The organism is Streptomyces sp. WAC05374, assembly GCF_004353505.1.
Classification (GTDB): domain Bacteria; phylum Actinomycetota; class Actinomycetes; order Streptomycetales; family Streptomycetaceae; genus Streptomyces.
In genome coordinates, this window is the sequence record NZ_SMNQ01000026.1 from 1 (window position 1) to 56026 (window position 56026).

The window sequence follows — 56026 nt, forward strand, 5'->3', positions numbered from 1 at the left end:
TCCCGGACCGCGTTCGGATCGGAACTCGCCAGCGCCGCCCTGGCGGCCTCGCGGACCTCTTCCTCCTCGTCGAACTCCGCGAAGTCCTCCACCAACTGCCGGTCACGCTCATCACTGATCCGGTCCAGTTCGGACGTGGCGGCGGGCGCCGGGGCGGCGCCGTTCCTCGCCTCCGCCGCGGCCGCGAGCCTGTCCAGCGACTGGAGCGTCCGCGCCAGCGACGACGCCTGCTCGGCGCGTACGGAGGTCGCGGCGGCGGCCTCACTGGTGACGGTGCCCAGCACCGCCACGGCGACCGCCGCGGACACGGCCTTCCGTACATGTACGGCCACGCCGACGCGCAGCCCTCCGGCCCTGGGCCGGAACCTTCCCCACACGGGAAAACCCCCTAGACGAATGATCGAAAAACCCCGCCCCGGTCACGGGCGGGTGGTCGGTGCGCCGACCGGCGGGCACTCACAGCACCCGAACCGGCCGGCTCCCGCCCGACCCCGGTCAGGGGCCGGCGGGCACGCCCGGCCGACGCCGTTACCGGGCCGGCCGGGCGGGTTGCCGGGGTGACCCCCGGGCGGTTGCCGGGGTGACCCCCGGGCGGTTGGCGGGGCTGACCCGGGGCGTTCCCGGGGGCTGCCCCCAGGCAGGTGCCGGGGCCGACCCCCGGGGCGCTCCCTCCGGCTCAGCCCCGGTGACAGTCCGAACGGGCGCTCCCGGCCGAGCCGTTACCAGCCTGGCCGGCCTCACCCCCGGGTGCGGTTCTCGCCTTCCTGGGCGCGGTCGAACATGGCCTTCCAGAACGCGGCCGCCTCGTCCGCCGCCTGGCGTTCACCGGACCAGGCGGCCTCGTGGTCGTCGGCGGTGCCGGAGATCGCCTGCCAGAGACGCTCGGCGGACTCGCGGGACAGCCGGGCGACGGTCCGCCAGTTGTCCGCCTGCGCGGTCGCGGCGGCCTGTTCCGCCTGCCAGGCGCGCTGCGCCGCACCGGCGTGCTCGGAGACCGCCTGCCAGGCGCGTTCGGCCTCGGCACGGGCGCGTGCGGCGTCCGCCGCGCCCGCCACGGCCGCCTCGGCCGCCGTGGCCTGGGCGATCAGCCGGGTCAGCGTGTGATGGCGTACGGCCTCCGCGTCGGCGATCCGGCTGCGGTACGCCGTCAGGTCCAGCGCCGCACCCGTCGCCCAGCCGTAGCCGAAGAACTCCGCGACGTCCGCGTCCGTGGCACCGGCCCGCAGCGCCCACTGCGCCGCCACCCGCACGTGCTCGCCCGGGTCCTGCGCGCCGAGACCGCGTACGAACTCGCGGTCGGCGGCGGCGACGTCCAGCCGTTGCAGCTCGCCCGCCTCGCGCGCGGCGCGGTCGCGGCGCTGTGCCTCGGCGTACCCGGTCGCGACGAACGCGGCCTGCTCGGCGACGCTCCCCTTGAGGGCCCGCGTCGCGGCAGCCCGTACCTGCGGGGAGAACTCCGCCGTGTGCGTGGCGATCACCCGCTCGCAGAACGCCTTGTTCCGGGCGCGGGTGTCCCGGGCGCGCTGCTTGGCGGCGTCGAAGCCGCCTCCGGGGGCGAGCCACTCCAGGAGCGCCTGGTCCCCGCGGGAACTGCGCAGCGCGTTCCACGCCGAGGTGCGCACCTCGGCGGCCGGGTGCGTTTTGGCCATCGACGTGACCCTCTTGCGGGCCTCCTCCACGGCGGCGGCCAACTCCGGCGACGGCGACGGCGACTGACCCTGTGCCTGTGACGGCGAAGGCGAAGGCAACGGCGACGTCGCCTGCTGCGGCGCGTCAGCGGGTACGGCGGTGACGACGGCCGCCACCTGCCGCTGTGCGGCGGCCGGGGCGGCGGCCCATGCCGGTACCCCGCCGGCGAGGGCGATCGCGCCGGCCAGCGTGCCGACGGTCACCGCCCGCGCGCATCTGAACTGACGACTCAACTCGAGACCCCCTCGGGAATGACATACGGTTCACGACCGCCGGGGCGGGACCGTGCGTACGGTCCCGCCCCGGCGTGACATGCGACGGCGCGTCGGTACACGCCGTCCGGCCGGTTCACGCGACCGGCCGGACCTGCCACAACTGGGCTTCGGAGCGGTTGCACGTGTAGAGCTGCGCGTCGATGCCGTTGTCCTGCTTGGCGCTGGGCACGTCGACGCACATTCCCTCGGCGTGCGCGGGCTGGAGCTCGTACAGCTTGCGCACGGGGTCGACCAGCATCATGCGCCAGCGCTGGTGGTCGCCCTGGCCGCAGGCGAACTGCTGGACGGCCGCGCCGTTCTTCTCGCCCTTGGCCTGGATCTCGAGGCACTTGCCGCTCTTGACGTTGCGCAGCTCGAAGGTTCCGCCGCGTCCGGCGACGGCGTTCCACTTCTGGGAGTCGGTGCCGTTGCAGTCGTACTGCTGGGCGTTGATGCCGTCCGTGGTCTTGCCGCCCTCGATCTCGAGGCACTTGCTGCTGTGGGCGGCGGTCAGGGTGATGGCCTGCTGGGCCATCTTCGCGCGGGCGACGATCTCCGCCCGCGTGGCGGCCGCGACGGCCGCGGCCTCGCGGGCCGCGTCGGCGGCGGCGGTGGGGGAGGTGATCGAGCCGGGTTCACCGTCGGCCTGGACGGCGGTGGCCGTACCGGCGAGGACGGCGACGGCCGCGCCCGCGGTCAGGGCGGCCCTGATGATCCGAGACATGTGGGGATCCGTTTCTCTCGCGTGTACGGGGCTCAGGCGGCCGTGACCGGGTGGATGCGCCACTGCTGGGCGAGGCTGCCGTTGCAGGCCCACAGGCGGGCCGCCGCGCCGTCGGTCTTGCTCGCGGACTCGATGTCGAGGCAGCGGCTCGTACCGGCGGGGGTGTGGGCGGGCCTCAGCTCGTACAGCTCCTTGGCGATGTCGACCATGACCAGGCGCCAGCGCTGGTTGTCGGCCCCCACGCACCACCACTGCTGGACGGCGGTGCCGGTCTTGGTGCCGGCGGCCTCCACGTCGAGGCACTTGCCGCTGTGCCCGAAGCGCAGCTCGAAGGTGCCGGCACCGGTGGGCACCAGGTCGACGCGCTGGTTGACGGCGTCGTCGGCGCAGGTGGACTGGACCGTGTTGACGCCGTTGCGGAGGCTGGCGCCGGGGATGGTGAGGCACTGGTCGCTGTGGGCGGCCCTGAGCTGGACGCCCGGGGCCGACGCCACCGCGGCGGCCGCGGCCTTCGCGTCGGCGGCTGCGGCCACCGCGGCGGCGGCCGCGGCCTTCGCGTCGGCGGCCGCGGCCCTGGCGTCGGCGGGGGCCACGGTGGCCGTGGACACCGTGGTGGCCGTGGGGGTCGACGGGGTGCGCGCCTCGTCGGCGACGGCGACGGTCACGCCGCCGGCGAGCGCGGCGACACCGGCCGCCACGGCCAGAGCGGATCGGACGATCCGGGACATGGGGTGCTTCCGTTCTTCTCAGGTCTGAAGGGAGAGAGCTCGGCGGGAGGGGGCCGGCGCGCGCGTGTGGGGCCGGCCGCCTCCCGCGCGGTCAGCGCGCGAGGGGGGTGACGATCTTCCAGGACGCGTCCTGGGCGAAGTCCTTCTCGACGTCGAAGCGGTTCTTGGCGCTCTTGTTGGCCACGTACAGATCGCCGTAGTACTCGCGCAGGAAGCGGCCCGGCTGGCCGGCCGACTCGAAGGAGGTGCCGGAGCCGCTCAGTCCCTTCTTGGCGCACCAGGTGGCGTCCTTGCGGAACTGCGTGCTGTTGTCGCTCGCGGCCATCCGCACCCGCAGGTCCTTGTGGGTGAGGTAGTGGCCGAGCTTGCGGGTGGACTCGAAGGACCAGCAACCGGGCTGGCCGTTGAGCGCGGGGACGACGATCCAGGTGCCGTCCTCCCGGTCGGCCTGCTTGGACGCGGCGGACAGGGGGGCGATGAACGCCTCCCCGGCGTCGGGCGAGGACTGGCGGACGTAGAAGCCCGCCGGCTTGCCGCTCGCCGGCTGGAAGGACTGGCGCTTGGCCCGGTGCTGCCCCTCCAGCAGGAACCGCGCGACGTCCTCGTCGGTGCCGGCCAGCGCCTTCTTGGCGGCGGCGACCAGGTTGGGCTGGACGCCGGTCTTCTCGGCGGCGGCCTGGATCTGGATCGCGAGGCGGCGGTTGGCCTCGGCGATCTGCTTGCGGCGCGCCTCGTCGTCCTTCTTGTACGCCTCTTCGGCGCCGGTGTGGATGAACTGCTTCCACACGGCCGGGTCGGGGCTCAGCACCGCGCGCTGCGCCGCCGCGAAGAGCTCGCTGCCCTTGGCGTCGGCCGGGGCGACGCGCAGCAGCTCGCGGATGAAGTTGTCGTCGCTGAGGGCGAGCATCGCCTCGGTGGGCGTGATGCGGAAGAGCGCGGCCGTGTTGGTGCGGGCGGCGATCTCCTTGCGGCGCTCGGCCTCCGCGCGGTCCTTCTCCTCCAGTTCCTTCAGCTCGTTGGCGACGTCGCGCTGGTGCGCCTCGCGGGCGCCGTTGGCGATGAACTCCTGCCAGGCGGTCGGCTCCCCGGCCAGGGCCGTCGCGGCGGCGGCGCGGACCTCGGGTCCGGCGGCCTCGTGGCGCATGACGGCGCGGATGAAGTTGTCGTCGCTCAGGTCGAGCAGGTCGGGGCTGCTGGGGATGCCGATGGCGATCAGCGCCTGGGACTTGGCGAGCCGGGCGGCACGCGCGGCGTCGGCCTTGTCCTTCTCGCGCTGCTTGTCGACGGCGTACGCCTCGTGGATGCCGGTGACGATGAACCGCACGTGGTCGTCGGGCGATTCGCTGCTCATGGCGGCCTCGGCGGCCTGCCGCACCGCGTCGAAGGTCTCCCCGCCGTCACGGGCCTTCTGCCAGAGGGCGTGGATGAAGTCGTGGTCGCTGAGCAGCAGGACGTCCGGGCTCGGGTCCAGGCGGACGACGGCCGCGGCGTCCACCCGCTGCGTGTCGGTGGTGCCGATCCCGGCCGCCGCGGCCGGAGCGGCCGGCGGGGCGGCGATGGCGGCCTGCGGCGACGCGGCCACGGCGGTGACGGAGGCGACCGCGGTGACGGTCACGAGTCCGCGCGTGACGGCTCTCCGCACGCGGGCGGAGTTCGGGTTGCTGTTCTTCATTCGGGTTTCGGTCCCCCTGCTAGGTCCCGCACGCGGTTCCCGACGCGTGCCAGGTGGTCGGGGCGCAGTCTTGAAGATCACTCAAGGGGAGTCAAAGTGGAATTGACAGCTCCTGTCCGATCACCCGCCGGTATAGACGCTTAACACGTCACTTGAGGCCAATCTTTGACTGAAAGACGACTTGCCTACGCTGGGGCGGAACTCACGAGTAACACGGAACCGGACACTCCATATGTGACGCCAGCTGCGCGTACGCCGGCGCACCACGCCGGTGGCACGCCTCTGCCCCAGGCGGCACGCGGCAGGCCCGGCCCCGGCGCCCGGCCCGAACTCGCCGGTCCGCACCCGTGTGGATCATGTGAGGAAAAAATGTGGTCCGGTACACATCAATAAAGCCCACCTGTCCGATGCCTTACCATGCGCCGCCGAAACACCCTCCCGGCCGCACGCCGGCCCGCCGTACGCCGCCCCGGTGGGCGGGGGAGCCGAGGAGGATGAGGCGCGTGCCTGGCACGGGCGCGGCCGTGCGGAGCGCGGGCCTCTCAACCCACCGGCACATCCCGTACGGACTTTTCGAGGAGCGTGAACGCCTTGGGCGTACCGCCCGGCTGCGGCTTGCCCTCCTTGCACCCCGCGACCCGATAACCGGCGTCGAGGTAGTACGACCTCAGGCGTGCGTTGGCAGCCAGGCAGTCCAGACGGACCAACGGCCGGCCCGCCTCGGCCACACGGCGCTCCGCGACGCGCAGAAGCTGCCGCCCGGTCCCGGACGGAACCCTTGTGCGGTCCACCATCAGCCGGTGCACATAGCCGGCCGTCGGCGGCTGCGGCCCCCAGGCATCCTCGTCCTGCCACCAGAGCTCCCAGGCTCCGACCACACGATCGGCGGCCTCCGCGAGCCACACCTCCCCGCTCGTCATGATCCGGCGGAAGTGGTCCCCGCCCAGCTCACCGGGCCGCCACTGGCCAGTGACGCCCTGGGCGAGCATCCAGCGGGCCGCGTCGTCACGCAGACGCACGACGGCGGCGAGATCGGCGTCGTCGGCGAGACGGAAGCGCAGGTCGGTCACGCCGCGATCTTCGCACGGGCTTCCCGCCCGCCCCCCTCTCGCGGTGACGGCCTCTCAGTTATACGGCCCCCACCGGCGTGCCAGGGTGTCGTACGTGTACCGGGGCAGGCCCTCGATGGCGCTGGTGCGGAACGGGCGGCCGTCGTCGTCGATGCGGACGGTGCCCCTGCGGCCCTGGGAGGACCAGTCCAGCTCCAGGTACCAGCGGCAGTCGCACGCACTGGTGCCGGCCGTGACCAGCAGCACCTCGGGGTCCTTCGCCGAGACGCGGTAGGGCATGCGTACCGCCGGGATCGGCGTACCGGAGTCGTTCCCGGCGACCGCGCGGGCGATGGGGCGGTCCTTGTCCAGGTCCACGGCGAAGTACCGGGGAGTCACTGCGCCGCCGCAGCCCTGGTCCATGGCGTACGCGTTGCCCTCGGCCGGTGCCGTACGGCCGACCACGCGCACGCGCAGCGCCTCCAGCACGACGGCCGTGTCGCTGCGCCCCTGCACCGACAGCCGTACGAGTGTCTCGCCGCCGTGCACCGCTCCCTGCGTCGCCGCCCAGGGCGCCGCGTCCTGCGGGGCCGGGGGAGGGGGGACCTGGCTCGGCGGCTTGGAGACGACGTAGTCGTGACCGCAACCCAGCTTCCAGGCCTGGGAGTCGACGGACCAGGCGAGCGGAAGACCGGCGGGCTGTTCGCCGCCGGGCGGGGCGGACGTCGCGCCGGGCGGGCGGGAGGCGCCGGGCTTCTCCTCAGGGGTGGCCGAGCCCGAAGGCCGCTCGGAGGTGGGGGTGCCGCTCGGGCTGGGCGAGGCGCCCCGTCGCTCGGGCGCCCCGGCCCCGGCCGTACCGGACGCCGTCGTACCGGACGCCGTCGTACCGGACGCCGTCGTACCGGACGCCGTCGTACCGGACGCCGTCGGACCGGCGACCCGGGCAGGCCCGCCGGCGGACGCCCGCCGCCCGTCCGGCAGCGCGGACAGGGCCCCGAGCGTCGCGAGCACGGCACAGACGGAGGCCAGCCCGACCACGAGACGCCTGCGGCGGTACCAGGGGCGGCGCGGGAGCGCGGGCACGGACGCGCCGGGCGGCAAGGGCGCGGGGCCCGTCTCGACGACGGGGCCGGCCTCGGCTTGCGGCGCCGTGTCCGGTTCGGTGCTGCCCTCCAGCGCTGTGCCCGGTGTGACGGCTTCCGCCGCCCCGGCGCCGGGCGAGCTCTCCGCAGCCCCCGCAGCCCCCACCGTCCCCGCCGTACGAGGTCGGCGGCGGGCCGCCACGGCCAGGAGCCAACGGCGGTGGAGTTCCAGGCGTTGCTCCGAGGTCGCCCCGCACAGGGCCGCGAAGCGTTCCACGGGGGCGAAGTCGAGCGGCACCGCGTCACCCGCGCAGTAGCGGTGCAGCGTCGAGGTGTTCATGCCCAGACGGCGGGCCAGCGAGCCGTAGCTCCGGTCCGTGCGCTCCTTCAGCGCCCGCAGCAGCGCCGCGAACTCCGCCACCGCGTCGACGCCGTCGCCGCCGCCGTCATCCTGTGCCGACAAAGGTCCCCCGTCCCCTTACCACCCCACCCGGCCCGGGACGGTATCCCAGGCACCCCATATACCTGCACGTCAAAGAGGCTGGGATGGTTCCACCGTGGCTGATCGGCCGTCGGCTGTTGCGCCCGGCAGCGGTGACCGCTGATGCTGTTGGTGCCGCACCGACCGGGCCCGGGCCGACCAGCCGGCCTCGCCGCGGCATTCACGTTCACGTACTCATTTCACGGGGGACACCCATGTCCATGCGCATCCGAACGAGCGCTCTCACCGCACTCACCGTCGCCGCCCTCGCGGCGGGCACGGCCCTCACGGCACCGTCCGCCGGCGCCGCCCCGCAGGCCGCCGGGTCGAAGACCGCCGGGTCGAAGACCGCCGCACCCGCGTTCCTGTCGGCGTCCCAGCTTCCGCCGCACCCGACGTCGTCCTGGACCGCCGGGCCCGTCACCGACGGGTTCCCGGAGCAGCTCGGCTTCTGCGTGAGCACCGAGGGCGTGCCCGCCTACACCTACCGGCACCGCGAGTTCCGTACCGACCTGGACACCAGCGCCGTGCAGTTGACCGTCGTGGCGGACACCGCCGCCCACGCCGAGGCCCTGGCGAAGCACTACGACGATCTGATCCGCACCTGCGCCGACCGCATCGAGAAGTCCTCGCCCGACGTCGAGGCCGAGGGCCGGGACTACGGCAAGCTGCCCGTCGAGGAGGGCGCCCGCGTCCGCGGCCTGCACACCGAGACGTCCTGGGGCGCCAACGACATCGCTCTGCTGTCGGTCGGGCGGGACGGCAGGACCGTCACCGTCGTGCAGTGGGGTCAGATGGGCGACTTCGACGACGCGCCCGTGGCCGCCTTCAAGAAGACCACGACCACGGCCGTCAACAAGCTGTACTGACCGGGCGGCCACCGGAAAAGGGCCGGGGCCGTCCTGCCCTGCCTGACCGACCACCGCCCACCGTGACGCCGGACGCCGTCCGCGACCGCTCCGGCACGCGAGTCGGCGCGGTGACCGCCTAGGTCCTGTACGCCCCGCCCACCGTGCCCCCGTTTCCGCGTTCTGGAGCGGGGGCACAAGCACGCGATGCCGGTGCTTGCGCCGCCGTTCCCGCTCGCCTCCGGTGCCCGCGACGTGTCAGTGCGGCGGGAAGGCTCAGCAGGAAATCGGGCACGTACGCGGACCGGATGCCCAGCTTCCGTCCGTCTGCGAAGGCCGAGCGCGGCCACCGCGGCTGTCCCGATGGGCTGCTCAGCAGCGTGAGCCCACGTCCGGGTGCCGGGCTCGGGCGGCGGGGTGGGCCCGGGCAGGACGCTGGTACAGGGCCCTGCGATGGTCAGGTACGTGCGCAACGCGTCCGTCTGCACCGAGTTCGGACCGGTGCGGATACCGACTCCCGCCTCGGGTACGTCACTCCGTCGCGGATGGCGGGAACACAGTCCTCGTACAACAGACGGGACATGCAGACGCGGTGAACAGGTAGTGAGCCCCCATGATGTTCAGCACGATGGTCGGTCATGGACCCCGCTGTCGTAGCCGCGCTCATCACTACCCCGACGGCCGTTCTCGCGGCCACGGCCGCCTACGCGGCCGGACGTGCACAGGCTCGCGGAGCGCGGCGAGGACCCGTCGATGCCGTCCGACGTCAGCACCACCGGGACGCGTACGTGGTATTCGCCAAGGCAGCGCGCCTCTTCATCGCCTCGACGCATCCAAGGGACTCAGTCGCCATCAGCGTTGCGGGGGAAGACCCCTCCCAGTTGCTGGGGCGCAGGTCGACTCGAGCTTGGGAACTACGCCGCCAGGCTGATATCAAGCCTTTGCAGGATGCCTTCATCGTGGTGGAGCTGGAAGGTCCGAGGCGCGTTGCCGAACTTGCTGGGCAGGTTGTCTCCTATGCTCACAGCACTCTCATTGTCATCGGTTCCGTTCAAGTTATGGGATTCCGCCTGTACGTGACTGATGATGACGAATCCGTTCGGTTCCCTGACCTCCGATCTGCACACGCCGCACTCGTTGCGGCCGTGCAAGCCTTTATGACTGCCGCCAGGGACCATCTCAACGGCAGCAGTCGATGACAATCGCCCCGTATCGCGGTGGCCTGAGGGAGACACATCGCGCGGGGAAGGGGCGCCGCCTGATCGAGGGCGTCGTCGCCTTTTACTGATCACTCGACGAGCGCGACGCCGACGCGGGTCACTGGGCATGTCCAGGCCGACGTGTGGCCGCCTACCCGGGCGGCGCGCTCAGGCTTCGTTCGGGCACCCAGTGCTCCCGCCGACTCCACCGTCCGGCGTCGTCCCGCCGGGCGGTTGAGCCAGGCACGGGACGACTTCCCCGCCTCAGCGCGGCCCTGGCGCCGGCATGCGTCATCCCGGCCACCACCTGTGCGGCGGCGGACACCCGCGCCTGCACCCTCACTGGTCGGGGCCCGCACTCGCATGCACGCCTATCGCCTCCGGAGCTGCGCCGACTCGATGATCAGACGACCTGGCAAGTCGTGCAGTCCTACGCTGAGTTACACCCATACAGAGGAGCCTCAATGGTGACTGCGCCCCCTGCCCTCGTCAGCGCACCTGTGGACAGCACCGGAAGCGCAAGCGCATGGTTCGCGCTTGCCGGCGCCCTCGGAGGAGTGCTGATCACCAGCGCGATCGCCCTGGCGACAGCCATCCTCAATCACAGATGGCAGACGCGAACCGCCGAGCGAGGGGTGCACTGGGAGTACAGCAGGCAGCTCCGTCAGGATCGGCTTGAGATCTACTCGAAGTACCTGTCTGCCTGGAACCGCCTCACCCAGCAGCTTCTCGAAGTGAAGAACGCGGTCGACGCCCTTGATCCCGCGCCTCCGGACACATCTGAAGCCCGGGCACGGATTCCGGCGGACATCGCCGCAGAGGTCCAGGCCGCCACGGCCTCGTGGCGTGAGGCCTTCAATCTCGTCTTCCTCATCGGCGGGCAGGAAGTGGTGGACGCTCTCAACGATCACCGTCGCTCCACGTCCAAGCGGGTGCAGGAGAGCTGGCGTGGTGAATACGCGACCGACGCGGCGACGCACATCGCGCTCACGAACGCGATGCGCAAAGACGTCGCAGAGGCACCTTCGAACTGATGCGTACCCCCACACCGGACGTCGTGCCGGTCGACGGTGCGGACAAGACGGCGTCGATGCGCGGTCAAAGCCAGGTGCCGGTCGCCGTCCGAGGGTGACCGCGTCGGCGGGAGGCTCTGTCCCAGACGTGCTCAGCGGTTCGGTGAGGCGCGACGCCGGGGCGGCTCCACGTCGAGCACCATCCCGAAGCGGCGAGGGTGGCCGGCCGGGTGGCGGACGGCCCGTGGCGCGTGCGGCCGTCGAGGTGAGGGGCCGGAGCGGCGGGCCCGGGCGGGCCGGCGGCTCCGGCACCATCTCGGCGCGCCGGTGGGCGCAAGGTCAGGGCGGGGGCTTCCCGCTCCCGGCGTGCGGGTCAGTCGGTGGACATCGCATCGACGAGGTCGCCGACCTTCGGGGCGGGAAGGGCACGGGCGACGTCGGCCTGGGCGACGATGCCGACCAGCCGGTGGCCGTCGATCACGGGCAGGCGGCGGACCTTGTGCGAGGTCATGGTGCGCAGGATCTCCTCGGCGTCGTCGTCGGCGCCGATGGTGACCGCCTCGCCCTGCGCGAGGTCACCGGCCTTGACCTGAGCGGGGTCCTTGCCGGCGCCGAGGACCTTCACCACGATGTCGCGATCGGTCAGCATGCCCTTGAGCTTGTCGTCGGTACCGCAGATCGGCAGGGCACCCACGCCGAGCCGGGTCATCTTCTTCGCCGCGTCAAGAACCGTCTCCTCGGCACCGATGCACTCGGCGCCTTCCGTCATGATCTCGCGAGCTGTCGTCATTCCAGCAGCCTCCTGTTCGTGTGGTGAGGGGTCTGCCCCGGGGCCTGCCCGCCGGCAGGCCAGGGCGGGAAGACGTGTGCCCCGTGGGCGTGGCGAGTAACGCCGCCCGCCGGACAACCACCCGGCGACCGACCGCGTACCAGCGCTCAACCGGCCTTCACCACCCGCGTGGTGGTGGCCGGGTAGAGGCGCGGTTCTCGGGGCACACGGGACGCATGCACGGACGTCATGCGCTTCCCGCGAGCCCGGGCTTCGGCCTCGCCCCGCTGTGGACGACGTCGCCGGGGCGATCCGGCGCCAAGCACGCGCGGCGGGGCCGGACCACCGGCCGGCTCCACCGCCGGTACCTCGCCTACAGAGCGATCCAGTTCGTCCCGACGCACATCCCGGCCCCGTCCGGCGCCGACGCGCAGTGCCTGCTCCTCGTCCACGCCCGCCAGGTCGTCGGACAGGTCCACTACCGCACCTGCTCCACCTGCGCGCGCGGAGTGATCACCACCGTCGTGATCGACGAGCGCTTCCGCGGCTCCGGGCTCGGCACCCGCGCCCTGTCCCATCTGCGATCGCGCCACCCCGGCACCGCCTGGCACAGCACGGCCGGCATGCGCGCCGCCCGCGACCTGCTCCGCCGCATGGGCATCCCCCACCGCCCCTCCGAAACGCCCTGCCCCCACGCGCTCCGGCCACCGTCCGCCGCGCCGCACACCGCTGTCTGAGATCGATCCCGGCGCGCGGCCGGGGCCGGGCTTCGTCGGGGCTCGGTGATGATGACCGTCATGGAGATGGCGGTCGAAAAGATCAAGGTCTGGTTCCGGTTCGTCCCCGCCTTTCACGTGCCCGCCGACGCCGACTTCCCCGGGATCAAGGCCCTCCTGGCACGGGGGCGGACGGAGGGATGGTGGCACTACGAGGTCGGCTGCGGCACAGCCGAGTGGTGGGGTGCCTGACCGCTGCGGGGCCGTCCACCCCTGGCCTTCAGGACAGGCCTCACGCCACCGCGGCGAAGGACGCCCCGCCCCGCCGGTACAGACGAACAGCACCCGGTGCTCCGCCCGAGCCGTACGAGAGGGCCGCCGGGCCGACCGGTGCGCTCCCGCCGGCCCCGTCCGCCTCCCGCGGCCTCCGCAGCCCCGACGAGTGACCTCGGCCGGAACGGCCACCGAATCCGCAGGCCATGAATGTGGTGGCAGTGGGTATGGTGATCTCCGGTACGGAAGGGGGCCCAGTGAGGGCGGCGCGGACCATGGCGGCGCTGGACGAGATCGATGTCGGCGACCACGTCTGCTGGCTGATGGACCCGGTCGGCAGGTTTCCGGACGACGCCGACGCCTTCGTATCGGACGGCGCCCTCTTCGGCGACAAGGTCATCATCATCGGCTCCGCCGGTGCGACACGGTGGGCCACGGGACCTGATCGGGACCCGCGGCGGCCGGCCGTGGTCGTCATCGACCCCCACAGCCTCGAGGAGTCGCTCCTCACCGTCGTCCAGCGAGAGGCGCGACGCGCCGACCGGGAGGGGTTTCGCACGGTGCGGGTACTGACGGAGGCCATACCCCGATCGCGGGGAGCCTCGCCCTCCCAGTCCCTGCTCGAGGGCGAACTGCTCCTGGAGGAGTTCGCCGCCGAGAGCGGCGCCATGGTGGTCTGCGCCTACCGGTCCGCGCACTGGGACACCCTCACCCTGAACCAGGTGATGTGCGTGCATCCGCAGAGTCTGGGATCCTGGTCATCAGGACCGGGGTTTCGCATGTTCAGCACGGGAACGAACTGCTGGAGCGTCGACGGAGTGATCGACTCCGAGGGCGCGGAGGCGTTCGCTGCCGCCGTGCGGGCGGCCCTCACGCATGCCGAGACGGTACGGCTGCGCTTCGACCGGCTCCAGTTGATCGACGCCGCCGGGATGCGCGCCCTGGCCGACGCGGTCATGGACGTACCGGGCCGCACCGTACACATCGAGGGGGCGAACGAGACCGTCCGGCTGTGCTGGGACCTGTCCGGCTTCGCCGTACCCGAGGTGCCGGTGGAGATGATCCCATGACCACCACCGAGACCGGCCCCGGCATCCAGGAGAGCAGCGGCTTCCGCCACGAGCTCTACCCGTACGCGGGTGAGGACGCCTTCCTGGGAGGCACCGTCGCGTTCATCCGTGAGGCACTGGAGAGCGACGAGGCGGTCGTCGTCGCCGTGCCCCGCGGCAAGGAGGCCCTCCTGCGCTCCGAGCTGTCGGACGCCGGACCGGTGAAGTTCGTGGACGCCGCCGAACCCGGGCGCAACCCCGGCCGCCTCATCGCGGCGTGGCAGGCGTGGATCATGGACCGGGCGGCCGAGGGGCGCCCGGTGCGCGGCATCAGCGAGACGGCCTGGGACGAGGCTCGTACCAGCGCGGACCGCGCGGAGCTCCGGTACCACGAATGGCTGCTGAACCGGGCCTTCGCCCGCAGCCCCTCGTGGTGGCTGTTGTGCCCGTACGACACCAGCGACGCGGAGCCGACGGCCCTGCAGGCCCTCTCCCGCTGCCACCCGTACATCCGGCGGGAGGGCGCCGCCGCGCGCAACGAGTCCTACAAGCCGCACGAGCCGTACGTGTTCGAGGAGTTGGCCGCGCCCTGCGGCCCGTACGTCGAACTGCCCTTCCGTCACGGTGACCTGACCATCGTGCGCGCGCGTGTGACGCACTGCGCCGACGAACACGGCCTGGAAGGCCGCAAGTTGCGCGAGCTCCTGGTGGCCGTGACGGAGCTGGCCACGAACAGCATCCGGCACGCCGACGGCCGGGGAACACTGCGGACGTGGGCCCAGGACGGCTCGCTGGTCTGCGAGTTCCGGGACAACGGCTACATCGCGGACCCGCTGGCGGGCCGGTGCAAGCCCTCCCACAACCAGATCGGCGGTCGCGGACTGTGGCTGGTGCACCAGCTCTGCGACCTGGTCGAGATCCGCTCCGCGCCGGAAACGGGAACCGTCATCAGGGTGCACATGGATCTGCCCGGGTGATCCGTCCCGGTGCCTGTGGGGAGCCTCCGTCGACGGTACGTAACCGAGGGCTCGAGTACCGGGTCACCAGGCTCCGCGAGCATCAGCTCCGACCGGACGACGCCGAGGAACCGCACGGCGCCGGCAACCGCGTCCCGCCCGGGCTCAGGGACGGCCACCGCCCACCACGCCGCAACCATCCCGAGCTGGTGCGGCCGATCCTTCCGCCGCGCGGGCGAAGGCGAGGATGTCGGGAACTGCCTCGCGCAGACTCGCGAAGTGGCGGTGCACGCCCACCACCGCGACCGCGGCGTTGACGCCCCACACCGTCATACCGGCCCGCAGCCCTGCCTCGACTCCGGAGGCGGCGTCCTCGATGACCAGGCAGTCCTCGGGCCGGGCACCGAGCTGCTCGGCGGCCAGCAGGTAGGGCACCGGTGACGGTTTGCCCTCCTCCACCGCGGCGGCGTCGACGACGACGTGCGGTACCGGCAGGCCCGTCCGGGCGAACCGCCCGCGCACCCGGTGCTCATAGTTCGAGGTCACCAGCGCCCATGATGCCGCCGGCAGCGCGCCCAGCAGCTCCGCCGCACCGTCGAAGGCCGCATAGACGCCGGACCGAACGTCGTCGTCCTCCAGTTCGTGCAGCGCAGCCAGGCACTCTTCTGGATCCTGGTCCGGGGCCACCTGCGCGAAGGTCTCCAGCGGCCGCGTCCTCAGCGCCACGCGACAGACCTCATCCGCGTCCAGCCCGTATCGCCCTGCCCACACTCCCCAGACCCGGCCTGGTTGTCCACGGCGTCGATCAACGTACCGTCGACATCGAGGAGGACGAACCTTCGCGGGCCGGACTGCACACGCTCATTGGTCACGTCGTGATCATGCCAGGAAGCCCTGAGGATCATCCACGGAACGACCTCGAAAAATATTCTTCCCGGATGCTGTCACACACGCGTGCCCAGGTCCGTCGGTGCTGTGAAGAGGCCGACCAGGCCCGACGTGAAGGAGAGCAGCCATGACGAACACCTCCGTCTCCCGGATGTCGAACCCGGCGGAGTTCGTGCCCGAGGTGAACGATGTCAGCGCGGCCCTGTTCCGTGCCACCGGGAACCAGTCGGTTCCGCGGACCACGATCAACCTGGTCCACCTGCGTGCCGGTCAGATCGTGCGCAACACCTACCTGACCGTCCTCAACACCAGCTTCCTGCGCAAGGCCGGCGAGTCGGAGGAGCGGATCACCGCCGTCGCCTCCTGGCAGGACGCCCCCTACTTCACCGACGCCGAGCGGGCAGCCCTCGCCCTGGTGGAGGCCACGCTCCAGCCCGCCCCGTACGGCAAGGAACGCGTCAGCGACGAGCTGTACGCCGAGGTGGCGAAGCACTACGACGAGAAGGCGCTGGCCACCCTGACCATCGCGATCGGGCAGATCAACTTCTTCATCGCCCTGGCCGTCATCGGCAAGCCGCAGCCGGTCGCCTCCCTCGCCGACCAGCAGTGGGACTGACCCGGACGCGATCACCGAAGCGTCCCGGGCCGCGCCCGCATGGCCCGCGCGCCTGAACCACCCCCGGCAACCCCGGGCCGCCCTCGCCCCGCCCCGGCCCGGTCGCCCCGCCCCGGCGGCCGCCCCGGCCCGGTCGCCCCGCCCCGGCGGCCGCCCCGGGCCGGCCGGGACGGCGGGGCTCAGCGGAGCGCGGCCCCGCCGCGTACGGCGGTCACGAGCCAGGAACTGCTCCGCAGCCACACCCCGCCATTCCCGTCCGACTCATGCCCGTCCGACTCATGGCGCCGCAGGGCGGCCGTCAGGGCCTGGCGGGCAGCGTCCTGCTCGGGCGGGGTCACCTGGTCGAGCAGGTGGCGGCCGGGACCGGAATCCAGCAGGAACGCCGCGGCGTCCATCGCGTCGGTGCCCCACTTCCCGGCCGCCTCGATGCGCCGCACGTCCACCTTGTCGAACCCGCTGGTGGTGAGCAGGTCGCGGATGCGACCAGGATCGGTGAGCGAGAACATGCCCGGGCCACCGGGCTTCCCGAACCCGCCGAGCGGCAGAAGGCCGTCCAGTGAGGCCAGTGCCGCGAGCCACTCGTTGGCCTCGGCCTCGGCCGCGCAGATGAACGCCAGCCGGCCGCCGGGACGCAGCGCGCGGTGGAGGTTGGTGAACGCGGCGACCGGGTCGGAGAAGAAGGTCATGCCGTACCGGCTGATGACCGCGTCGAACGCCTCGGATTCCAGGGGGTGGACCTGGGCGTCGCCCTGTACGAAGGACACGTTCGCGACCCCTTCGCGTACGGCGCTCTCCCGGGCCTTGTCGAGCATCGGGCCCGACAGGTCCAGGCCGAGCGCCCGGCCGAGGCCGGCGCGCCGGGCCGCGAGGCGGGTGGTGCGGCCGGCGCCGCAGCCGATGTCCAGGACGGTGTCGGTTCCGGTGATGGCCGCGGCGTCCAGGAGGGGCTGGTTGAAGCCGTCATTGATGGCGTCCCAGCGCTCCTGGCTGCGGGCCCACTGCGCGCCCTCGTATCCGTTCCAGGCCTCGGCCTGCGCGGTGTTGGCGAGCTGCTGCATGGGGAACTCCCTACCGCCGGGGCGCGCAGGGGCGTCCCGGCCCTAGTATGGGCAAGTGCCCAAACGGTATGGGCGAATGCCCATACTTGCAATGGGCCGTGGAGAAGGGGCTGTTGTGTCACCTCGTGGAGTGGCGATCCCGGACTTGCGCGAGCGGCTGTTCGCGGCCGCGGAGCGGGTGGTGGCCCGTGACGGCGCCGCGGCCCTGACCAGCCGCGCGGTCACCGCGGAGGCGGACTGCGCCAAGGGCGTCCTGCACACGCACTTCGCCGGACTGGACGAGTTCGTGGCCGAGTTGGTCCTGGACCGGTTCGCGCGCAGCGCCCGCCAGGCCGAGGCCCTGCAGGCCCGGGTGGGGCAGGCCACGGTCGCGGAGAACCTCCAGGGGGTCGTCCTGGATCTGCTGGACTCCCTGCCTCCCGCGGTGGTGGGGCTGGCGATGACCCGCCCCGCGGCCGCGTTGCGCACGCGTGAGGGCTTCGAGTCCGGCGCGCCGGCGTTCGACGCGATCCAGCAGGCCGTCACCGCCTACTTGCAGGCGGAGCAGCGCGGCGGCCGGCTGCCCGCCGACGCCGACGCGTCCGCGATCGCGCTCGCGCTCGTCGGCACGACCCACCACCTGCTCATGACCCGCAGCCCCGGACAGGGCGAGAACACCGAGACGACCACGCGGCGGCTGCTGGCCGTACTCCTCACCTGCTGAGCCGTCCCCCGCCGTCACCGGGCGGCGGTCCCGGCCGGCGTCCGGCCCATGCGCGGCCCGGCTCCCGCCCCCGCGCCGGCAGGGCGGGACCCCACCAGGACCGGACCCGCCGTATCGGCCGCCGCGCCTCTGACCGCATGCCGCCGGCATCGACGGCCACGCGAACCGGTGCCCGGAATCCAGATCCCGGAGAGGGGGAGCGACCGACCGGCCTCGCGCCTGCCCCAGCGTCCGAACAACCACTTGCGCATACCCCCTAGGGGTATATAGTGAAGCTGTGCGGCCCAGGGGAGAGGTCCGCAACCGGAATTCGGGACTGGGGATGAGGGTCATGGACCACAGCGCACACCACACCGGCTCCGCTCACGAGCGCACCGCTCACGCCGGCCATGAGAACCACGGCGCCGGCCACGCCCACGACCACGGCGCCGGTCACGCCCACCACGGGCACGCCCAACACGCGGGCGCGTCCTGGGGGATGGCGGCGAAGGCCACGCTGCACTGCCTGACCGGATGCGCCATCGGTGAGATCCTCGGCATGGTCATCGGCACCGCACTGCTGTGGGGCAACGTCGAGACGATGATCCTGGCGATCACGCTGGCCTTCCTCTTCGGCTACTCGTTCACGCTCATCGCCGTACGCCGGGCCGGCCTGGACTTCAAGAGCGCGGTCAAGGTGGCCCTGGCCGCCGACACCGTCTCGATCGCCGTCATGGAGCTGGTCGACAACGGCATCATCGCCCTCACCCCCGGGGCGATGGACGCCCACTTGTCCGACGGCCTGTTCTGGGGCGCACTGCTGGGCGGCTTCGCCGTCGCCTTCCTGATCACCACGCCGGTCAACAAGTGGATGATCGGCCGCGGCATGGGCCACGCGGTCGTCCACGCCTACCACTGACCGCCGCCGACGCGAACACGGCGCCCGTCGTCCGGGGCACCCCCGCTCTCCCGGGGTGCCCCGGACGCCTGTGCGCGCCACGCTGGTGGTGAGCCGCACATGCCGGGCCGCCCGGGCGCGGCCGCCCCGGCCGCGCCGGCCCGCGCGGCGCGAAGGAGGCTGCCGCGATGTCCAGCACCGTCAAGGACATGCTCGCCACCTACCCCGCCGACCTCGGCGACATCGACCGGGCCAAACTGACCCGCTGCATCGAGGAGTGCATCGCCTGCGCGCAGGCGTGCACCGCGTGCGCGGACGCCTGCCTCTCCGAAGGCATGGCCGGCGACCTCGCCAAGTGCATCCGTACCGACATGGACTGCGCCGACATCTGCACCGCCACCGCCGCGGTCCTCTCCCGTCACACCGGCTACGACGCCAACATCACCCGCGCCATCCTCACCGCCTGCGCGACCGCCTGCGAAGCCTGCGCGGACGAGTGCACCCGCCACGCGGACATGCACGAGCACTGCCGTGTCTGCGCCGAAGCCTGCCGCTCCTGCCGGCAGGCGTGCGACGACCTCCTGAGTGCCCTCGGCTGACGTTCGGCTCTCTCCGCGAAGCCCTGTGGCGCGACCGGCGAACGGTCGGCTGTCCAAGCCGCTTCTCTCCCCTCAGCCGGAATACCCCCAGGGGGTAAAGCGTTCCGGCTCCTCTGAGGCCGGTTACCCCCTAGGGGTATCTGCGCGTGATCTCGGTGGAGGGCAGAGCGGCGTCAACGTCAATGGTCCGTCCCCGGCGCTGGTGGGCGCTGGGCGTGCTGGCCACAGCACAGTTCATGGTCCTGGTGGACGTCCTGCCCGCCTCACTGGTCGCCGCGACGGGCATGTCCCTGGCCTACGTCCCGGCCCTGATGTCGGCGATGGCCGGCGCCCCGCCGGAGCAGGCGGGCCTGGCATCGGGCATCGTCAACACCACCTACCAGGTCGGCTCCGCCCTGGGCCCGGCCGCCGCCCTGACCGCGCTCGCCGCGTCCCGGGGCGCCGACCGCCCCGGTGACCTGCCCGCCCTGACCGAGGGCTTCGGCAGCGCCTTCCTCGGCGCCGCCGCCATCGCCGCGACCGGGGCCCTGGCCACCGCCCTGCTGATGAAGGGGAACAGGCCCCCGGCCGCCGCCGCGGTCCAGGCGTCCCCCGCCGAAAGCGAGCACGCCAGAACCTGACCGCACATACAGCGAGGGGCCACCGGACCGATGTCCGGTGGCCCCTCCCGAGCGCGCCGACCCGGCAACATCGCTGCTGACGGCGGCCCTGAGGCGGGCGCCGACACGGAATACACCACCTCGGTACCAGTCGGGAGCCGCTCCCGGGCGGGCAGCCGCGCCGCAGTCCGCTGGGTGCCGGCAGCGCCGGGACGGTGACCGCGTCCGGCCCCCTGGCGGCTGCTCAGCCGGGTGAGGTGCCCGGGTCGATGATCCGATACCCCACGCCGGGTGTGGTGGCGATGACCGAGGGGGCGCCGAGTTTGCGGCGCAGGCGGCTGATGGTCACCGTGACGGTGTTGGTGAACGGGTCGGCGTGTTCGTCCCACACCTGTTCGAGGAGGTTCTCCGTGCTGAGGAAGGCAGGGCTCGCGTCCAAGAGGGCTTCGAGTACCGCGAATTCCTTGACGGACAGGTCGAGTGGGCGGCCGTCGCGGCCGGCGGTGCGGCGCACCGGGTCGAGTTCGATGCCCGCCGTGCTCAGGGTGCGGGACCGGGCGGCAGGGCGGCGGCGGGCCAGGGCGCGGATACGCAGGACGAGTTCGGGGAAGTGGAAGGGCTTGGCGAGGTAGTCGTCGGCGCCCAGGGTCAGGCCGCTGACGCGGTCGCCGGGTGAGTCGGCGGCGGTCAGCATCAGGACCATCACGCGGTCGTCCTGCTCGGTGATCATCCGGCAGAGGGTGTCGCCGTGGATGCCTGGCAGGTCGCGGTCGAGCACGACGACGTCGTACGCGTTGACGTCCAGCTTGGCGGCGGCGTCGAGCCCGTCGTGGGCCACGTCCACGGCCATGCCCTGGTCGCGCAGTCCCTCGGCGACGACTTCGGCGAGGGGGCGGGCATCCTCGACCACCAGGACTCTCAACGCGCCACGCCCGTCCCTGAGCCGGAGGCTTCCGCCGTCGCCCTGCCGTCCGTACGGGGGAAGGTGATGGTGACGCGCAGGCCGCCGCCGGAGCGGGCGCGCAGGTCCAGGGTGCCGCGGTGGGCCCGGGTGATGGCCGCGACGATGGAGAGGCCGAGGCCGCTGCCGTGGCCGGTGCCGGTCCGGTCGGCGCCAAGGCGGCGGAAGGGCTGCGCGAGGTCCGCCACCCGCCGCTGGTCGAGGACCGGTCCGCTGGACTCGACGACGAGGGACACGGCGCCCGCGTCGTCTCCTTCGGCCCGTACGGCGACACTGATCCAGCCCCCGGGGTCGTTGTGCGTGATCGCGTTGTCGACCACGTTGTCGGCCACGCGGCGCAGCAGCGTCCGGCTGCCCCACACCCACGCGGAGTCGTCGGTCCGGCTCTCACGCACGGTCAGGCCCCTGGCCGCGATGTCCTCCGCCCGCCCGGTCAGGGCGGTCAGCGCGAGTCGGCCGAGAGAGAGGTGCGCCGAGTCGGTGAACTCGCCGTGCTGGGAGCGAGCCAGGACGAGGAAACCCTCCAGCAGCCGGTCCACCCGGTCGAGCTCGGCGCGCATCCGGACGGCCAGCGTGGCCGTGGCCTCGGGTACCGGGCCCGGCTTGGCGAGGGCCACGTCCAGGGAGGCCCGCATCGTGGTGAGCGGGGTGCGCAGCTCGTGGGAGGCGTTGGCGACGAAGAGGCGCTGGGCGTCGAAGGAGCCCTCCAGGCGGCCGAGGAGGTCGTCGATGGTGTCGGCGAGGTCCTTCACCTCGTCGCCGGGGCCGCCGATGGCCAGGCGTTCGTGCAGGCTGTCGGCGGTGATCCGGCGGGTGGCCGCCGTCATCACGCGCAGCGGGCGCAGCACCCGGCCGGCGACGAACCAGCCGAGGCCGACCGAGATCACCGCCATGACGCCGAGGGCGATGGCCGAGCCGACCAGGATCTGCCGGGTCCGGGTGTCGTGCGCCTGGGCCAGTTGCCGCTCCAGTTCGTCGATGCGGACCTGGGCCTGTGCCGCCGTGGCGGCCTGATCGGTGCCGCCGTCGGGGGCGGTCCGGCTGGAGCGCGATCCGCCGGATGCCACCACGGCCACGATGGCGAGCAGCGCCGTTCCCGACAGCAGGAACAGCGTCACGTACAAGGCGGTGAAGCGGGTGCGTGCCGTGCCACGGCGCAGACCGAGCCGGGCACTCAGGCCCGCGAGTCGTCGGGGCGCCCCCCATGTCATCCGCACGCTCCCCCCTCGCCACCGCACCGAACACGTACCAGGACACCCACCGAACACGTACCAGGACATGCACCGAACACGTACCAGGACACGCACCGGAACACGTACCGGCCCAGGCTAGACCGAGGCGCCTAACAGCGAGATGACAGTGGCCGTTCGGCCGCTGTAACCCGCTCCGCCCCAGGGTGGGGCTCATGAGCGATGAGAGTACGAAGGCGACGATCGACGTCATCGGCCTGCGTAAACGCTTCGGGCCACAACTCGCCCTGGACGGGATGACGTTCACCGTGAGGCCCGGGCGGGTGACCGGCTTCGTCGGCCCGAACGGCGCGGGCAAGTCCACCACCATGCGCGTGATCCTGGGCCTTGACGCGGCCGAGGAGGGAAAGGCCCTGGTCGACGGGGTGCCGTACCGCACCCTGCGTCGCCCGCTGCGGCACCTGGGGGCACTGCTCGACGCCTCCGCGCTGCAGCCGAGCCGCACCGCCCGCAACCACCTGCTGTGGCTGGCCCACTCACAGGGCGTACCGGCCCGGCGGGTGGACGAGGTGATCGACCGGACCGGCCTGGGCACGGTGGCCCGGCGTAAGGCCGGCGGCTTCTCGCTGGGCATGCGCCAGCGCCTGGGGATCGCGGCGGCGCTGCTCGGCGACCCGCCGGTCGTCATGCTGGACGAGCCGTTCAACGGCCTCGACCCGGACGGCATCGTGTGGATGCGCGGCTTCCTGGCGGAGCTGGCCCGGCAGGGCCGCGCCGTCCTGGTCTCCAGTCACCTGATGGGCGAACTCGAGGACACCGCGGACCATCTCGTGGTCATCGGCCGCGGCCGGGTCGTCGCCGACACCAGCGTGTCCGAGCTGCTCGCCGCGGTGTCCGGCGGCCGGGTCACCCTGCGTACCTCCGCGCCTGAGCGCGCCGCCCACGTCCTGCACGGCGCGGGCGCCACCGTCCTCGCCACCGGCCCCGGCACCCTCGGCGTCACGGGCCTGCCCGACGAGGGAATCGTGGCCCTGCTCGCCCGGAACGGGGTGCCGTTCTCCCAGGTGTCCACGCACCGGGCGACGCTCGAAGAGGCGTACATGGAACTCACCCGCGACGCGGTGGAGTACCGGGCCGTCCCGGCGGGGAAGGCCGCGCGATGACCGCCACCGTCCCCCCTCGCCCCCCGGCCACGCGGCGCGCCGAGCCGAGCGGGTTCCTCAGGGCGCTGCACGCCGAGTGGACGAAGTTCCGTACGGTACGCGCCTGGGTCCTCGCCATGGCGGGGGCGCTCCTTGCGACGATCGTGGTCGGCCTGCTGGGCACGGCCGCCCCCGCCCCCGCCGGTCGCGGCGCCGACTCCGCAACGTATCCGAAGGGCCCCGGCGGCGAGGCCGTCAACGACAGCTTCTCCTTCGTCCACAGGACCCTCACCGGCGACGGCTCCCTCACCGTTGCCCTGCGCTCCCTGACCGGCGTCGCCGACACGGGAAACGGCAGGACGGCCCGGGGCGTCCAGCCCTGGGCGAAGGCAGGGATCATCGTCAAGGAAAACCTCACCCAGGGATCCCCGTACGCGGCGGTCATGGCCACCGGCGGCCACGGCGTGCGCATGCAGTACGACTACACCCACGACACGGCGGGCCCTCCCGGCAGGATCACCCAGGAGTCCCCACGCTGGCTGCGCCTGGTCCGCTCCGGTGACATCCTCACCGGCCACACCTCCACCGACGGCTCCCACTGGACCGAGGTCGGCCGTGCCAAGCTGCCCGGGCTCGCGCGCACCGTGCGGGCCGGGCTCTTCGCCACGTCACCTCAGGCGAAGCGGGACACCGCGGCGGGCACGGGCTTCACCCCCGCCGTGGCCACCGGCACCTTCGGCCCTCCCGGCCTCACCGGCCGCTGGTCCCCCAGTGCGTGGAGCGGCACACAGGTGGGTGGCGACGCGGGCACCTCCGGCAGCTACACGAACACCACCGAGGGCGGCTTCACCCGGACCGACGGCGGCGGGTTCACCGTGACCGGAGCCGGCGACATCGCACCGGTCGTCGGCGGGCCCGTCATGGGCGCCGGCTTCTCCGTCGAGAACTTCCTCGTCGGCACCTTCGCCGGGCTGATCGTGGTGATCGCCGTGGGCACGGTGTTCATCACCGGCGAGTACCGGCGCGGTCTGGTGCGTACGACCATGGTGGCAACTCCCCCGCGGGGCCGGGTGCTCGGCGCCAAGGCGCTGGTGGCCGGGGGCGCCGCGTTCGCCGTCGGCCTGGTGGCCGCCGCGATCACCCTTCCCATCGGGCAACGCGGCGCGCGCGGCAGGGGTTTCCACGTCTTCCCCGTCTCGTCGGCGACCGAAGTGCGCGTCATGGTCGGCACCGGCCTGCTCTGCGCGGCCGCCGCCGTGCTCGCTCTCGGCGCCGGTGCCCTGCTGCGGCGCAGCGGTACGGCGGTCGCCCTGGTCGTCGCGTCGATCGTGCTGCCCTTCCTGCTCGCCACCTCCGGCGTACTGCCCCCGGGCGTCTCGGAGTGGCTGCTGCGGCTCACTCCGGCCGCGGGCTTCGCCATCCAGCAGACCCTGCCGCGGTACGCGCAGGTGCTCAGCGTGTACGAGCCGTCGACCGGCTACTACCCGCTGGCGCCCTGGGCCGGCCTCGCCGTGCTGTGCGGATACGCGGCGCTCGCCCTCGGCCTGGCCGTGGTGCGGCTGCGCGGGAGGGACGTATGAGTCTCCCGGGCGGCGCACGAGGCACGGACACGGCGGACGGCGTGTGGCGGGGGGACTTCGGCCGCGCCCTGCGCGCGGAATGGACGAAGCTGCGCACCGCCGGGGGTACGGGCAGGTTGCTCCTGCTCGCCGTCGCGCTGACCGTGGCCGCCGGCTGCGGCACCGCCAAGGCGGTGAAGTGCCCCGACTCGGGGTGCGGCCAGGACGCCGTCCGGCTCGCCCTGACCGGCGTCACCGTCGGGCAGGCGGTCATCGCCGTCGTCGCGGTACTGGCCGTCAGCGGCGAGTACGGCACCGGGATGATCCGCACCACGCTCACGGCGATGCCCAACCGGCTCACCGTCCTCACCGCCAAGGCCACGGTCCTCACCACGGTCGTCCTGGCCTCCGGGACGGCTGCCGTCCTGGCCTCGCTCCTGGCCGGCCGCTTCATCCTCCCCGGCAACGGATTCACCGGGGCGCACGGCTACGCCCCGCTGTCCCTGGCCGACGGCCCGACCCTGCGCGCGGCCGTGGGCTCGGTCCTTTACCTGGTCCTGATCGCCCTGATGGGCCTCGGCGTGGCGACGGCGGTACGGGAGGCGGCGACCGCCATCGGGATCGTGCTCGGGCTGCTCTACCTCTTCCCGGTCGTCACCCAGGTGGTCGGCGACCCGGAGTGGCAGCGCCACCTCCAGCAGATCGCGCCCATGACCGCCGGACTCGCGGTCCAGGCCACCGTCCACCTGCACGAGCTGCCCATCGGCCCCTGGGCCGGCCTGGGCGTGCTCACCACATGGGCCGCGGCCGCGCTCCTGGCCGGCAGCCTGCTGCTGCACAGGCGGGACGCGTAGCAGCTCGGGAGCCGGCCGGTTCATCAGCTAGTGGGCCGGGTCGTCGCTGTCGCCGGTCTCCCCGATGACGGCCCATCGGTGCGCGAGGCGTCGGCATGCCTGGACGAGTTCGCGCGGGCGAAGGTCGGTGAGTTCGGCATCGAAGGTGGCAAGGATGCCGGCGATCCCCGCCCAGGACCAGGCGCCGAGAGTGAGACGGCAGTGCTCGCTGTCCAGGTGTTCGACGACCGAGCCGCCTGGCGCCCAGCGGGCGACGACACCGGCGGGAAGGCGGAGCCGGGCGCTGCCGGTGCATGGCCAGGCGGCGGTGGTGTCCCCGCGGTCGTGGCTGCTCATGACGTACTGGGCGAGGTCGCCTCCGGGAAGCTCGCGGGCGGTGAAGCGGCGCGTCGTCGGGCGCGGGTGGAGGCGGTCGACACGGCACACCCGCCACTCCTGGTCCGCGAGGTCGTAGGCGACCAGGTACCACCGGCCGGCCCAGACGACCAGGTGGTGGGGCTCGATGCGGCGGGCGGGCAGGAAGTCGTCGTCGCCAGGCTCCGGGCGTGAGCCGTCGGCGCGCAGCGTTTCGGTGACGAGCACGTGGCGGCGGTGGACCGCGGCCCCCACGGCGGTGAGCGCGGTCGAGTCGATGGGCGGTGCGGAGAACTCCCAGTAGTTCTGGAGCCTGGTCAGGCGCAAGGCTCCCATGGCCGCCCGCAGCGGGGCGGGCATCACCTGTTCCAGGGCGGCCAGCGCCCTCGCCGCGTCGTCCGCCAGGCCGAACACCGTGCTGGGCGCGGTCTGCAGAGCCACCGCGACCGCGAGGGCCTGATCGTCGTCGAACAGCAGCGGAGGAAGGGTGTGCCCGGCACCGAGCCTGTAGCCGCCGTCGGGACCGTGGACGGTGGTGATCGGGTAGTCGAGCCGGCGCAACGTCTCGATGTCGCGGCGGACGGTCCGCTCACTGACCCCGAGCCTGGTGGCCAGCTCACGCAGCGGCCACTGCCTGCGCGACCCGAGGAGGGACAACAGTCGCAATGCCCGCCGTGAAGTACTCGCCATCACCTCATCATGGCCAGTACTGGCCACTCCGTGTCCACTACCGCTGTCATCGTCGGTCCACGAAAGCAACTGGCGGTGAAAGGGGACGATATGCGTGTCGTTGTGGTGGGTGGCGGGATCGGTGGGCTCGCGCTGGCGGCGGGGTTGCGCCGCCGAGGTTTCGAGGTGACGGCATTCGACCGCGACAGCGACGTCACGGCGACAGGCGGCTACCACATCACCCTGGACGAGCGGGCGCAGTCGGCGCTGCGGAAACTGGTGGCGCCGGCCATCATGGAGCGTCTCCTGGCGTCGGCCTCAGCACTGCGGCTGCGCGACCGCGACGCGTTCTGGGACCGCCGAGGCCGGCTCCTCGGCCATGGACCGGACCTCAGCAGTGATTCCGGCGTCGACATCGACCGCATCACCCTGCGCACCCTCCTGGCGGAGGCGGTCGGCGACGACCTGCACCTGGGTCGGACCGTCACCGGCGTCGGCCGCGACGAAGACGGCGCACCCCAGGTGTTGTTCACCGGCGCCGCGCCCGTCAGGGCTGATCTGGTGGTGGGCGCGGACGGCGCCCACTCACTCGTCGCCCGGCACCTGGCGGGAGGCCCGACCAACAGCCCGGCCGGCATCATCGGGTTCTCCGGCCGCACCCGCCTCGGAGACCTGAGCCCTCGTGAACAGCGGCGGCTCGGCCCACGATCAGCACTGGCAGCAGGCCCTCGGGCCACGGCCCTCTACATCGGCTTCCTCGACCCGGTCGGCAACGCCGTCCTCGATGCACCGAAGCTGCGGATGTCCGTCACCACCGGACCCACCTATGTCTGGGGCGGCATGTTCCGCGAATCCGCCGTCACCGACGCCCTGCGTGATCTCCGTGGGGGCGAGCTGCAGGCGGCGCTGGTGGACCGGTTCCGTGAGCGGGGGTGGGCCGAGCACACGCTCGAGGTCATCGCCCGCGCCGCCCCCCACAGCGTGGCCGCATTCCGCTTCAACGCCGCCTCGACCCGCGCAGCCGACCTCGCCCCATGGCCCGCGGGCCCGATCACCGCACTCGGCGACGCCGTCCACGCGACACCACCAACCGCCGGAATGGGCGCCGGCGCGGCCATCCGCGACGCCGCCGGCCTGCTCGAGCATCTCTGCGAGGCCGCCGACGGCGCCACCACTCTCACCCTGGCCGTCAGCCGGTTCGAAGCAAACATGCGCCGGCGCGGCAGCGAAATCCTCACCCTGGCCATGAAAACCGTCCGCCTCATCCTGGCCACCGACACCCCCCTCGGTGCCGCCGCCACCGCCGCGACCACCCCGCTCCTGGCCGCAGCCGTCCGGCTGCGCCGACGTCACTGACGATCGACGCCGGCGCAAACGTGATGCGGTCAGTCCCGTCCGCTCGCCGCTGTCAGCGCCGGTGTGCCGCCGCCGTCCCGTTCCGCTTGCCTGGGGTGTCGGCTTCAAGGGAGTTGTACGACGTATCCGGGCTCGACACCGTGGATGGTCTCAATGGCTGTGCTGGAGGTGACCCAGAGGCTTGTCGGTTCGTCGCCGACAGGGATCTGGAATACGCCGTGGACCGGTCCTCGGCTTCCGGGGTTGATGCCGAAAGCAGGGGCGACCTGGCCTTTGCTGTTCCAGTACTGGGCGTACTCCGAGGCGTATGCGGAGTCCTTCTGCGACTGGGTGTAGCGGGTGTCTCCGACATTCAGGCTGACGGTGTTGTCGGCGTTCCAGCTTGCCATGCTCTTTCCGGCATTGACTGCCTGCATGGTGAGGACGCAGAACTGCTTGCCGGGCTCTGGCGACGGGGTGGTGGGCGACGCGCCGACCGATTCAGCGGCGTATGCCATGACGGCGGTGTCCAGTGGCTTGCCGCAGACCACGCTGTTCACCGTGAACCTCCACCGGTCCGGCTCGGCCGAGGTGTTCGAGGCCAGGATCGTGACGGTGAAGGGCTCGCCCGGGCGCACGGTGCCGAGCACCACGGCCCCCGGAGGCGCGCCGGCCCGGCTGGGGGATGGCGGCGGTACAGATCCCGCAGTGCGATCGCCGGCCGTTCGGTCAGGCGCGCTTGAGCAGGCAGCCAGTCCCACCAGCAGGGCAGCAGCCGCAGCAGCACCGGTCACACCATGACGCCAGGCCATACATCCATCCTGCCCTCTTTCTCCGGACGGTGCCCATCGAGACGCTCGTATCGGGGTCCCTGCTGCGGCGGCCACGGCGGGGGCACAGGATCAAGGCCCAGCTTCCGGTCTCGTATCGCGTCGGGCCGGGCCCGCCGGTGCCGCGTTGGGCTGCCGGCGTTCGGGTCGCCCAGCGTGTCGCCGTAGAACCCGAACAGGCGTAGCCCTTCCGGCCCGTCGGTGCCCGTCCGGCGCAGGCGTTGCCCGCGGTCGGCGGTGAGGCGGCGTGTCCGGGCGCCGGGCCATGGCCGCGGCAGCACTTCCGGGGAAAGCAGCGGGTCCGGTTCCATGGCCGTGGTGAACTCGGCCCGACCTCGTGGTGGAGCGCGGGACTGGGGTTTCAGTACCACGACTTGCAACGGCATCCGACCCAGGTGAGGACCTTGGACGGTGCGCGGGTTCTGGCGGCGGGCATCGGTAGGCTACGGCGAAGCCGGAGGATGTCCCGGGAGGGGCGGCTGGCACCAAGTGGCCGGCTGTGGGGCTTGGTCCTTCCGGTCTCTCATTCTGGGGAGGAACGGTATGAGGGTGTCCATCGGGGTGGCTGCAGCGGTAGCCGTGGCGGCATCACTGCTTGCAGGGTCGGCAGCAGCGGAAGCGGCCCCTGGGTGGCGGGACTTCTCTGGACCGGCAGACGGTTACGGTGACCTCGTCGTCATCAACCCGGACAGCAGTGCTTCGTTCTTCTGGGGTTCGGGCGCCGGTGGATTGCGCGCCCACCCCGTCTACTGGGGCCAAAGCGCCGGGTTCAACCACTTCGTCGCCTTGAGCGACCTCAATGGTGACGGGTGCAACGACCTTCTCAGCCGCCGGACGAACGGAGACCTGTACCGAGAGGAAATCCTCTGCTCGCCCGGCATGGGCGGGCAGATCGAGACGAGCCGACGCCTGGGCACCGGCTGGAACCAGTTCAACGTCCTTACCTCGCCCGGAGATATGACGGGCGACGGCCGCGCTGATCTGATCGCGCGCCAGGCCACCACCGGCGACATGTACCTGTACGCGAACGAGGGGACAGACCTGCTCAAAGCCAGGGGCCGCATCGGTACGAACTGGAAGCTCTACCGCGCCGTCCTGGGCGCCGGTGACCTCAACGGGGACGGCATCGGCGATGTCCTCGCGGTCGACCGCAACGACTCGCTGTGGCGCTACGACGGCACAGCCGCCGGATCACTCAAGCCCCGCACCTTGGTGTTCGGCAATCGCTGGGCCACCAGCCGCAACGCGTTTGTGGGCGTCGGTGACATCACCGGAGACGGGCACCCTGATGTGATCTCCCGGAACGCCCAGGGACAGCTACTGCGCAATAGCGGCACCGGAACCGGCACATTCCGCTCCACGGTGAAGATCGCCACCGCCGGATGGGACCGATACAAGGCACTCTTCTGATCACACGGAGTCGTCAGGGGGAGTCGAAGGCCCAGCCGCAGTCGAGGTCGGCTCGGGTGGCGCACGAGCAGGCCGGGGCCTGGGCGGAGGAGGGTTGACGGCATCGGGGCGGGTCCTTGAAGAAGACCCATGTCCGCGGCTGGCGCCCGCGGCACGATCGGCGGCACGTTTCCGTTCTGTCAGCGCCACCGCTGCACCCGAGTGAAGGCCTTCCAGCGGGGGTTGCTGCCGCTGCCCGCGGGGGAGCCGGCCACCTGAGCCAAGCCAAGCCGCGTCACCGATGTCCGAGCATGTGCCTCGGCTTGTGCGGAGGCCCGCAGCCACGACCTCGGCGCCAAGTGGTGCCACTCAGTCAGGCGGCTGCCGAGCGGCGGCAACTCCGCCGGCGGGTGGCCGCCGCGCGGTGGTGGCGTGAGGAGTGCACGCCCTCGCCGATGCGGCCGCAGTGGATCACGGACCACCCGACTCGGCCTGCGTCCGAATGACGTCGCCTCGTCCGGGCTTCCGCCGACCGGCGCCACATGCCGGGCCGTCCCGCGTGAAGCCGGCCGTTACGCCCGTACTTCTTGCTTGGTTCACCACATCGGTCAGCCGATGACTGTGGCAAGGGCTGTGGCGACGGCGGCGGCGAGGGTGAGCACGGTGGCGAACGCGGTTGCCGCACGGAAGAAGGCAGCGGGGTAGGTCGCGCCGTCGAGACGGGCGATCTTGCCTGCCACCGCCGCGGCAAGGAATGCGGAGATCAGGACGAGGGCGATGGTGAACAGCATGACAGTGAGACCGGACACTTCAGGCTCCCAAGGGCGTCGGAATCGGTTCCCTTGAAGGTCGCGGATCCGGTGTGCGACATGGTGCGGGTGGCCGAAGATGGACATTGCTGAACAACCGCGTACACAGCAGGCCGGGGGCGACATGGGCGGCGTAGGAGACAGCCGGGGCGAGCCGAGGGGACGACGGTCCGCTCTGGCCGGACTGCAGGCTCGCCTGGCCGATGGTCTTGCGACGTCCGGATTGGACGTGACGCAGTTGGCCAGGCGTACCGAGCTGGGGCGCACGACGGTGAGCAACGCCCTGAACCAGCCGCGGGTCCCCTCAGCGAAGACCGTCGCCGCAATGGCAGGGGTGCTGGGTCTCGACCAGAAGCAGTTACTGGAGTTGCGCCGGCAGGCCGCCGCTGAACGGGACGAACCGAATGACCCCCGCTCGCCGGAGCGGGAGGGGATCGCCGGGCCTCCGGACCCCGCAGTCGAGGACGGGGCCCTGCCGGAGGCGGCGCCGGCCCTCCACGGGCGTACCGGGCCGGTGACATTGCCCCCGCTGACGAAGGAGTTCACCGGGCGCGACGGGGAACTGCGGGACCTTCTCCACCGGCTCGAGCCCGTCGCGTCGGGCTGCGAGCCGGCCGAAATTCGCGGCGGCACGGCCGCTCCGGCGACGGTCGTGGTCTCGGCGGTGGCGGGCATGGCCGGGGTCGGCAAGACCGCCCTCGCCCTGCAGGCCGCCCACCAGGCGCGTCTGCATGGCTGGTTCCCCGGAGGCATCCTCTTCGCCAACCTGTACGGCTACAGTCATGGCTGGTTCCCCGGAGGCACCATGTCGGCATCGCGCTGAGCGGGATGGGCCGGACGGACGAGGCCATCGCCACCTACACGCGCGCCAGCGGGATACTCGCTCTCTTGAGTGACCAGCCCCACCTGATGGCCTCGGTCGTCGGCAACCTCGGCGCGGCACTGCGGGAAGCGGGCAGGTATGAGGAGGCCATCACGGCCCACAGTCGGGCCGCTGAGACCTTCCGCCTCATTCGCGACGAGGCCGAAGAGGGTTCGGCCCTTACCAGCCTCGGGGGCGTTCTGCAGCATGTGGGCAGGTACGAGGAGGCCATCGCGGCCCACAGCCGGGCCGTTCGTATCCACGCGCGCCTCGATGATCCGCACCGCGAAGCTGCCGCGCTGAACAACCTCGGTGGGGCGTGGCAGCTTACGGGGCGCACGGAGGAGGCCATGGGCAGCCTCACCCGGGCCGCGGAGATATTCCGGGTACTCGGCGACCAGTACGGCGAAGCCCTGGCTCTGATCAACCTCGGCGAGGCCTTGCAGCAGACGGACCGGACCCAGGAGGCCGTCGGCACCCTCACCCGGGCCGCCCGACTCTTCAAGCAGTTCGACGCCCATGGCTACGAGGCGCGGGCATCCCATGCCCTCGGAGAGGCGCTGCTGGCGCGCGGCAGTGCCGAAGAAGCTGTCACCGTCCTCTCCCGGACGGCTGACCTCTGCCGCGGGTTGGGCGACCACGGCAATGAAGCCACGACCCTGCTGAGTTTGGCAGCCGCCCTCGAGGAGGCGGACCGGCCGGACGCTGCTGCCAACAGGTACGCGCAGGCCGCCACGGCCTTCGAGCGGGCCGGTGACAACCCTGGCAAGGGCTGGGCGCTGACCAACTACGCGGGTGCGCTGCTCCTGGCGGGCAGGACAGGGGAGGCACTGCCGGCGGCGGAATCGGCGCTGGAGCACAACCGGCGCGTGGTCTCGGACGAACCCGTCGCGTACACGCATGTCCTGGCGCATTCCCTCAGGCTTCTTGCATGGCTGCGTGAGGAAGAGCAGCAGAACCTCCCCGGGAGTCTGTCGGCAGCGCGGGAAGCAGCCGAGCTCTTGACCCCGCTGGCCTCGACGCACCCCGAGAGCTACGCCCCCTCCTTGCGAGCGGCGCTCGAACAGTGGGCGCACGTGCTGGACGTGCTCCACCGTACGGGGGAGGCCGAGGAGGTACGCCGCCGACTGGAGAAGATGGACCACGGCCAGGCCTGAGCTCGTGCTGTCGGGCGCGAGCTGAGGTGCGCGGCGGAGGAGCTCGGCATCCGACCTCGACCAGGCTGCGGCGGCGGGCCGCGTGGACCCCCCTCAGCCACCTCCTCCTGGCCACCCCGCGGTCATCACGACGGAGAGGGGAACGGGGACGAGGAACGCGCCATCACCACCGCAGATGCAGAACTTCCACCAGGGCGGCGCCGGCCAACGGCACGAGAGGTACCGCGCCCAAGGGCCGGTGACGGCACCACACGCCCACCGCACCGAGGCGAGTTCCGGTGCCGGGCCAGGGAATCACCCGCCGCTCCGGGACCTCGGCCCGAAGCAAGCCGCACCCCTGGGCGGAGGGGCGCGGGATCATCCCGACGACGCTGGCCGGACCGTGAGACGGTGGGCCAGCAGCGACAGCGGAACAGTGGCGATCCAGCTATACATGGCGGCGAGCGGGGACCAGAACGCGATCGCCACCGACAGCAGAAACACCAAGGCCTGCGCCGGCAGGGCGACACTGCGCCAGGACGCGTGCCGGTGGCGCCGGGCGATGTGCAGCTCCGCCGCGTACAGCACCAGCGCCGCCGCCCCGATGACCGCCCCGTACAAGGCTGGGCCGAGGGGCCGGTAGGAGTAGTCCTCCAGGACGCGCGTCGGGAACGGAATCAGGGAGACCAGGATCAGGAACGCGACGTTCAGCCAGAACAAACCGCCGTCCACCGACTCGGCCTCCCGCAGCGCGGCCTGGTGGGCCCGCCAGAACAGCGCGATCACGACCGCGCTCAGCAAGAACGCACCGACCTGGGACAGGACGTCGTCCAGGGCCTCGTGCAGCGCCTCACCACCCAGCCCTCCCGGGAGCTTGACATCCAGCACCAGCAGGGTCATGGCGATCGCCACCACGCCGTCCGTCAGGGCGAGGATCCTGTGCTTGGGCATCCGGTCCGCCATCATTCCTGGCGCCGGTTGCCCGTGACCGTTGTTCACGCACCCGTCGTAGCATCTGCCCGCCCGGGAGCCCACCGCCGCCGGTGCGTGTCGCGCGTCCCCGTCGTCCATCGCCGGCGGCCGGCGCCAGGGTTTCGTGGCGGCTTCGCGCCGGTCGACGCGCTCGTAGACCGAGCGGGATCCTCGTACGGGGCCGAAAGGGCCCCGACGTACGGCTCCATTCCGGGCAGACCGGCCTGCAAGCTCCTCGCCATGCAACGCCTTCGCGCCCGCCGGTCCCGACCCCGTCGGCCGGCTCGGCAGCGGAAGATCGACCTGTGCGAGAGCGCCCTGCCCACCCGGGTCGACAAGCAGGGTCACGCCTGCCCCGGCACGGCACGGTCACCGCGGCACCGATCCGACTGCGACTTCATTCCGCAACCCCTACGACTGGTCTCAGGCGCCGGTCCGCCCGTCGACGAGCTCGCGTACGACATCGAGGTGGCCGTTGTGGCGGGACGTCTCCTCGATGAGGTGGAGGAGCACCCACCGGAGGTCGACGTGGCGGCCGTCGCGGATGGGGCGCTTGGCCGTCGCGTTCAGCTCGTGGTCGGACACCAGGCGACGGTAGCGGGCGCTCTGCTCCTCGTACTCGGCGAGAAGCTGGGACAGCGGGATGTCGACCGCTGTCCGCATCTCAGGGTCCGGATCGTCGTCGGTCGCCTCGGCGAGCGGCCCCGCGAGCTCCTCACCCAGAAAGACCACGTCGAACCAGTAGTGCTCGACCCACCGCACATGGCTGATCAGTCCGCACATCGTCATCAGTGGTGAACTGGGGAGCGGGGCCTTGCGGGCGTCTTCGGCGGACACGCCCTCACACTTGGCCCGCGCGGTGTCACGGGCGTAGTCGAGGAAGGTCACTAGCTGCGTACGCTCGTCCCACGCGGGAGGCGTGTCGGTTCGTTGAGTCATCGCGAGGAGTGTGGCGCGGCTCGGCACGAGTGTCGACCGAATTCATCGGAGAAAGCAGCCGGAGGGGGCCGGACCATGTCCGGACAGGCCGGAGTGTGTCTAGAACGGCGGGTCCTCAATGCTCCCCCCGCTGTCATCCGTACCGCCGCACTCGCCGACGCAACTGCCACCGTACTCCTGCTCGCTGCCACGGATGCCCCACCGCTGCTTCAGCGCCTCCCGTTGGGCAGGGACACCGGGGATCGCGGCGAGTGCTTCAAGGGGGCGGCCTTGCCGGATCAGCAGCTCGGCCAGTTGTGTGGCGTGGTGATGAGCACGGGACCGAAGCAGGTCGATGGCCTCGTTCGAGCGCCCGTCCTGGGCCAGCAACCAGGCCAAGGTCGCGTCCCGTTCTTCGGGCTCGAGCCCGGGTGTCGCCTCGATCTCCGCGATGGCTTCACGACAACGGCCCGACTCTCCCATCAGCGACCAGCGGTTGGACGGAATCCAGTGCGCGCTCTCCTCCAGGAACTCCGGACTGCGCTCCTCCAGCAGTCGCAGGGCCTGTTCGTGGCGTCCGTGCTCGGCGAGCACGGTCACTGCCGCCTGCAGAAGGCCGTTCCAGCGGTCCTCGAACGTGGGCCGCACCGCCTCGACGGCGTCGTCGAGGCGGCCCTGACGGACGAGCAGTTCCATGAGCAGAACCTGGTAGTTGCCCGGACAGTGGTCGGTGGCGATGTGCTCGCGCAGCAGCGTCTCGGCCTGCTCGGCCCGCGCCGTTTCCTCCAGGACCCTCACCAAGGGCTCGAAAGCAGCGTACTCAGGACCGCCGGTCGCCAACTGCCACAGCTCCTCGACGCGCCCGTGCCGCGCAAGGAGCCTCGCGTAGTACGTGGTCGTGAGCTCGAGGCCGGACCGGCGTGCGGCCACGTCGGAGCCGAGAACCGTGATCGCTTCTTCCACGCGTCCGGACCTCTCCAGGACACTCGCCTGGAGAGCAAGGGCCGTCCCGAGAGTCGAGCGTCGACCTTCTGCGTGCATCCGCCGGGCCTCTTCAGCGAGCGGTGTGATCAGTCGAAGGACCTGCTCGTCCCGGCCCTGTCCCTCGGTCATCTCCACCAGGAACGACAGCAGCCGATCGTCCCGCAGGTGCGGTACGAGCACCTCTATCGCCGCATCGACCCGCCCCGCCCGCGCCAGTACTTCCGCGTGGACCCGGCACGCCTCGCCGAGCTTATGCGTCACTCCGTCCGGGTGCGCCAGGGCCAACGCCTCCGGAAACCGGTTCATTTTCAGCAGGATGTCGGCGCCGGCGGAAATCGCAGGCAGCCCCCCAGTACCCGCGAACGGCTGCATCACCGCCCAGGCCCGCTCGGCTTCCCCCACCATGAGCAGTTCCCGTACCGCGCCCTGTGCGCAGAACCAGTCCCCGCGCTCGCCCGCTGTCCGCACCACCAGGTCCAGGTGTCCGTGTTCGAGGAGCAGGTCCACGACGCGTGGACTGACTCCTCCGACTGTCCGCCTGCCATTCAAGATCATCCACATTCACCGGAGCAGCGTATGTGGCCTCGTAGCCCGTCCGCGCGGCACCTTCTGCCATCGGTACGGCCGGCAGCCTACGCACCTGATCCGGTAGCCGAGTCGTGGTTCAGGTGCCGACGGAGGATCAGCCGCCGGCGGACAGCCTGTGCCACCAGTGACCGCACCCGTGCGAGCAATGGCGTTCGCGGCGTCGTGCGTCGGCGATCCCCAGCACCGCGATCAGCAGTCGGAACGCCTTTCGGCGTTCGCCGCGGGGAGTGAGAGAGGCGATTTTCCCCAGTTGCTCGTTGATCCGACCTTGTGTGATCAGCACCGCCGGCGTGTGCGTCGGGCGCAGACCGGCACGGTGGATGCTTTCCGGTCCGTCCTCGGCGGTGGCACGTGCCTGGACACAGTGGTGGCGCAGAAACAGCAGGGCCTCGGACTGCTCCTGTGGGTCGAGTGCGTCGAACCACGCGATGCCTTGTGACATCGGGCGGAGCCCCTGAGCCAGTTCATTGAGTATGACGTCGCGTTGGGTCATGCCTGTCTTCCGTCGTGCAAGCGGTGGTTCACCGCGGAGTCGAGTTCAGTGGAATCAGGCAACGAGAGCCCGCCCCGGCCGACTGGCCGGAAACAGACAGCTCCGGCACACGAAGCCGAGAATCGGTCGCCGGCCCACGTGATCCATGTGGTGCCGTGGGTGTCAGCAGATCCGCCGTACGCGGTGTACTCGGACGTGCAAACATGCTGCCCGCAGAGCCCCCCGTCGGCACCCGTTCTTCCTCCGCCCCCTGACCGGGTGCGCAGAGTGCGAACCGAAGCGCTCACACCCGCAACGCCCCCCGCTCGTCCGTAGCAGAATGGCAGCATGCTGATCAGAAAGGGCGATGCCACGTAGGCGCCCGAAGGCCGTCCGTGCTGAGCGGTGGCGGCCTCCCGGACATGTTGTCGTTCGGCGGATCCGGGGCGTTTCCGCGAGGACTCGTGCAGCCGTCCGCCGCGTAGAGGACGAGCGGATGTGGCCCGGTGCGGTTGCTGACGCGCTCGCCCGCTTCGAGTCGGCGTTCAGGCAACCCGGCCGTTGTCCGACGGCGTCCCGGGTATGGCAGCCCGGACTGGAGGTCGAGTATGCCCGCGACGATCTGGAAGAGGTCATGCTTCACCTCCCCCGCGGCGCACGGCGCGATCTCGGCCGACTGGTTGCCCGTATCGACGACGAGTTCGAGCGTCGTACTCTGCCGAATCCTGCGCCGGTGAACGCCTTCACCGTTGGCGGCTGGTGGTGGTCAAGGACCCGTGAGCGCTGACGACGCCGACGAGGCCCCGTGCACGTGATGCCGCTCAATCACCTGCCTGCTGTACGGGCGGGTCATCAATTGGCCCGTCCGCGTGCTCGACGAGCGCCCACGGCCGGCGAGGCGCGCGTTCCCGGCTGCCGGCTGCCTCCGCCGGCGTGGACGGGGTCCGGCAAAGACCCGCCCGGTGCGCAGCGAGAAGGGACCTGAAAAGGCCAGGGACACAGTCGGACCGATGGAGCCCACGCTGTCAGGAATTCTCGCGCAGGTCGCCCAGCGTGTCGCCGTAGAACCGGAACAGGCGCAGCCCCTCCGGCCCGTCGGTGCCCGTCCGGCGCAGGCGTTGCCAGCAGTCGGCGGTGAGGCGGCGTGCCCGGGCGCCGGGCCATGGCTGCGGCAGCAGTTCCGGGGGGAGCAGCGGGTCGGGTTCCATGGCTGTGGTGAACTCGGCCGCCAGTTCGACGGCCATGGCCAGGCGACCGGCCGCCACGCCCCCGGCACCGTCGGCCCCTTCCGGCGCGCTCAGCTCGGTCAGGCAGTGCCGCGCGAAGGCGGTGAGCCGTTCGTAGCGGGCGGCGATGTCCTTGAGGGGCCACAGTACGGCGGCAAGGGCGGCGGGTTCGGTGAGGGTGCCGATGCGCAGGTCGGTGCTGGTGAGGAAGGTCAGGGAGTCCAGGGCGCCCAGGTGGCGGGCGTGGCTCTCGACGATGTCGGTGACCGGGTTGGCGGTGACGTAGAGGCCGCCCTGGAGGGGGGCCGCGCCGAGGTGGAGAAGGGTGTCGCGCAGGGCGTCGCGGGTGGTGCGACGGGATTCGGGGATGGCGAAGGCGAACAGGTGCCAGACGCCGTCCCAGGGCGAGTGTCCGGCGTCCTGCCGATAGGCGTGGCGTACGTACGCCGCGTCCGGCACGAGGGCGCCGGCCGGGTCGGCGACGGCCCGCAGCACGGCCCTGCGCCCCCGGCCGTCCTGGGTGAACCGGCCGTCGGCAACCAGGCGTTTGACACACAGCCGCACCTGCTGGTCGGACATGCCCAGCAGGCCCGCGACGCTGTACAGCTCACCGGCGTCCACGGTGCCGTCCTCCCGTACGAGTGCGTGCACCAGCAGCCGGGTGGGGACCTGCGGCCTGGGCGCGTGTTCCGTACGCGTACCGCTGACGGGGGCGCCGGGGGCGGTCACCGTGCACCCCCGCCGGCCCGGTCCGCCTCGGTGACGGGTCGGTACATGGTGGTCACGGCACCGAATCCCATCAGACGGCGCAGGTAGGGCGTCTGCTCGGTGTGCCGGGCGACGAAGCCGTGCCGTTCGTACAGGGCTCGGGCACGGGGGTTGGTGTCGATGACATCCAGGCGGATACGACGGCATCCGTTCTCGGCCGCGATGGCGGCGACCTCCTGCAACAGCAGGCTGCCGATCCCGCCGGCGCGGTGGCGCGCGTCCACCACGATGCCGTCCATGACGAGTTCCCCCTCCTTCGGGGTGCGTTCGAACAGGGCGAGGACGGCGAGCCGGGGCAGGCCGCGCAAGAGCCCGTAGGCGGACAGGACGTCCTTCACGTCGCCGCCGGTGAGCGCGCGGCCGCCGAGCTGGTAGCCCGCCACGCCCACCACGGTCCCGTCGGTGAGTGCGGTCACGCCCCGGTCGTGGTTCAGGTGCGCGGCGATGAAGGCCCGCCCGGTGTCCGGGGGGTTGAGGGCGGGGCCGAGTTTGCGGCCGAACGCCTCCCAGTACAGGGCGGCCACCTCCTTCTCGCTTCCCTCGGGCACACCGCGTCGGTACGCGACGGCCTGGGCCCGCCGGCCGCCCCCCGGTCGGTCCCGCGTCGTGGGGTGGTGCGGGTTCATGGGCTCCACGCGACTGCTCCCTCTCGTCGTCCCCGTTCCCTCCACTATCAACTATAGTACGTTCACTTTCAATACGAGCGTTCTTGAAACGATAGATCGGAGCGGTCCGGTGCTGAGACGACGACAGCGGGTCCGCGCGGGGCGCGGACGGCGGCGCCTGGTGTGGGGACTGGTCGGGGCCCTTGTGGTGGTGATTGGTCTCGGAGGCGTCGTGGTGTGGCAGAACACCTACGCCCTGCGGGAGGAGCGTGTGGTGCTGCGGCACCACGGCCATCGGCTGGAGGGAGTGCTGGCCCGCCCGCCGGCAGGCGACGGACCGTTCGGGCTGGTGGTCTTCGTGCACGGCGACGGGCGTGTGGACGCGACCCACGACACCTTCTACCGGCCCTTGTGGGAATCGTTCGCGCGGGCGGGTTACGCCTCGCTGTCGTTCAGCAAACCGGGCGTGGCGGGATCGGAGGGCGACTGGCTGGAGCAGAGCATGGACGACCGCGCCGCGGAGACCCTCGCCGCGGTCGCCTGGGCCCGGGCCCGTCCCGACATCGACGGCGATCGCATAGGGCTGTGGGGAGCGAGCCAGGCCGGATGGGTGCTGCCGAAGGTCGCCGCGAAGGACCGGCGTGTCCAGTTCGTCATCGCCGTCTCCCCGGCCGTCAACTGGCTCCGGCAGGGCCGCTACAACCTGCTCGCCGAACTCCGCGGGGAAGGCGCCGACCAACTTCGCATCGAGGAGGCCATGCGCCGCCGGGACACGACCCTGCGCCTGCTGCGGCGGGGTGCGTCCTACGAGGAGTACCGCGCGACGGTCGGTGACACCGGTGACATCACGCCCGGCCGGTGGCGGTTCATCACGAAGAACCACACCGCTGACGCGGTCGCCGACCTGCGCGCCATGCGGGGGACCCCCGTCCTGCTCGTGCTGGCCGGCCACGACGTGAACGTGGACGTCACGGAGACGGAGACCGTGTACCGCGAGATCCTCCCCGCCTCCACGCTGAGCGTCGAGCACTACGCCGACGCCACCCACTCGCTGGTGGACCACGACACCGAACGCTCACCGCTGCGGCTGGCAGCGACCGCCGTACTCGCACCACGGAAGCTCTACGCGGCGGGATTCCTCGACCGTCAGGCCCGTTTCCTGCGGCGGCACGGAGCGGGAGAGGGCCCCGGTCCCAAGCCGTCCGAAAACTGCTCCCCGCCGACCGGACCGGTCGTAGGTTGTCGGCATGGGGACCGTTGATGACATGGAGTTCCGCACTGCCCGGCCCGAGGACACCGAGGCCATCGAGGCACTCGACGGATCCTTCACCACCCGCACCGTCTTCCGCGTGACCGGCACCGAGCACGGGTTCACCCTCCAGGAGATCCCGGTGCACCCGCCCATCCGCAAAGTCTTCCCGGCGGACAACAGCGACGACGGGGACGGCTCCGCGGCCGAGGAGGACCCGGACAGCCGTACCTTCGTCGCCCTCGGCCCCGACGGCCGCCTGGCCGGCTTCGCCGCTGTCTCCTACGCCCCGTGGAACCGGCGACTGGTCATCGACGACCTCGAGGTCGCTCCGCCCTACCGGGGCCAGGGCGTCGGCCGTGCCCTGGTCGGCCACGCCGCCGAGTTCGCCCGCGAGCGAGGTGCCGGGCACATCTGGCTGGAAGTCACCAACATCAACGCACCGGCGATCCACGCCTACCGGCGGATGGGCTTCACCTTCTGCGGACTGGACACGACGCTCTACGCCGGCACCCCGTCCTCGGGCGAACACGCCCTCTACATGAGCAAGCCCTGCCCCTGAGACACCAGCGGGCGGCTGACACATCGTGACCGCATTCCCCAAGAGGGGACCCGACCGCCGGTCGGGCATCAACCGACGCCAACAGGCGCGAGGTGGGGAATCCGGTGATACCGCCCCCCACGCGCCGCCGTGAGACGTTCCTCCTTCGCGTGCCGTCCCGCCGCCCGCAGCCTGGGACGCCGCCCTGACGCCGTCCGGGCGGCGGAAGATGGCCGGTCTTGAGTGGTACGCCGCAGGACACCCGCTCCTACCATCACCGGATGGGGGGATGGCACATGGTGGTACGGACGGGGCGGCACGTCGCGCGCCCGGCGGCGGTGTCGGTGATCGCGCTGGTACTCGCGGCCTGTGGTCACGCGGACCGGGGCGCGTCGCAGCCCACCCTGAGGCCCTCCGTCACGGTGCAACCCGTACCGCCGTCGAGCGACGGCGCCAGTGCGGTCGGCGGTGCTCGGACGGATGAGCACTCCGGCATGGGCGACGAGTCCGGTACGGGGCAGGGCGCGAGCTCGCCAGGTGCTCCCGACGGGCTCTCCGGCGGCGGTTCGGGCGGACGGACGAGCAGCCCGTCCGGCAACTCCTCGACGAGCGGTGCAACAGGCGGCCCGTCGTACGGCGGTGACCCCGTGCCTCCCGTCCCTCTGCCCCCGACCACCGGCGGACCGCGGCCCGACCCGGTCGGTGGCATCGACCCCAGCGGTGGCGGCGACGGCGGCGGCGGTGACGTGGGAGGCACGAGCGAGGGCGGCACGAGCGAGGGCGGCACGAGCGAGGGAGGCGGCGACACACCGATCCCCAGTTGCCCTCCCGCGACCGGGTCGTCCCCCGGACCCTCCGGGTCGGACAGCCCCACCCCCTCACCCCCGGGTGACCCACCGCCTTCACCACCATCAAGCCCGTCGAACCCGCCCTGCCCCGGCCCCGGCGGCACCCCCGGCGAATCCGGCCCGGCCGGCGGATGACCGGACGCCCCACGGCCCGTTCCGCCCCCATCGGCGCCGGCAGGCCCCGCAACCCCCACCGCGAACGGCTCCGGCGCGCCCGTGTCACCGCGGCGCGGCGAACCGTCCCTCGCCTCCCCGCCGCATCCGGCGACGCGGCCACTCCCGTACCGCCCGCCCCCACCACGACCGGGCTCGTCGGCGCGGTGGCCGCGCAGGCCTCCCTCCTCGCCGCCGCCATGTTCTACCTCGGCGCGGTCTACCTCACCGCCTTCTACCACCACTTCCGGCTCGACGTCTTCACCCTCGGCATCGGTTTTCCCGAACTGGCCATCCAGGCACTGAATTTGGTACGCAGACCCGTCGTCATCGCCGTCACTGTCATCGCGTACGCGGCCCTCCGCCCCGGCGTGATGACGGGACTTCCCTGGCCCGCGTCCGTCTCCCGCCTCCTGCGCCGTGCCGGCGGGTGGGTCCGTCATGCCGATCTGCTGCTGATGCCCGCCGGCCTTCTCGCCCTCGTCCTGTGGCAGTGGTCCCACCCCTACGGCTGGGCGGCGGCACTGGCGCTGGCGCTGGGCGTCACCCTCGCGCACCGGCGGGCCGTCGGCCGCCGGGACGGCCGTGCCGCCGGCCCCGCGGGCAGAGCGGTGGCAACGTCGGTCACCGCACTTCTGATCATGTGGGCGGTGACGCTGGCCGCCAACGACCTGGGAGTGTCCGAAGCACGTCTGACGGGCCGGCACGTCGTCAGCCGTACGGCCGTCGTCGTACTGTCCACCGAGCGCCTCAGCCTTGCGGGCCCGGGGCTACGCGTCGAAGACCTCGGCAAGGACGCGCACTTCCGCTACCGGTACACGGGCCTGCGGCGGCTCATCGAACGGGGCGGCCGGTACTACCTGCTGGCAACGGGCTGGACGCACGCCACCGGTACGACGTACGTGATCGACGTCCGTGACGGCATCCGCGTGGAGCTGATGCCCGGCACCCGGTGACCACCGGTGCACCCAGACAGCCGGCGGGGGTGCCCCGCCAGGCCGACCAGCCCGGCCGGCGGGTCGCCGTTTCTGGGACCGCGTGGTCGTCACCTCGCGGCCCAGCCATCGCATCAGCGGTTCAGGCGCCCGTCTTGTGGTTGATCCGGAAGGTGATGACGTCCACTCCGTCGGTTCCCACCAGATCGGGGTAGTGGCCCTGGAGGACTTCCCGGAGCCGGGCCGCGGTCGTCAACCCCTCGGCCTGCGCGTCCTGGTCGGTGAGGTCGCTGACCAGGCAGTGCCTGATGCCCGTCACCTCCGCCGGCAGGACGACTTCAGGGTCGCTCTCGAATACCAGTCTCGCCGGGCCGAGCTGCGCCGGGTCCCGGAAGCGGGTGGTCTTGGTCTTGACGCCGGAGCGGACGGCTTCGAGGTAGCGGGGGTTGAACCGGATGATCGGGGGACCAGCCGCCTCGGGATCCCGGTAGAGCGATGGGTCGAGACCGTTCATGCCCGCCTCCGGGGTCCACCGCTGAGCGAGCGGCATCAGATCGGCGGCGAGCACGGACCTCAGACCCGCGGGGGTGGGCACGATGACGCGCATGGTGGGGTAGTGGTCCACGAAGACCTGACGGTCGCGCCCGCACGGGCCGATGACCCCGCGCCCGTGGTTACCCACGGCGACGATGCAGCGCATCTGGCGGGCGCCCTGGGCTCGTGCGGCTCCCAGCGCCACGAGTTCGGCGCACGGCCCGCCGGTGAAGTGGTAGAGGTTCACACCGGCGAACATCCGGTAGTCGGCCGCCATGACCGCGGCGCCCACCGTGTGGATCCCGTCCTCGTCGGGCCCGGCGTCGGTATGCGCGTCTATGGTGCGGCGTGCCAGCTCCACGAGCTCACGCTCGTCGTCATCGAGAGCTCGCGCGGATGACGGGACGTACACCTCTTCGACCTTCCTTCCCTCACCGGTCGCCCAAGATCATTCCACGGCCCGCAGGCCGGCTCCACAGGGTTTCGGCCGACTCCGGCCACACCCCGACGGCGGTGACGGTGAGGCGGCGCGCCGTTCGACGCACTGGCGGCGAACGCGTCGAGCGAGGGCTCGGACCGAGGCGGTCGAGAACGCGGCCACCCCCGGCGAGGTCGACCTGAACGAGCAGCTCCAGAAGCCGCTGAAAGGCTCGGGCGCGTAGCGACGGGGTGGGGCACTCCCGCTCACCGCGCGGCTCGCGCACCGGCGCATGGTGGCTGAGGCGAGGGGTCTCCCACCGGTGACCTGGGACAAGACGTGGGGCGACCGGATGTTGGAAGACGCTCCGGAGGGAACGCCCGCCCGCAGCCGATCCAGGCCGCATCGCCGGAATCCTCCTGCCGCACCGGAGAAGAAGCCCGACGATCTCCGCATCCGCACGGTCATGGCCCGGATGGGCGCGATCGAGTCCACCCCGCACCTTGCCAACCTGAAGTGAACCGGAGAAGGTCAACGGGCTGCGAATGCCGCACAGTTGGTTCCTCTGCAGGCCGCGGTCCGGTCCTCCATGCTGCCGACCCGCTACCAGGTCGCAACCGCCTGCCCCGGCCTGCGCCCCCCGTCGTGCGGGCCCGTCCACGTACGCCGCCGTCAGCGCCCGGCCCTCGGTGCCGCGACGCCGCCCGGTCCCGGTCCCGGATCGGCCCCCTCGCGTCTCCCGGGCAGGTGCCGGCCCCGCCGGGGCGGCGGAGCGCGGTGCGTCGCGGCTACGACAGTGCCAGCCCGGCCATGGTCCGTGCCTCGCGCGTTTGCCCGGGGAGCGCGGTGGAAGAGTTGACCCCGACGACCGGCCGGCCGAGTCGCCGGCCGGATGGCCGATCCTGCTCGACGCCCTGAACGGAAACAGGAGCCCGCCATTGCGCATCTACGCCCAGACTCCCGCCCGCCGGAACCGCCAGGTGCTCGCGGACCTGACCGCCGTGGCCCTGATCGCCCTCACGGTGTGGGCGGCGCTCTGCATCCGCGACAGGATCATGCTGCTGGCTGAGCCGGGGCGGAAGGTCGAGAGCTCCGGAGACGGCCTCGCCGAAGAGCTCGGCAACGCCGCGGACGCCGCGTCGGACGTACCGCTCGTCGGCGGTGTCCTGAACAAGCCGCTCCAGTCCGCGGCCGACGCCAGTACCGGCTTCGCCGACGCCGGCGCATCGTTCCAGGAGACCGTCACCCAGGTCGCCGACCTGACGACGGCGGCTCTCCTCGTCGTCCTCGTGCTCCTGATCCTGATCTTCTGGCTGCCCCCGCGCCTTCTCTGGATGCGCCGCAGCCTGATCGTCCGCCGGCTGGCCGACGCGCCGGGCGGCGCCGACCTGCTTGCGCTGCGCGCCCTCACCGGCCCGCCGGCCGCCCTGGTCAAGCTGCCCGCCCCGCCCGGCGGGTTCGCCGACGCCTGGCGTCGCGGCGACCAGGAGGTCATCGCCGCCCTCGGCGCGGCCGCCCTCGCACACGCCGGCCTGCGTCCCTGACGTACGCCTCCCACGGCGCGGGACGGCCAACGGACGGATACGGGCCGGGGGGCGCGTACGGGCCACCGGCTCCCCGGCGGTCAGGCCGCCACACGTTCCTCGGCGACGAACTTCTCCACGAACTCCCGTGCACGCCGGTCGAGATCGGCGTACTGCGCCTCTCGCTCGGCGCCGGTGACCGCTTCGCCGACCAGGAGGTTGCCTTCGGCGTCGACACGCTGCGGGCGCTCCTCCGCGTCGGTGAGCAGCCCGACGGTGGAATGGGAGAAGCCGCAGTAGTAGGCGATGCCTTCGCTCAGATTGGTCTCGAGGACGGTTTGCATCCCCTCCACGACGGGATCGCCGGTCGTGGCCCCGGCCAGGCCCAGCCACAGGATGCGCTTGCCGTCGAGGCGGGGCTTGCTACGGCCGTAGGCGAACCCGTAGTTCCATACGCGGTCGATCCAGCCCTTGAGGATGGCCGGGACGCTCTGCCAGTACACCGGGAAGACGGCGACGACGACATCGGCGTCAAGGATGCGCCGCATGTGGGCGTGCACTTCGTCCGAGTACGCCTTCTCCCTGTTGTTCCAGTCCGGCTGGTCGGCCGTGTTCATGCGCGGGTCGAACCCTTCGGCGTGCAGGTCGAGCAGGTCGACGCGGTATCCGGCGGCTTCGAGCCGGACGGCGGCACGCCGGGCCGTGTGCGCGGTGAGCGAATCGGTGCGGTGGTGTGCGACGACCACGAGGGCTGTCCTGGCAAGGCTGTCGTGCTGTGTCACGTCAACTCCTGGCTGATCTCGGTCGATTCGATGCGTCCAGTACAGCCGCGGTGGCGTGGATGATCCATGGGAGAAACCCTCCAGAACATAGGAGATCGTCTACGATGCGTTCCATGGATCCCTTGAGCTCACTGCTGAGTGGCATCCGGGCCGAGGGTTCGGTCGTCACCCACGCCGTACTGACGGCCCCCTGGACCATCCGCTTCGCCGACGACGCACCGCTCACCATGATCAGCGTGCTGCGCGGCGGGGGCACCCTGATGCTCGCCGACGGCACCGAGCGGGCGGTCGGCCCGGGCGACACGGCCATTGTGCGCGGCCCCGCCCCGTTCCACCTCGTGGACCACCCCACCACTGTCCACAGCCCTCACACCACGTACGAGATCGCCTGCTTCACCAAGGACGCCGAGTGCACCGCCCAGGAACTCGGCGGTATCCACTGGGGCACCGACTCGGAGGAGGCGACCGCGCTGATCGTGGGCGCCTACCGTGCCTCGAACCATCGCCACGAGCGGCTCCTGCGCGCCCTGCCGCCCGTACTGGTCATCACGGAGGACGTCGAGGTCTGCGCCTGGCTGGAGACGGCCGCCGCCGACGCCGCCCAACTCTCGGCCGGCTCGCAGGCGCTGATGGACCGGCTCCTGGACTGGGCCCTGGTGTGCACCTTGCGCAACTGGTTCGACCAGGCAGGCGCCGACGCGCCCGGTTGGTACCGGGGCCTCGCCGACCCCGTCCTCGCCCCGGCCCTGCAAGCCTTCCACGACCGGCCCGCCGAGACCTGGACGGTGGCGTCGCTGGCCGCTCGAGCCGGCGTCTCCCGGGCGCTGTTCGCCAAGCGCTTCACCAAGCTGATGGGCCGCCCGCCCCTCGCCTACCTCACGGAATGCCGCATGGACGAGGCCGAGGCGCTCCTGACCGACACCGACCTCAGCATCGCCCAGATCGGCAGGTCCGTCGGTTATGCCGACGCTTTCGGCTTCAGCGCCGCGTTCAAACGCCACAAGGGCCAAAGCCCCAGGATGTTCCGCACCGCGGCGGCCTGAACCCCGGTCCGGCGACCGGGGGGTGCTCTTCTCCCGCACGGCGCTCCGCAACTGCCGCGCGCTCAACGCCGCCGTCGGGGCCGGCCGGGCCTCCCGCCCGACGTCCCGCCCGACGTCCCGGTCGACTCCCTCGCCGTCGACTGCCCTCGGCTCCCGCCGCACCTCCGCCCCCGCCCCGGACTCCGAGGACGTCCACGCCCGCCAATCACCCCAGGACCGACCACCGGCTTATCGCCGTCGACCACCGTGCGGCCACGCCCTTTCCGCCGTATTCGACCGCTTGGGCGGCGTTGCCGGCCTCGACACGCACCCCCAGGGTTCCTGCTCGTCGAGTGCCCCGGCCGGCCACCCGTGCGTGACCTGCGGAGACCCTACTGTGTGAGGGGCACCTGCCCGCCGTACGAGCGACAAGGAGCACCCGGCCGTGGACGTCGAAATCCCCCCGCACGTGCGTGACGCCGCCGCTCAGCTCGGCGCCGGCGTCCCCTATGCCCTGAAGGTTCTGGCCGGCCGGCTGGCCGAGGACCCGGACATGGGCCGGCCGTCAGGCCCGCCCGGCACGCTCACCGTGTCGGTCGATGGCGAGCTGTTCGAGGACTGCCCCGACCTGACCATCGGGTACGTACGCGAACCCGACCGGATCGAGATCCGGTACGTGAACCCGTCGACGCCCGCCCGGACCGCCGACGACACCCACGACGACATCCATGACGAACCCCATGACAGGCCGGCCGATACCGCCTCCGACACGATCACCGGGCGAGAGGTCACCGACGCCTGGCAGCGCGTCTCGGGCTGGCTCCGGCAGCACGCCCCGGACTCCCACGCCGCGCTGCGCGCCGGCGCGAGTCCCACCGTCCTCACTGCCTTGGAGCGCGATCTCGGTGTGCACATACCTGCCGGCCTGCGCGCCCTGTGGTTACTGACCGCGGGTGACGAGGGGGTCGACGGCGCGGGTTGCCTGCCCGGCAACCAGGCATTGATGACTCCGGAGTCCGTAGTCGCCTTCCACCGGCAGCAGTCGCACGCGCAAGCGCGGCAGGACGGACTGGACGCGCACCGCCCCGCGCGTGACCGGATCACCGTGTGGAAGGCGGCCTGGATACCGGTCATTTCCTACGGCGTGTCCGACCGCACATCGGGCCTCTACCTGGACGCTGCGACCGGATACCTGGGCCGCTGGTCGCGCCACGACGAAGGCCCTGGCGACGAGCTCGACACGCTGGTGACCTACCTGGAAGAGGTCGCCGACATGCTCGAAGCCCCGGCTCTCGCCACCCGGGACAAGCCCGGCCTCGTCGGCGCGGCCCTGGTGTGGGGCAGCAGGCTCGACCCCGGGCTGGAAGAGCGGTGGCAGCCCCTGACCGGCCGGCCACACGGCAGGGGCCGGCCATGACCGGTTCGTGACGGTCCCTGCATGTGGCTCTCGAAGAGGCCTATACGGAAACCGTCCTCGCGAAGCCGCCACGACCAGTGGGACCGAGGGCCGCACCTGTCAGGCAACGTCCGAGGTGGTTGCCGGGTACGAGACCGTGACCGTGTACCTGCCCTCGCGCAAGGCCACCCTGGTCGTCATGATCAACACCGACGTCCGCCGGCAGGGTCAGGAGCCGTCCACGCTCCTCGCCCGTGCGATCACCCAGGTCGTCACCCCGGGCAACGTCTACGACAGCAAGGCCACCTCCCCACGCGGGTGACGCCCCGCCCCTGGCGGCCCCAGAGCCCACCACCTTCCCCACAGCCGCAGCCGCAGCCGCAGCCGCAGCCGCAGCCACAGCCACAGCCACAGCCACAACCGCGACCGCGACCGTGTCTCGACGGCCGTCCGTCGTCGGGACCAGCGACCCCCGCCGGCGGACGGCCCGGCCGTGACGGCGACCCGCCGGGAAGCGAAGGTGTCAGACCCCGAAGGCGGGGCAAGCGGAGCTCAGCGAACGGTCACCCTGATCATCACGTAGCTGGCCAACCGTGACCCTGAGACGACAAGGCGGGCCTTTCATGAGCGGCAATATCTGGAGCTATCGCGACATCTCCGGCTTCCAGGCGGGGGCGGACCTGACCGGGTACACGGTCGAAGCCACTGACGGCAGCATCGGAAAGGTCGACAAGCACTCCGACGAGGTCGACGCCGCCCACATCGTGGTCGACACCGGCGTCTGGATCTTCGGCAAGCACGTCCTGCTGCCCGCCGGCACCATCACCAGCATCGACCTCCAGGAACACACGATCTACGTCGACCGGACGAAGGAAGAGATCAAGAACGCGCCCGAGTTCGACAAGGACCGCCACCACCCCATCGAGCCGGACTACTACGGCAAGATCGGCCAGTATTACAACCACATGTAGCTCCTCATGCCACACCACCAGCCGGTGGCCGTCGCGGGCCCCCCTCCCGAGACGGCCACCGCGCTGTCGGCACGAGCCGATCCGCGCCTTTCGCGCGGGCACACGGCATCGGCGATGAATGCCAGGCCGAGCGGGCACCGCGAAGCCCCCGACGAGCGGGCGACCGACGGCCCCACCCGGACGGAGTCACCCCCCTCACGTCTGCCTTCTCTCCGCCGAAGCGCTCGTCCGGCGCAGGCCCGGCTTTCGACCGGGTGAACGTGGCAAACCGGGTCGGCCTGACCACCGCACCGTCCGATGAGAGCAGCCCGTCAGGACCCTGGCGGCGGCCCCGAAGGCGCCACGGCGATGCCCGCACCGGCTCATCCCGGTGACGCGCCGTTGTACCCGCTGCCAGGTCTGGCTCGGGTCTCATTCGGAACGGGTGGGCTTCTCCGCGGTCGCCTGTGGTGCCTTGGGGGCTTCCGGGGCCTTGGGCGCGTCCGGGGTCTTGGGAGGCTTGGTGAAGTCGCTCTTCTTCGGCCTCTCCTTCAGATCCTCGTCCTTCTTGAGGTCGCCGTACTCCTTCACCGTCGCGCTCCCGTCCTGCATGCCGGCGGAGGCCGCCTTGGTGACCGAGCCGGGATCCTGGGCGTACCGGCCCTGTTCACCGGCGGACGCCTGGGTGGTCCGGATGAAGGAGCCGAGGATTCCCAGGACGGCCCGCGCCTCGGGTGACGTCTCCTGCACGATCTTGGAGCGGGAGGAGGCGCCGTGGATCGCGCTGTTGAACAGGCTGGGACTGGTGTCGTCGTATGTATCGTCGTCGGAGTCCTCGAAGTCGACGTCCTCGCCCGGCCGGGATTTCGTGCTGTCGGTGGTCACGGAGAACAGTCCCGCGCCCTTGGCGGCGCTGTTGAAGATGTTGTCGAACACCTGGTCGTCACCTCTGGTCGTCGTCGTGGCGGCGGTGCCGCGTGGTCAGGGGTGCTTGTAGAGCGTCTGCTGGCTGACCGTCAGGCTCTCGCCATCGAGCATGGTGTGATGGACGTCCAGGGCGGAGACGACCTCGGCCAGCCCTGTCATGCGGAAGCCGCCGGGTGCCAGGTCGAGGTCACCGATGTCGCGGGCCACCATCCGCCTGAGGCCGGGATAGGTGCCGGGCTGCGGGGGAGAGAGGACCGCCACCGGCACGGCGTACTGCACCGCGATCAGTCCGGAGAAGGTCACCGGGATCTCGTAGGTGTACTGCTTGCGGGTGCGCCGTTGGGTGACGATGGTTTGCACGCGGGAGTTCGGCGGGACTTTGCCGGAGATCTGCGACTTCGAGGCCCAACTGGTGGTCAGGGAGCCGCCTACGGTGGCCGCGATGCCCAGGGCCAGTTGTGCGTTGAGTGACGCGTTGCCGGTGGCGCTGCCGGAGGTCGTGAATCCCACGGAGTTCGTCATGGTGTTCGACGTCGAGTTCGTCGCCGAGCTGCTGGCCGACGTCTCGGTGGTGTTGGCGTTGTCGACTCCGATGCTGTCCTTGCTGTTCTTGTTGGTGACCGTGTTCGCGTTCTTGTTCGCCGTCCCGTTCTGGCACGACGCCGCGAGCTGCGACTGGAGGTCCAGGCGGAGCTGGTTCTGCAGTTGTAGCTGGAGCGAGGCACCGACGCTGCCGCCGAAGGTCAGCTTGGCGTCCCCGTGCAGCGACCAGGTGACGCCGTTCGACACGGTGAAGTCGACCGAGTCGGTGAAGGTCATCTCGGACTGGCTGCGGTTGACGTAGGTGCGCGAGGAGAACGTGTCGGGCGGCGGCTGGCCGATGTCGCCCCGCACCTCGATCAGCGGCTCCCCGAGGTTCATGTAGGCGAGCCAGCCCTGCTGGAAGGCGGTCCCGGGAAAGGTGCCGAAGCTCGACTTGTTCACGGAGAACCCGACGGGTTTGTGCTTCACGCCGGAGGGGTCGACGTAGACCAGGTTGGGGTGGTTCAGGATGGACTGCCAGGTCTGTTCGATGTTGAGTTCCCGCAGGTTCTTCTTCGTCAGCGGCTGACGCTTGGCGTCTACCAGGCTGTATGCGGTGGAAGGCATCTATCCGTCCTCGACTAATTTCGGCCGAACCGCGCTCGCTGAAAAGCAAACAGAAATCTCCGCACGTTCCGGCAGGTGAAATTACCGTTCCCGCTCCCACCGGGGAAGACGTATTAGCATGCCCCACTCAATCGAGTGGTCGATTTTTGGAAATAGCTTCCGAAACGCCGGTGAGGTGACCTTTCTGCACCGGCTTCACCCGATCGATAACTTTTGGCAGCCCTGCTCCCGGGTACCGTTCTGCCGGACGCCACCACCAGAAGCTTCGATTGCGAAGCTTTGATTCCCTGTCCATCCAGCCGCTCGGCTTCCGTTCGAAGGCCCGGGTTCGCTTCAAAGCGGCTGCGTTGAATTCCGCATCAACTGCCCCAGGTTTCTGTGCTCGCATCCAGAACAGGTGAGGTTTCCGCGATGTACACCCAAGAGCGCACGGCGCTTTCCAATCTGGTCGTCGGCGGCCCGGTTGCGGTGAACAGCTACGACAACGCGATCGTCGCGGCACTGGTCGAGAACCGCCCGGTGATGCTCGTCCATGCCTTCAACGGTGGCTACTTGCGTCCCGCGGAGCTGGGCGAAGCGAGCCATGACAAGGGTGTCCACCTGGCCACCGCCCTCGACGAGACCGTCAAGGAGGCCAAGGGCCACCTCTGGCACATCACCCCCGCCGGCTTCTTCGGGCAGCGGCCGCTGTACTTCATCGAGAGCGCCGCCGGTCAGGTCTCGCCCAAGCCCGGCGGCGGAGGCGGAACCGACACCGGCCGCGGCGACGACGGCACGCCGAAGCCGCAGCGCAGGCGCATCACCGTCCACCAGGACGCGCCCCAGAGCACGGCCGACACCGTCCAGGTGGGCCTGCCCGACAAGGTCGGTGACAAGTGGCGGGGTAAGAACGGCGCGCCCGAGGACACCCAGCTCTGGGTCGTCACGGTCACGCCGTGGGGCGGGATCACCTTCGTGCCGATCACCCACCCCGACACCATCCTCGGGTTCAAGGATCACGCGGTGACCGCCAACAGCGAGGTGAGCCTCACCCACAACTGGGGCGGGGACTTCACCGGGACGGTCATCAACACCTTCTATCCGCGCCTGCCCAGCGAGTGGAACGTCCCCTACCACCACGTCTTCACGTGACCGGCGGCCACCGCCGCACGACACCCGCCCCGAGTCATCGTCCGCACCGCCTGGAGAGGCACCGCGATGCCCGTGCCGACGCACGAAGTGAAAGTGGAGATCGTCAACGCCGCCACGGGGAAGATCCTCGGCCGCAGAGCCGCGCCTGGCGCGGACGGGGCGCTCGTCATCCGTGAGTTCCCCGAGGACGGTCCGGCCCCTGAGCAGTGGCAGATCATCCCTGTGCAGTCCGCGCAGGACGAGCAGGTCTACGTGATCCGCAACGCGACCGGCGGCAAGGTCCTCGAGCAGCCCGCCGCCGCGGACGGCGGCGTCCGTCAGGAAGACGCAGCCGAAGGCAGGAAGAGCCAGCAATGGCGCATCGTCCCCGTCGAGGGCGAAGCCGATCACTACGTGCTCGAGAGCGCGGCCGACGGCACCGTCCTCGTCCTCGATCACGATCTCGATGCCGGTCCCGACGAGCCCGTTCGGAACGGCACCCCGGTCGTCCTGCGCGCGTATGACGAGGACGCGGCCAGCCAGCGGTGGCGTCTCGTCCCGGCCGAGCCCGAGCGCGTCAGCGACCCCGTACTGCGCTGGGCACGGCTGGGGCACTGGAACGGACGGCAGTCCTGGCGGCTGGCCCCCTCGCGGGCGCTGCGGCCCGCACCCGGTGCGACCCCCGCGTTCAGCGACCTCCTGCTGGTCCTCGACCGGTTCGGAAGCGACAAGGACGCCGGCGGGTGGAAGTGTGAGGGCGTCGTGCCCTCCCCCGGCACACAGCCGGGCTGGTGGGCCGGGCCCGGCGCGCGATTCCTCGCCGACACCGCCGGAAAGGCGCCGGCGGACATCGTGGCGCTCAAGCCGGCCAAGGGGGCCGTGACGGCCGCTGCGCGAGGTGACGGCACGTTCGACGACGAGGAGCGCATCCTGCACCCCTCCGCGTCCTCCGCTGACCCCGCGGACCTGTGGACCCTCGCGGACATCAGGGGCGAAGGCAAGCCCGGCTTCGTGGTGCTGGCCACCGACGGTGTCCGGGTGTCCACTCAGAACGAGGACGGGACACTCGCGGCCGCGGACGGCGAGCCCGCTCTCAAGGCTTTCGGCCACGGCGATCAGGCCGGCGGGTGGCTGGCCGACAAGCATCCCCGCTTCCTGGCCGACACCACCGGCAGCGGCCGCCTCGACATCGTCGGCTGCCACGACGACGGCGTCTGGATCTCCCTCCAGGACGAGGAGGGGAAATTCGCGCCACTCCCTGCCGAGCCCGCTCTCAAGGCTTTCGGCCACGACGAGAAGGCCGGCGGGTGGCTGGCCGACAAGCATCCCCGCTTCCTGGCCGACACCACCGGCAGCGGCCGCCTCGACATCGTCGGCTGCCACGACGACGGCGTCTGGATCTCCCTCCAGGACGAGGAGGGCGTCTTCGCCGAGCCCCTGTACGTCCTCGACGACTTCGGGACCGACCAGGGGTGGGCCTCGGCCGGGGAACACCCCCGGTTCCTGCTGAAGGCCACCCGCGACGGGGCGACGGACATCATCGGCTTCGGCTCCCACGGCGTCGTCGTCGCACGCGGCCGCGGCGACGGCACCTTCGAGCCTTCCAAGCTCGTCCTGAACGACTTCGGCACCGCCCAGGGATGGACGGCCACGAAGCATCTGCGCTTCCTCGCCGATGTCAGCGGTGACGGCACCCCCGACATCGTCGGCTTCGGCGACGAAGGGGTCTGGGTCTCCCACAACCTCGGCGACGGCACGTTCGAGCAGGCCCAGCTCGTCTGCCGCGGCTTCGGACACGACGACGACGCCGGCGCCTGGCGGATTGGCCACCACCCCCGCTTCCTCGCCGACATCACCGGCGACGGACGCGTGGACATCGTCGGCTTCGGAGGACCGGGCGTGTACGTGGCCCGCAATCTCTACCGCCGCTTTCGAACCCGTTAAGAGCCCGGGCCGGAACAGACCACCGGTGCGAAACCCACCCCACCCCGGCCGGTCCTTGTACTGCATCGACAACTCTGCCTGCTTCACGTTCGGGAGGATTCATGCGCAGGTCCACGGCGGCATGCACGGCACTCGCACTGGGAGCGAGCCTGTGGCTCGGAGGGCTGGCGCCCGGAGCCACTGCTGCGGCCGCTCCTGGTGCGGTCACGGCGCTCCGGGCGCCGACGCCTCCGTCGTCCGTCCCTGATCTCGACGCCCCGGGACCGGCCAGGACGGTCGAGTTCCCGCCGGACGGGCGGGTCCGCTCAAGGCCGGAGAACGTGAAGATCCAGGCTCCGCCGTACACACGCATCGTCCGGGTGGACCCCTGGTGCAGCGGTATGAGTTGCCCTGTGTCCATCGCCCCCGACGGGTCGTCCGCCGGCTTCTCGGTGACGGGCAACAACTGGGTGTGGAGTCGGCCCTGGAAGGTCGACGTCGTCGCCGCCCATGACGCGCCCATGGCAGGTGGCCGGTTCACCGGCAGTCTCACCTTCGAAGGCGTGACGGTGGACTGGACCGTCAACATCACCCAAGGCACGCCCGGGGCCTTCGGCGGGTACGTCAGCAGCGTCCCCGGGGGAGGAGGCGCCCGCGTTCGTTTCGTGGACCCCGATCTGAACGCCGCCGCCGCGGGGTTCAAGGACAAGGACATCATCACCTCCGTCGACGGTCAGCCCGTCACGTCGGTGCCCTCCCTCAACGGCATCCTCGCCGGCAAGCGAGCCGGAACCACAGTGCCCGTGGGCATCACGCGCAACGGCACCCAGATGACCTTGCAGTACACGATCGACGAGTGATCGCCCCGATGCCCGCGCGCGGGCGCACCACCCGCCTGCCGCTCCCGCGGCCTTCGGACACGATCACGAGGCTTCCTTCCTGGCCGCCCGGCCCACGGTGAGGGGATAGAGATGAGCAAAGCCCAGACAGCAGCAACGGAGGGCGAAGACATCGCCCCCGCAATCACTACGGTCGCCGGCACCGGAGACGCCGGGGCCACAGGAGACGACGGGCCCGCCGTCGCGGCCCGGCTTGACCGTC

At 71.5% G+C, this 56026-nt stretch carries 55 protein-coding genes and 3 pseudogenes (1 of these 58 cut by a window edge); 33 read left to right on the plus strand and 25 right to left on the minus strand.

The window, feature by feature from the left end; translation table 11 throughout:
* From E2B92_RS30440 to E2B92_RS30470, 7 genes are all read right to left on the minus strand, one after another.
* On the minus strand, nucleotides 1–308 hold a 308-nt coding region (locus E2B92_RS30440), incomplete at its 3' end, for a hypothetical protein (RefSeq protein WP_133087772.1).
* Nucleotides 309–737: 429 nt separating this feature from the next.
* Nucleotides 738–1922: a hypothetical protein gene (locus E2B92_RS30445; protein ID WP_235024050.1), complete on the minus strand. Its 1185-nt coding sequence runs from the start codon at nucleotides 1920–1922 to the stop codon at nucleotides 738–740.
* 115 nt (nucleotides 1923–2037) lie between these two features.
* Complete coding sequence (locus E2B92_RS30450; protein WP_126884538.1) at nucleotides 2038–2667, minus strand: RICIN domain-containing protein; 630 nt, start codon at nucleotides 2665–2667, stop codon at nucleotides 2038–2040.
* A gap of 32 nt (nucleotides 2668–2699) precedes the next feature.
* Nucleotides 2700–3395: an RICIN domain-containing protein gene (locus E2B92_RS30455; RefSeq protein ID WP_126884539.1), complete on the minus strand. Its 696-nt coding sequence runs from the start codon at nucleotides 3393–3395 to the stop codon at nucleotides 2700–2702.
* A gap of 91 nt (nucleotides 3396–3486) precedes the next feature.
* Nucleotides 3487–5067, minus strand: a complete 1581-nt coding sequence (locus E2B92_RS33905; protein ID WP_126884540.1) for an AbfB domain-containing protein — start codon at nucleotides 5065–5067, stop codon at nucleotides 3487–3489.
* 542 nt (nucleotides 5068–5609) lie between these two features.
* Complete coding sequence (locus tag E2B92_RS30465) at nucleotides 5610–6137, minus strand: GNAT family N-acetyltransferase (RefSeq protein ID WP_126884541.1); 528 nt, start codon at nucleotides 6135–6137, stop codon at nucleotides 5610–5612.
* Nucleotides 6138–6191: 54 nt separating this feature from the next.
* The gene (locus E2B92_RS30470; RefSeq protein WP_185923544.1) at nucleotides 6192–7661 is read right to left on the minus strand and encodes a transcriptional regulator; all 1470 of its coding nucleotides are present in this window, start codon (nucleotides 7659–7661) and stop codon (nucleotides 6192–6194) included.
* Between the two features lie 233 nt (nucleotides 7662–7894).
* On the opposite strand from E2B92_RS30470, the gene E2B92_RS30475 reads away from it, so the two are divergent.
* The 3 genes from E2B92_RS30475 to E2B92_RS30485 all read left to right on the plus strand — a co-directional run bounded on the left by E2B92_RS30475 (nucleotide 7895) and on the right by E2B92_RS30485 (nucleotide 10760).
* Nucleotides 7895–8548, plus strand: coding sequence for a hypothetical protein (locus E2B92_RS30475; protein WP_126884542.1), 654 nt, complete (start codon nucleotides 7895–7897; stop codon nucleotides 8546–8548).
* 767 nt (nucleotides 8549–9315) lie between these two features.
* A complete protein-coding gene (locus E2B92_RS30480) occupies nucleotides 9316–9726 on the plus strand; it encodes a hypothetical protein (RefSeq protein ID WP_126884543.1) in 411 nt (136 codons plus the stop codon).
* A gap of 464 nt (nucleotides 9727–10190) precedes the next feature.
* A complete protein-coding gene (locus E2B92_RS30485) occupies nucleotides 10191–10760 on the plus strand; it encodes a hypothetical protein (RefSeq protein WP_126884544.1) in 570 nt (189 codons plus the stop codon).
* 352 nt (nucleotides 10761–11112) lie between these two features.
* Here E2B92_RS30485 and E2B92_RS30490 read toward each other — a convergent pair whose 3' ends face one another.
* Nucleotides 11113–11529 carry a CBS domain-containing protein gene (locus tag E2B92_RS30490; protein WP_126884545.1) on the minus strand — a complete coding sequence of 139 codons (417 nt, stop codon included), beginning with the start codon at nucleotides 11527–11529 and terminating at the stop codon, nucleotides 11113–11115.
* A gap of 215 nt (nucleotides 11530–11744) precedes the next feature.
* Here E2B92_RS30490 and E2B92_RS33120 point away from each other — a divergent pair, with 215 nt between their 5' ends.
* The 4 genes from E2B92_RS33120 (at nucleotide 11745) to E2B92_RS30510 (ending at nucleotide 14523) form a co-directional block, all read left to right on the plus strand.
* Nucleotides 11745–12245: a GNAT family N-acetyltransferase gene (locus E2B92_RS33120; protein ID WP_185923545.1), complete on the plus strand. Its 501-nt coding sequence runs from the start codon at nucleotides 11745–11747 to the stop codon at nucleotides 12243–12245.
* 60 nt (nucleotides 12246–12305) lie between these two features.
* On the plus strand, nucleotides 12306–12476 hold the full coding sequence (locus E2B92_RS30500) for a hypothetical protein (RefSeq protein WP_399431252.1): 171 nt from the start codon (nucleotides 12306–12308) through the stop codon (nucleotides 12474–12476).
* A gap of 278 nt (nucleotides 12477–12754) precedes the next feature.
* Complete coding sequence (locus E2B92_RS30505; protein ID WP_126884546.1) at nucleotides 12755–13567, plus strand: MEDS domain-containing protein; 813 nt, start codon at nucleotides 12755–12757, stop codon at nucleotides 13565–13567.
* Nucleotides 13564–14523 (plus strand): anti-sigma factor RsbA family regulatory protein, encoded by a 960-nt coding sequence (locus E2B92_RS30510; RefSeq protein ID WP_126884547.1) that lies wholly within the window; start codon nucleotides 13564–13566, stop codon nucleotides 14521–14523. Before E2B92_RS30505 ends, E2B92_RS30510 begins: the two co-directional genes overlap by 4 nt.
* Before the next feature lie 144 nt (nucleotides 14524–14667).
* On the opposite strand, the pseudogene E2B92_RS30515 reads toward E2B92_RS30510, so the two are convergent.
* Nucleotides 14668–15374: pseudogene (locus E2B92_RS30515) on the minus strand (HAD-IA family hydrolase).
* Between the two features lie 143 nt (nucleotides 15375–15517).
* Between E2B92_RS30515 and E2B92_RS30520 the strand changes: the two are divergent.
* Nucleotides 15518–16006 (plus strand): carboxymuconolactone decarboxylase family protein, encoded by a 489-nt coding sequence (locus E2B92_RS30520; protein ID WP_126884548.1) that lies wholly within the window; start codon nucleotides 15518–15520, stop codon nucleotides 16004–16006.
* 179 nt (nucleotides 16007–16185) lie between these two features.
* Here E2B92_RS30520 and E2B92_RS30525 read toward each other — a convergent pair whose 3' ends face one another.
* On the minus strand, nucleotides 16186–17064 hold the full coding sequence (locus E2B92_RS30525) for a class I SAM-dependent methyltransferase (protein ID WP_126884549.1): 879 nt from the start codon (nucleotides 17062–17064) through the stop codon (nucleotides 16186–16188).
* Nucleotides 17065–17179: 115 nt separating this feature from the next.
* Between E2B92_RS30525 and E2B92_RS30530 the strand changes: the two genes are divergently transcribed.
* The 4 genes and pseudogenes from E2B92_RS30530 to E2B92_RS30545 all read left to right on the plus strand — a co-directional run.
* Complete coding sequence (locus tag E2B92_RS30530) at nucleotides 17180–17767, plus strand: TetR family transcriptional regulator (protein ID WP_185923546.1); 588 nt, start codon at nucleotides 17180–17182, stop codon at nucleotides 17765–17767.
* Nucleotides 17768–18098: 331 nt separating this feature from the next.
* Entirely contained in the window at nucleotides 18099–18665 is a 567-nt protein-coding gene (locus E2B92_RS30535; protein ID WP_235024051.1) for a DUF4396 domain-containing protein, read from the plus strand.
* 167 nt (nucleotides 18666–18832) lie between these two features.
* Nucleotides 18833–19243, plus strand: a complete 411-nt coding sequence (locus E2B92_RS30540) for a four-helix bundle copper-binding protein (RefSeq protein WP_126884551.1) — start codon at nucleotides 18833–18835, stop codon at nucleotides 19241–19243.
* A 242-nt stretch (nucleotides 19244–19485) separates the two neighbouring features.
* A pseudogene (locus tag E2B92_RS30545) lies at nucleotides 19486–19863 on the plus strand (MFS transporter); the annotation flags it as partial.
* A 223-nt stretch (nucleotides 19864–20086) separates the two neighbouring features.
* On the opposite strand, the gene E2B92_RS30550 reads toward E2B92_RS30545, so the two are convergent.
* The gene (locus tag E2B92_RS30550; protein ID WP_200836983.1) at nucleotides 20087–20764 is read right to left on the minus strand and encodes a response regulator transcription factor; all 678 of its coding nucleotides are present in this window, start codon (nucleotides 20762–20764) and stop codon (nucleotides 20087–20089) included.
* Nucleotides 20761–22014 (minus strand): sensor histidine kinase, encoded by a 1254-nt coding sequence (locus tag E2B92_RS30555; RefSeq protein ID WP_185923547.1) that lies wholly within the window; start codon nucleotides 22012–22014, stop codon nucleotides 20761–20763. The genes E2B92_RS30550 and E2B92_RS30555 overlap by 4 nt, the downstream gene beginning before the upstream one ends.
* 194 nt (nucleotides 22015–22208) lie before the next feature.
* Here E2B92_RS30555 and E2B92_RS30560 point away from each other — a divergent pair, with 194 nt between their 5' ends.
* From E2B92_RS30560 to E2B92_RS30570, 3 genes are read left to right on the plus strand one after another with little or no spacing between them, the layout of a single operon-like run.
* Nucleotides 22209–23156 (plus strand): ABC transporter ATP-binding protein, encoded by a 948-nt coding sequence (locus E2B92_RS30560; RefSeq protein ID WP_126884553.1) that lies wholly within the window; start codon nucleotides 22209–22211, stop codon nucleotides 23154–23156.
* Nucleotides 23153–24715: an ABC transporter permease subunit gene (locus tag E2B92_RS30565; protein WP_126884554.1), complete on the plus strand. Its 1563-nt coding sequence runs from the start codon at nucleotides 23153–23155 to the stop codon at nucleotides 24713–24715. The genes E2B92_RS30560 and E2B92_RS30565 overlap by 4 nt, the downstream gene beginning before the upstream one ends.
* Nucleotides 24712–25548 carry an ABC transporter permease subunit gene (locus E2B92_RS30570; RefSeq protein ID WP_126884555.1) on the plus strand — a complete coding sequence of 279 codons (837 nt, stop codon included), beginning with the start codon at nucleotides 24712–24714 and terminating at the stop codon, nucleotides 25546–25548. The genes E2B92_RS30565 and E2B92_RS30570 overlap by 4 nt, the downstream gene beginning before the upstream one ends.
* A 27-nt stretch (nucleotides 25549–25575) precedes the next feature.
* Here E2B92_RS30570 and E2B92_RS30575 read toward each other — a convergent pair whose 3' ends face one another.
* Complete coding sequence (locus E2B92_RS30575; protein ID WP_126884556.1) at nucleotides 25576–26592, minus strand: helix-turn-helix transcriptional regulator; 1017 nt, start codon at nucleotides 26590–26592, stop codon at nucleotides 25576–25578.
* 9 nt (nucleotides 26593–26601) lie between these two features.
* Between E2B92_RS30575 and E2B92_RS30580 the strand changes: the two genes are divergently transcribed.
* A complete protein-coding gene (locus tag E2B92_RS30580) occupies nucleotides 26602–27927 on the plus strand; it encodes an FAD-dependent oxidoreductase (protein ID WP_200836984.1) in 1326 nt (441 codons plus the stop codon).
* 104 nt (nucleotides 27928–28031) lie between these two features.
* On the opposite strand, the gene E2B92_RS30585 is transcribed toward E2B92_RS30580, so the two are convergent.
* Nucleotides 28032–28559 (minus strand): DUF4352 domain-containing protein, encoded by a 528-nt coding sequence (locus tag E2B92_RS30585; RefSeq protein WP_235024052.1) that lies wholly within the window; start codon nucleotides 28557–28559, stop codon nucleotides 28032–28034.
* Nucleotides 28560–29279: 720 nt separating this feature from the next.
* On the opposite strand from E2B92_RS30585, the gene E2B92_RS30595 reads away from it, so the two are divergent.
* Nucleotides 29280–30146, plus strand: a complete 867-nt coding sequence (locus tag E2B92_RS30595) for an FG-GAP repeat domain-containing protein (RefSeq protein ID WP_126884559.1) — start codon at nucleotides 29280–29282, stop codon at nucleotides 30144–30146.
* Nucleotides 30147–30733: 587 nt separating this feature from the next.
* Here the strand turns inward: E2B92_RS30595 and E2B92_RS30600 are convergent.
* Entirely contained in the window at nucleotides 30734–30916 is a 183-nt protein-coding gene (locus tag E2B92_RS30600) for a hypothetical protein (protein ID WP_126884560.1), read from the minus strand.
* Nucleotides 30917–31013: 97 nt separating this feature from the next.
* On the opposite strand from E2B92_RS30600, the gene E2B92_RS34020 reads away from it, so the two are divergent.
* Together E2B92_RS34020 and E2B92_RS30610 are read left to right on the plus strand one after the other, a co-directional pair.
* Entirely contained in the window at nucleotides 31014–31757 is a 744-nt protein-coding gene (locus E2B92_RS34020; protein ID WP_126884561.1) for a helix-turn-helix domain-containing protein, read from the plus strand.
* A 65-nt stretch (nucleotides 31758–31822) separates the two neighbouring features.
* Nucleotides 31823–32953: a tetratricopeptide repeat protein gene (locus E2B92_RS30610; protein WP_327437505.1), complete on the plus strand. Its 1131-nt coding sequence runs from the start codon at nucleotides 31823–31825 to the stop codon at nucleotides 32951–32953.
* Nucleotides 32954–33310: 357 nt separating this feature from the next.
* On the opposite strand, the gene E2B92_RS30615 is transcribed toward E2B92_RS30610, so the two are convergent.
* The 4 genes from E2B92_RS30615 to E2B92_RS30630 all read right to left on the minus strand — a co-directional run bounded on the left by E2B92_RS30615 (nucleotide 33311) and on the right by E2B92_RS30630 (nucleotide 36887).
* Complete coding sequence (locus E2B92_RS30615; protein ID WP_160159804.1) at nucleotides 33311–33883, minus strand: TMEM175 family protein; 573 nt, start codon at nucleotides 33881–33883, stop codon at nucleotides 33311–33313.
* A 444-nt stretch (nucleotides 33884–34327) separates the two neighbouring features.
* Nucleotides 34328–34843: a DinB family protein gene (locus E2B92_RS30620; protein ID WP_126884564.1), complete on the minus strand. Its 516-nt coding sequence runs from the start codon at nucleotides 34841–34843 to the stop codon at nucleotides 34328–34330.
* 99 nt (nucleotides 34844–34942) lie between these two features.
* On the minus strand, nucleotides 34943–36313 hold the full coding sequence (locus E2B92_RS30625; protein WP_160159805.1) for a hypothetical protein: 1371 nt from the start codon (nucleotides 36311–36313) through the stop codon (nucleotides 34943–34945).
* 175 nt (nucleotides 36314–36488) lie between these two features.
* Nucleotides 36489–36887, minus strand: a complete 399-nt coding sequence (locus E2B92_RS30630) for a DUF5958 family protein (protein ID WP_126884566.1) — start codon at nucleotides 36885–36887, stop codon at nucleotides 36489–36491.
* A gap of 475 nt (nucleotides 36888–37362) precedes the next feature.
* Between E2B92_RS30630 and E2B92_RS30635 the strand changes: the two genes are divergently transcribed.
* Nucleotides 37363–37653: a hypothetical protein gene (locus E2B92_RS30635; protein WP_126884567.1), complete on the plus strand. Its 291-nt coding sequence runs from the start codon at nucleotides 37363–37365 to the stop codon at nucleotides 37651–37653.
* Nucleotides 37654–37891: 238 nt separating this feature from the next.
* Here E2B92_RS30635 and E2B92_RS30640 read toward each other — a convergent pair whose 3' ends face one another.
* Together E2B92_RS30640 and E2B92_RS30645 are read right to left on the minus strand one after the other, a co-directional pair.
* Nucleotides 37892–38821, minus strand: a complete 930-nt coding sequence (locus tag E2B92_RS30640) for a PaaX family transcriptional regulator C-terminal domain-containing protein (protein ID WP_235024053.1) — start codon at nucleotides 38819–38821, stop codon at nucleotides 37892–37894.
* The gene (locus E2B92_RS30645; RefSeq protein WP_126884574.1) at nucleotides 38818–39486 is read right to left on the minus strand and encodes a GNAT family N-acetyltransferase; all 669 of its coding nucleotides are present in this window, start codon (nucleotides 39484–39486) and stop codon (nucleotides 38818–38820) included. The genes E2B92_RS30640 and E2B92_RS30645 overlap by 4 nt, the downstream gene beginning before the upstream one ends.
* A gap of 190 nt (nucleotides 39487–39676) precedes the next feature.
* Between E2B92_RS30645 and E2B92_RS30650 the strand changes: the two genes are divergently transcribed.
* The 3 genes from E2B92_RS30650 (at nucleotide 39677) to E2B92_RS30660 (ending at nucleotide 43212) form a co-directional block, all read left to right on the plus strand.
* Nucleotides 39677–40726 (plus strand): alpha/beta hydrolase family protein, encoded by a 1050-nt coding sequence (locus tag E2B92_RS30650; RefSeq protein ID WP_235024055.1) that lies wholly within the window; start codon nucleotides 39677–39679, stop codon nucleotides 40724–40726.
* Complete coding sequence (locus E2B92_RS30655; RefSeq protein ID WP_126884569.1) at nucleotides 40713–41276, plus strand: GNAT family N-acetyltransferase; 564 nt, start codon at nucleotides 40713–40715, stop codon at nucleotides 41274–41276. Before E2B92_RS30650 ends, E2B92_RS30655 begins: the two co-directional genes overlap by 14 nt.
* Nucleotides 41277–42234: 958 nt before the next feature.
* Entirely contained in the window at nucleotides 42235–43212 is a 978-nt protein-coding gene (locus E2B92_RS30660) for a hypothetical protein (protein WP_235024056.1), read from the plus strand.
* Between the two features lie 121 nt (nucleotides 43213–43333).
* Here the strand turns inward: E2B92_RS30660 and E2B92_RS30665 are convergent, their stop codons facing one another.
* Nucleotides 43334–44086: an ASCH domain-containing protein gene (locus E2B92_RS30665; RefSeq protein WP_200836985.1), complete on the minus strand. Its 753-nt coding sequence runs from the start codon at nucleotides 44084–44086 to the stop codon at nucleotides 43334–43336.
* A gap of 379 nt (nucleotides 44087–44465) precedes the next feature.
* Between E2B92_RS30665 and E2B92_RS30670 the strand changes: the two genes are divergently transcribed.
* Nucleotides 44466–44663 (plus strand): hypothetical protein, encoded by a 198-nt coding sequence (locus E2B92_RS30670; protein ID WP_126884827.1) that lies wholly within the window; start codon nucleotides 44466–44468, stop codon nucleotides 44661–44663.
* A 418-nt stretch (nucleotides 44664–45081) separates the two neighbouring features.
* Complete coding sequence (locus E2B92_RS30675; RefSeq protein WP_126884828.1) at nucleotides 45082–45687, plus strand: hypothetical protein; 606 nt, start codon at nucleotides 45082–45084, stop codon at nucleotides 45685–45687.
* An 80-nt stretch (nucleotides 45688–45767) separates the two neighbouring features.
* Here the strand turns inward: E2B92_RS30675 and E2B92_RS30680 are convergent, their stop codons facing one another.
* A complete protein-coding gene (locus E2B92_RS30680) occupies nucleotides 45768–46448 on the minus strand; it encodes an NAD(P)H oxidoreductase (protein ID WP_185923562.1) in 681 nt (226 codons plus the stop codon).
* A gap of 113 nt (nucleotides 46449–46561) precedes the next feature.
* Here E2B92_RS30680 and E2B92_RS30685 point away from each other — a divergent pair, with 113 nt between their 5' ends.
* From E2B92_RS30685 to E2B92_RS30705, 4 genes and pseudogenes are all read left to right on the plus strand, one after another.
* Nucleotides 46562–47491, plus strand: coding sequence for an AraC family transcriptional regulator (locus E2B92_RS30685; protein ID WP_235024057.1), 930 nt, complete (start codon nucleotides 46562–46564; stop codon nucleotides 47489–47491).
* A gap of 424 nt (nucleotides 47492–47915) precedes the next feature.
* On the plus strand, nucleotides 47916–48887 hold the full coding sequence (locus E2B92_RS30690; protein WP_126884831.1) for an SMI1/KNR4 family protein: 972 nt from the start codon (nucleotides 47916–47918) through the stop codon (nucleotides 48885–48887).
* A 118-nt stretch (nucleotides 48888–49005) separates the two neighbouring features.
* Nucleotides 49006–49188 (plus strand): annotated as a pseudogene (locus E2B92_RS30695) (serine hydrolase); the annotation flags it as partial.
* Between the two features lie 301 nt (nucleotides 49189–49489).
* Nucleotides 49490–49837 carry a PRC-barrel domain-containing protein gene (locus E2B92_RS30705; protein WP_126884833.1) on the plus strand — a complete coding sequence of 116 codons (348 nt, stop codon included), beginning with the start codon at nucleotides 49490–49492 and terminating at the stop codon, nucleotides 49835–49837.
* Nucleotides 49838–50248: 411 nt separating this feature from the next.
* On the opposite strand, the gene E2B92_RS30710 is transcribed toward E2B92_RS30705, so the two are convergent.
* Complete coding sequence (locus E2B92_RS30710; RefSeq protein ID WP_126884834.1) at nucleotides 50249–50752, minus strand: hypothetical protein; 504 nt, start codon at nucleotides 50750–50752, stop codon at nucleotides 50249–50251.
* Between the two features lie 45 nt (nucleotides 50753–50797).
* On the minus strand, nucleotides 50798–51892 hold the full coding sequence (locus tag E2B92_RS30715) for a hypothetical protein (RefSeq protein ID WP_126884835.1): 1095 nt from the start codon (nucleotides 51890–51892) through the stop codon (nucleotides 50798–50800).
* Between the two features lie 411 nt (nucleotides 51893–52303).
* On the opposite strand from E2B92_RS30715, the gene E2B92_RS30720 reads away from it, so the two are divergent.
* From E2B92_RS30720 to E2B92_RS30735, 4 genes are all read left to right on the plus strand, one after another.
* Nucleotides 52304–53023: a hypothetical protein gene (locus E2B92_RS30720; protein ID WP_126884836.1), complete on the plus strand. Its 720-nt coding sequence runs from the start codon at nucleotides 52304–52306 to the stop codon at nucleotides 53021–53023.
* A 66-nt stretch (nucleotides 53024–53089) separates the two neighbouring features.
* Nucleotides 53090–54946: an FG-GAP-like repeat-containing protein gene (locus E2B92_RS30725; RefSeq protein ID WP_126884837.1), complete on the plus strand. Its 1857-nt coding sequence runs from the start codon at nucleotides 53090–53092 to the stop codon at nucleotides 54944–54946.
* Nucleotides 54947–55338: 392 nt separating this feature from the next.
* Nucleotides 55339–55785: a PDZ domain-containing protein gene (locus tag E2B92_RS32780; protein WP_160159806.1), complete on the plus strand. Its 447-nt coding sequence runs from the start codon at nucleotides 55339–55341 to the stop codon at nucleotides 55783–55785.
* Between the two features lie 111 nt (nucleotides 55786–55896).
* Nucleotides 55897–56026, plus strand: the beginning of a protein-coding gene (locus tag E2B92_RS30735; protein ID WP_126884839.1) for an NHL domain-containing protein. Its footprint extends 1400 nt past the window's final position; only the first 130 of its 1530 coding nucleotides appear in the window; its start codon is at nucleotides 55897–55899; its stop codon lies off the right edge, out of view.

Excerpts from the sequence above, each read along its gene's own strand:
- E2B92_RS30450 (WP_126884538.1), bottom strand. The coding sequence starts at position 2,667 with ATGTCTCGGATCATCAGGGCCGCCCTGACCGCGGGCGCGGCCGTCGCC.
- E2B92_RS30455 (WP_126884539.1), bottom strand. The coding sequence starts at position 3,395 with ATGTCCCGGATCGTCCGATCCGCTCTGGCCGTGGCGGCCGGTGTCGCC.
- E2B92_RS33905 (WP_126884540.1), bottom strand. The coding sequence starts at position 5,067 with ATGAAGAACAGCAACCCGAACTCCGCCCGCGTGCGGAGAGCCGTCACG.
- E2B92_RS30475 (WP_126884542.1), top strand. The coding sequence starts at position 7,895 with ATGTCCATGCGCATCCGAACGAGCGCTCTCACCGCACTCACCGTCGCC.
- E2B92_RS30485 (WP_126884544.1), top strand. The coding sequence starts at position 10,191 with ATGGTGACTGCGCCCCCTGCCCTCGTCAGCGCACCTGTGGACAGCACC.
- E2B92_RS30490 (WP_126884545.1), bottom strand. The coding sequence starts at position 11,529 with ATGACGACAGCTCGCGAGATCATGACGGAAGGCGCCGAGTGCATCGGT.
- E2B92_RS33120 (WP_185923545.1), top strand. The coding sequence starts at position 11,745 with ATGCACGGACGTCATGCGCTTCCCGCGAGCCCGGGCTTCGGCCTCGCC.
- E2B92_RS30500 (WP_399431252.1), top strand. The coding sequence starts at position 12,306 with ATGGAGATGGCGGTCGAAAAGATCAAGGTCTGGTTCCGGTTCGTCCCC.
- E2B92_RS30510 (WP_126884547.1), top strand. The coding sequence starts at position 13,564 with ATGACCACCACCGAGACCGGCCCCGGCATCCAGGAGAGCAGCGGCTTC.
- E2B92_RS30520 (WP_126884548.1), top strand. The coding sequence starts at position 15,518 with ATGACGAACACCTCCGTCTCCCGGATGTCGAACCCGGCGGAGTTCGTG.
- E2B92_RS30525 (WP_126884549.1), bottom strand. The coding sequence starts at position 17,064 with ATGCAGCAGCTCGCCAACACCGCGCAGGCCGAGGCCTGGAACGGATAC.
- E2B92_RS30535 (WP_235024051.1), top strand. The coding sequence starts at position 18,099 with ATGGACCACAGCGCACACCACACCGGCTCCGCTCACGAGCGCACCGCT.
- E2B92_RS30540 (WP_126884551.1), top strand. The coding sequence starts at position 18,833 with ATGTCCAGCACCGTCAAGGACATGCTCGCCACCTACCCCGCCGACCTC.
- E2B92_RS30555 (WP_185923547.1), bottom strand. The coding sequence starts at position 22,014 with ATGACATGGGGGGCGCCCCGACGACTCGCGGGCCTGAGTGCCCGGCTC.
- E2B92_RS30560 (WP_126884553.1), top strand. The coding sequence starts at position 22,209 with ATGAGCGATGAGAGTACGAAGGCGACGATCGACGTCATCGGCCTGCGT.
- E2B92_RS30565 (WP_126884554.1), top strand. The coding sequence starts at position 23,153 with ATGACCGCCACCGTCCCCCCTCGCCCCCCGGCCACGCGGCGCGCCGAG.
- E2B92_RS30570 (WP_126884555.1), top strand. The coding sequence starts at position 24,712 with ATGAGTCTCCCGGGCGGCGCACGAGGCACGGACACGGCGGACGGCGTG.
- E2B92_RS30575 (WP_126884556.1), bottom strand. The coding sequence starts at position 26,592 with ATGGCGAGTACTTCACGGCGGGCATTGCGACTGTTGTCCCTCCTCGGG.
- E2B92_RS30580 (WP_200836984.1), top strand. The coding sequence starts at position 26,602 with ATGGCCAGTACTGGCCACTCCGTGTCCACTACCGCTGTCATCGTCGGT.
- E2B92_RS30595 (WP_126884559.1), top strand. The coding sequence starts at position 29,280 with ATGAGGGTGTCCATCGGGGTGGCTGCAGCGGTAGCCGTGGCGGCATCA.
- E2B92_RS30600 (WP_126884560.1), bottom strand. The coding sequence starts at position 30,916 with ATGCTGTTCACCATCGCCCTCGTCCTGATCTCCGCATTCCTTGCCGCG.
- E2B92_RS34020 (WP_126884561.1), top strand. The coding sequence starts at position 31,014 with ATGGACATTGCTGAACAACCGCGTACACAGCAGGCCGGGGGCGACATG.
- E2B92_RS30615 (WP_160159804.1), bottom strand. The coding sequence starts at position 33,883 with ATGCCCAAGCACAGGATCCTCGCCCTGACGGACGGCGTGGTGGCGATC.
- E2B92_RS30620 (WP_126884564.1), bottom strand. The coding sequence starts at position 34,843 with ATGACTCAACGAACCGACACGCCTCCCGCGTGGGACGAGCGTACGCAG.
- E2B92_RS30630 (WP_126884566.1), bottom strand. The coding sequence starts at position 36,887 with ATGACCCAACGCGACGTCATACTCAATGAACTGGCTCAGGGGCTCCGC.
- E2B92_RS30635 (WP_126884567.1), top strand. The coding sequence starts at position 37,363 with ATGTGGCCCGGTGCGGTTGCTGACGCGCTCGCCCGCTTCGAGTCGGCG.
- E2B92_RS30645 (WP_126884574.1), bottom strand. The coding sequence starts at position 39,486 with ATGAACCCGCACCACCCCACGACGCGGGACCGACCGGGGGGCGGCCGG.
- E2B92_RS30655 (WP_126884569.1), top strand. The coding sequence starts at position 40,713 with ATGGGGACCGTTGATGACATGGAGTTCCGCACTGCCCGGCCCGAGGAC.
- E2B92_RS30660 (WP_235024056.1), top strand. The coding sequence starts at position 42,235 with ATGACCGGACGCCCCACGGCCCGTTCCGCCCCCATCGGCGCCGGCAGG.
- E2B92_RS30685 (WP_235024057.1), top strand. The coding sequence starts at position 46,562 with ATGGATCCCTTGAGCTCACTGCTGAGTGGCATCCGGGCCGAGGGTTCG.
- E2B92_RS30705 (WP_126884833.1), top strand. The coding sequence starts at position 49,490 with ATGAGCGGCAATATCTGGAGCTATCGCGACATCTCCGGCTTCCAGGCG.
- E2B92_RS30715 (WP_126884835.1), bottom strand. The coding sequence starts at position 51,892 with ATGCCTTCCACCGCATACAGCCTGGTAGACGCCAAGCGTCAGCCGCTG.
- E2B92_RS30720 (WP_126884836.1), top strand. The coding sequence starts at position 52,304 with ATGTACACCCAAGAGCGCACGGCGCTTTCCAATCTGGTCGTCGGCGGC.
- E2B92_RS30725 (WP_126884837.1), top strand. The coding sequence starts at position 53,090 with ATGCCCGTGCCGACGCACGAAGTGAAAGTGGAGATCGTCAACGCCGCC.